This window comes from Paracoccus benzoatiresistens, from assembly GCF_026913015.1.
Taxonomy (GTDB): Bacteria; Pseudomonadota; Alphaproteobacteria; order Rhodobacterales; family Rhodobacteraceae; genus Paracoccus; species Paracoccus benzoatiresistens.
Window position 1 is genome coordinate 1 of record NZ_JAPTYD010000018.1, and the last position, 55682, is coordinate 55682.

Sequence of the window (55682 nt, forward strand, 5' to 3'; positions counted from 1 at the left end):
CTTGTGGCGCTGCTGGGCGCGCGGCCCGGCGCGCGGGTGATCCTGGGACCGTTCGAGCATCATTCGAACCTGCTTCCGTGGCGGGAAAGCGGCGCCGAGGTGGTCGAGTTGGGCGAGGATCCCGCAGGCGGCCCGGACCGGGCGGCCCTGGCCGATGCCTTGGCGGGCGCGGCCGGGCGGCGGGTGATCTGTTCCTTCTCGGCCGCATCGAACATCACCGGAGAGATCGCCGATGTCGCGGCCCTGACCCGGCAGGCGAAATCGGCCGGGGCGCGGATCGTCTGGGATTATGCGGGCGGCGGACCCTATCTGCCGATCCGGATGTCCCCGGCCCCCGGCGCCGAAGTGGACGCCATCGTCGTCTCGCCGCACAAGTTCGTTGGTGGTCCCGGCGCGTCTGGGGTGATGATCCTGCGCCGCGACGCCGTCGCGACCGACCGGCCCAGCTGGCCGGGCGGCGGGACCGTGCGCTTCGTCTCGCCGGGAATGCACGACTACAGCCAGCGGATCGAGGCGCGCGAGGAGGCCGGCACCCCCAACGTTATCGGCGACCTGCGCGCGGCGCTTGCATTCCTTGTCAAGGATCGCATCGGCATCGAATTCATGGCAGGGCGCGGGGCGGACCTGACGCGCCGCGCGCAGGAGGCCTGGGCCCGCCAGCCGCGGATCGAACTGCTGGGTCCCGCCAGCCGACCGCGCCTGCCGATCTTTTCCTTCCGCATCCGCGACGGGCAGGGCGGACATGTCCATCACCAGCTTGTCACGCGGCTGCTGTCGGATCGCCACGGCATCCAGGCCCGCGGCGGCTGCGCCTGTGCGGCCCCCTATGTCCACCGTCTGCTGGGCATCGGCGAGGCCGAGTCGGCCCGTCTGCGGCAGGCGATTCTGGCGGGCAAAGAGCTTGAGAAACCCGGCTTTGTGCGCCTGAACCTGTCGCCCCTGATGAGCGACCGCAAGGTGCAGGTCGTGCTGGACAGCGTCACCGAACTGTCGGGCAATGCCGCCGATCTGGCCCGGCATTATCGCTGCGATCCATCGACCGCCATCTTCGTGCCTGCCGACGGCATGGCGCTTGCATAACGTATGTCGCAAGGATGATGGCGCAACGGTCAGGGCCAGCCGGTTCTTTGCCGGGGCTGGTCAAGATGAAGCAGGGCGGGGCCGGATCGCATCGGTCCTGCAGCGGAACCGCAATCCAACAGTTGGAGGCGCGACTTGCGTGCGACCTGGAGGATCTCTGCTATCCTCTGGTGAACTGGGTTCGCGCCGAGGACTGGCGGGTGAGGGTGTCGGCGATGCCGTGGTCGTCGGTGGCCTGGTTGGCGTCGTCGCGGGCCGGCATCCGCAATGTGCGCATCGACCGCAACCCGGCGGGCCAGGAGCGCCGTGGGTCACCCCTGGGCGCGCTTGCTGCGAAACCGCGCGGCCAAGTCCAGGTCGGGTTGAAGGCCATCCAGCGGCGCACCAGCAAGACCTTTTTCTTCGTCACCCATGACGAGGAGGAAATGCTGACCATGCCGGATCGGATCGGCGTGAAGAACAAGGGCCGGATCGAGCAGGACGGGACGCCCGAGGATCTGTATTTTCGCCCTGCCCATCCTCGTGTCCAGCGCCACCATTCCGCTGCTGGGGCTGGTTGATACCGCCGTGGTTGGCCAGATGGGGCCGCAGCGCTCATCGGGGCGGTGGGGTTGCGCTGTCGCCGGCCTCGGCCGAGGTCGAGCATCTGGCGCAAGGCTATGTCTCGATCCGCATCTGGGGCGCGCCCGCCACCATCGCCGTCTATGCCATCACCGGCTGGCTGATCGCCTTGAAGCGGGCGCGGTCCGTGCTGATGCTGCAGTTGTGGATCAACCTGATCAACATCGGGTTGGACGTGCTGTTCGTGATCGTTCCGGGTCTGGGCGTGCCGGGCGTCGCGACCGCGACACTGATCGGCGAATGGGCCGGGCTGGTCCTGGCGCTGTGGCTGTGCCGCGATGCCTTTCTGCCCGCGCTGCGATCCACCTGAGCCGGGATTTCCGATCGTGTCGCCCTGAGGCACACAATGGCGATGAACGCCGACCTGGTGCTGCGCTCGCTGCTGCTGCAGGCCAGCTATATGTCTTTCGTGTTCCTGTCGGCGGGGCAGGGGGATGTCAGCCTGGCCGCCAATCAGGTGCTGCTGCAGTTCCTGCATCTGTTTTCCTGCATGCTGGACGCCTTCACCTTTTCGGCCGAGGCGCTTGTGGGCCAAGCGGTCGGCGCCCGAAAGGTCGGAGCGTTGCGCCGCGCGGCGGTTCTGTCGGGAAAATGGGCTTTCGCCGGCAGCCTGCTGCTGGCGGCTACCGCCATTATGGGCGGTCCGCAGATGATTGCGCTGACGACCACCTCGCCCCAGGTGCAGGCCGAAGCCGGGCGGTATCTGGTCTGGGTCTGGATCATGCCGCTGGCCAGCTTTGGCAGCTTCATCTTCGACGGCATCTTCATCGGCGCCACGCTGTCGCGGCAGATGCGCAACGTGATGTTCCTGTCCCTGGTGCTGTATCTGGGAACCATCCTCGGCACGCTGCCGATCCTGGGCAACCACGCGCTGTGGCTGGGCTTGGTGGTGATGAGCGTGGCGCGCACGCTGCTGATGGCGCACAGCTATCCACGGGTCGAGGACAGGGCCCGCGTCCTTCCTTGACGCCTCGCCCGCTCTAGCTGTTCTGCACGATCAGGATGGCGCGGGCGGGGCCATTCCGCGCCTCGATCCGGTGGGGGCGGTCGGCAAAATAGCGGGCGGTGTCGCCCTTGTTCAGGGACTGGCTCTCGTCTCCCGAAGTGACCTCGATGCAGCCGTCCAGAAGGGTCAGATGCTCGCGGCATCCAGGCCCGTGGGGATCGCTGATCAGCTTGCCTCCCGCGGCAAAGGTCAGGTCATAGACCTCGTGCATGCCGACTGCCTCGGCCGGGGACAGGATGCGAATGCTGACGCCCTGACCGCGCCCGCCGATGACCGGCGCGGCCTCGGCCCGGATCACCTCGATCCGCGGCGTCTTGCGGGCGTCCAGAAGCCCGGCGAAATCGACCTGCAGCGCCTGCGTGAGGTTCCACAGCGTGGCGACCGTAGGGCTGGACTCGCCCCGTTCGATCTGGCTGACCATGGACCGGCTGACGCCCGACAGCCGGGCGACCGCATCAAGGCTGAGACCCTTGGCCGTCCGGGCCTCTTTCAGCGAGGCGGCAAGGCGATCGTGAATTTCGGAACGCGGGTTCATCAATTATCCCGGATAAAGAAAGAGCCTTCGAGGCAGCCCTCACCCAGCTTGAACGTGGCGCAATATTGTTGAACTGACAACATGGCAAACGTTCCATGAACATTCATTTATGCGTCCGTGCGACGTGCTGGCACCGATGGTTGTGCGATGGAACCGGGATGCCACGAGCGCGTGCGTGCACACTCGTAGGCACTGCCAAAGACAGCGCCTGCATCGTCTTGCTTGCCTTCCGGAAATCGGAACCGTTTGCCGAGATGATCGCCCAGACCCGGAAACCGGCCTGATTGATCGTGGGGCCGTGCAGGGCAATGCAGGGGGCCGGACGCCATTCTTCACATCTCCGCCGTCCAGCGTTCGGGACTGCCAAGTTGGTCAAAGGCCAGAAGGTTTCCTATGACCTGAAGCGCGGCCAGCGGTCTGGCAAGATGTCGGCCAGCAATCTGCAGGCAGACCGGCAAGAGCGTCGCGGTCTAGATCAGCATTGCACTGCGGTCGGCCAAGACGCATTACAAGGCGAGGCCGGACATGCTGCCTGGCCTTTTTCATGATCGCGCGCCGCGCGAGCCATTCGGGGGGAAACCAGCCATGACCGAGAACCGCAGCGACGCCCGCGGGCGTGCCGAGCTTGTCTTCAGCAAGCTTCAGGCCCCGTCGTCCGCACGCGATCGCGCGTTCGACGAGATCAACGCCATTCGGGCAGCAGGGGCGGAGAAGACCCAGAGGCTTCGCGAAGCGCGTCTGGCCAAGGAACTGCAGGACAAGGAAGCCCTGAAGGGCCGCTCGGCGGCCGGACTGCCGGAAACATCCTGAGCCGGCCTGCACGGCACGTCTCCCTGTGTGCAAGGACACGAGCGCCGTTGGCAAGACGAACCTGACCGACTGTGCTGCTGCTTCCTCTTGATCGTGGACCGGAGGGAGGGAAGGATGCCGGTTCCCTTATGGTGCAAGGTCCCGTGCGATGATCGTCCGTTCCCGCCCCGGTCTGCTGACGCTGTTCTTTGTGCTGAAGGGGTCGATCATCCTGCGCACCTGGCCGCAGCTTTTCGCTGTCGGCTTTCTGTCCGTGATCGTCGTGGCCGCGCATCGCCATGCACCGGACATCGTGCCGGGGATCAATCCTGCCCCTTTGACGCTGATCGGGATCGCCCTGTCCGTGTTTCTCAGCTTCCGCAACAATGCCTGCTACGACCGATGGTGGGAGGGCCGCAAGCTGTGGGGCCAGATCATCCAGTCTGCCCGGGACATCGCCCGGCAGACGGTGGTTCTGGACGAGGGGAAGGGCCAGACCTCACCCGAGCGGCGCGAGATCCTGGCGGCGATCATCGCCTTCGGTCATGCCGTGGTCGGGCAGTTGCGGCAAAAGACCAGCGCCCGGCAGGCGGGCGAGCCGGGACTTTTTGCCGAGCCTGCGGACACCATCCTGCACGCGGTTGCCGCACGTACCGGAGGATTGCTGCGCCAGGGCCGCCTTGCTCCTGTCGAGGCTCTTGGCCTGAACGACAGCCTTGGCCGGCTGACGCAGGCCCTGGTTGGCTGCGAACGCTTGTCCAACACGCCCTTGCCCTTCGCCTATACGCTGCTCCTTCACCGGACGGCCTATCTGTTCTGCTTTCTGCTGCCCTTCGGCCTGGCTGACATGCTGGGCTGGTCGACCCCGCTTGCCGCCATGCTCGTGGCCTATACGTTCTTCGGACTTGATGCCCTGGGTGAGGAGCTGGAGGAGCCCTTCGGCCTGCTGCCCAACAATCTTCCGATTTCGGCCTACGCGACCATGATCGAGATCCACCTGCGCTCGGCCATGGGCGAGACCGAGCTTCCCCCCGTGCCCGTCCCGAAGGATTACGTCCTGAGCTGACGCAAGGAGGGAAAGGCTTGAAGCGGTTTGCTTTTGACCGGAAGCGCGGAGGATTCCCGGGAAGTCCTTCATCTGCCCCGTTTCCGTAAGGAGGTCACAGTTAGGGGCCGTCGCCGGGGCACTCGGCATCCCCGATGTCGCGGCCCGAGTTCCTTGCGGCAAGCTGTGGTCTATGCACTTGCTGCAAGGGATGGCTCCTGCCCTGCCGGGGCAAGCCCGAAATGCTCTCGCAGTGTCCGGCCGCGGTATTCCCGGCGGAAGATACCCCGTTTTTGTAGCAGGGGGATGACTTCGGAGGCGAATAATTCCAACTGTTCGTAGATGACCGGCGGCATCACGTTGAAGCCGTCCGCGGCGCCCGACCTGAACCAGTCCTCGATCAGGTCGGCCACGCGGTCGGGCGTCCCCGCGACCGTCAGGTGGCCCCGCGCCCCGGCCAGCCGCTGCAGAAGCTGGCGCAAGGTCAAACCTTCCTTCAACGCAGTGGCGGCGTAACCCATGGCCCGGCTTTTCGACGCCTCGACCGAGGACGGGTCGGGAAAATCGCCGGGCCGCAGCGGACGATCCAGCGGCACCTGGGAAAAGTCGTGGCCGCCGAAGCGCGCGGACAGGCGCGTCAGCCCGATCTCGGGACCGGTCAGATCGTCCAGCTCCTCGAAGACGCGGTCGGCCTCGGCCTGGGTCGAGCCGATGGCGGCGCTGAGGCCGGGCAGGATCGCGATGTCCGCCGGCCGGCGTCCCCGCGCGGCGGCGCGTCCCTTGACGTCGGCATAGAAAGCCTGGGCGGTGTCCTTGGCCATATGGGCGGTGAAGATCACCTCGGCCCATTCGGCGGCAAAGGCGCGACCGTCCTCGGACTGTCCGGCCTGGACATAGACCGGACGCGACTGCGGGCTGGCGGGCACGTTCAGCGGCCCCAGGGTGCGGAAGAACGGCCCGCGGTGATCGACGGGCCGGATCAGGTCGCTGCGGGAATAGATGCCCCGGGCCCGGTCGTCCAACAGGGCCTCGGCCGGCCAGCTGCGCCACAGCGCATCGACCGCCTGCATGAAGTCCTGCGCCATGCGGTAGCGTTCGGCGTGGCTGGGATCGGTGTCGTGGCCATAGTTGAGCCCGGCCTGCGGTGCCCAGGAGGTCACAATGTTCCAGCCCGCCCGGCCGTTGGACAGGTGATCCAGCGTCGCGAATTGCCGCGCCAGGGTATAGGGCAGGCTGTAGGTCGTCGATGCCGTGCCGATCAGGCCGATGCGATCGGTGACGGCCGCCAGGGCCGACAGCAGCGCGATCGGTTCCAGGACGCCCGACGCGACAAGGCCGCCGGATGCCGGCGCCACCAGGGCATCCGCCAGGAACACCGCGTCCATCTTGGCCGCCTCGGCGATGCGGGCGGCCTTTGTGTAAAGCGCAAGGTCGGTCAGGCTTTCGCCCGCCGCGCGGGGATGGCGCCAGGCGCTTTCGTGATGGCCGCGCGGCATCAGGAACAGGTTCAGGTGCAGTTCTTTGGTCATCTCGGGCCTCAGAGCAGGTCGGTTTCCACGCCAAGGCTGCCCAGCAGCCGCAAGCGGAGGGATTCGAAATCGGGGTGGCTGGTGCGGCGCGGATGGGGCAGGGCGACCGCGTGATCCTCGGCGATGGCGCCGTCGCGCAGCACCAGGATGCGGTCGGCCAGCAGCAGGGCCTCGTCCACGTCGTGGGTGACCAGCACCACCGTGGGGCGGCGCCGTTCGACCAGGCGGAACAGAAGGCCGTGCATCTTCAGCCGGGTGAGGGCATCCAGGGCCCCGAAGGGCTCGTCGGCCAGCAGCAGGTCGGGGCTGCGCAACAGCGACCTGGCCAGGGCGGCGCGCTGTTTCTGGCCTCCCGACAGCGTGCCGGGCCAGGCCTGCGCCTTGTCGGCGATGCCCACCGCCTCCAGCATGGCCTGCGCCTCGGCCGCCGCATCGGGACGGCGCAGCCCCAGGGTCAGGTTGTCGATGACCCGAAGCCAGGGTAGAAGCCGCGAATCCTGGAACAGGACCGAGACGTTCTGCGGCACGTGATAGTTGCCGCTGCATTCGGCGTCGTCGTCCAGTCCTGCCAAGGCCCGCAGAAGCGTGGTCTTGCCCGATCCGGATTCACCCAGAAGCGCGACGAACTGACCCCTGGGGATGTCCAGCGTGACGCGGCTGAGGACCTCGCGGCCCTGGAATGCGCGCGTCAGGTCGCGGGTCGATACCGCGGCCAAGAAATCGTGCCTGCTCATGTTCCGATGGACCTCCGCCAGGACAGGGCGCGCGCTTCCAGCAACCGGACCACCGCGTCCGACAGAAGGCCAAGCGCCGCATAGATGAAGATGCCGACCACGATGATGTCGGTCTGGCCCCAGTCGCGGGCACGGTTCATCAGATAGCCGATGCCCGTCTGGGTGTTGATCAGCTCCAGCACCACGAGCGAGGTCCAGCACAGCGTCACTGCCAGCCGCAGCGACACGAAAAAGCCCGGAAGCGCGCCGGGAAGGGCCACCTTGCGGATGAATTCACCCCGCGTCAGCCGCAGCGTGCGGGCCAGTTCGACATGGCCCATGTCGATCCCGCGCAGCGCGGCATGGGTGTTGATGTAGACGGGCACCAGGACGGCGGTGAAGATCAGGAAGATCTTCATGGTCTCGCCGATGCCCAGCCACAGGATCACCAGGGGGATCAGCGCCAGCGTGGGCACCGCGCGCTTGACCTGCACCAGCCCGTCCAGCAGCGCTTCTCCGGTCCGGGTCAGGCCGGCGGCCAGTGCAAGCATCACCCCGGTCAGCACACCCAGGAACAGCCCCGCATAGGCCCGCCCTGCCGAGGCGGCCAGATGGGGCAGCAGCGTGCCGTCCGCGATCATCTGGACGCCGGTCGCCGCGGCGGTCGAGGGCGCGGCCAGCGTATAGGGCGACAGGATCCCCAGGCGGGACGCGGCTTCCCAGATCGCCACCACCAGCAGCGGCCCCAGCAGGCGCGTGCCGCGGGGAAGCCGGCCCGGCGTCAGCGCGGGTGGCCGGGGCGGCGCGGGGCGGTTCCAGACCGCCGCCGATGCTGCGTTGCGTTCGGGTGTCATGTCGTTCATGGCAGGGCCTTTCCGCTTAGCGCGCAGCTTCGATCACCGGGTCGAAATCGGCCGAGAAGGACCCTTCCGCATCGAAGCGTTCCGGCAGTTCGCCCGCCTGTGCGAGAATGTCGATCAGACGCTGGTGGTGGGGGATGCCCTCGGCGGATGTCTCGAACTCCATCAGCGACTGCGATGCCAGGATGGCCTCCGTGTCACTGGCCGGGATGCGTTGGAAATCGGTATAGTATTCCTTGCCCCATTCCTCGCGGTTCTCGTTGCTCCAGCCGGCGGCGCGGATGGTGGCGGTCAGGAACTCGCCGATGGCGGCATGCTTGGCGGGATCGGCCAGGGCCTCGGGGCGGGCATAGATGTACCAGGTTCCGGGAAGAAGCTCTCGTTCCCGCGGATCGGATACGGCGCTTGCGCCGATCTGGTGGGTCAGGCGCGTCACATGGGGTTCTTGCAGCACGGCCACGTCCACCGATTGCGTGCGCAGGGCGTCCGGCAGGTCGGTCACGCGCAGCGGAACGAGGGTCACGTCCTCCAGCGTCAGTCCGGCGCGGTTCAGCGCCTCGATCAGGAAGGCCTGGCGGCCCGAGCCTTCGATATAGCTGACGCGCTTGCCGCGAAGATCGGCCAGGTCGTCGATGGCAAGGCCGGGGCGCGCCACCAGCCGGTATTCGGATTTCTCGCGCGTCACCGTGGCGATGATCGGCAGGAGCATCCCTGACGCCCGGGCCTGGATCGGCGGGGTGTCGCCCACATAGGCGATGTCCAGGGCGCCCGCGCGCATGGCTTCCAGGATCGCCGGTCCGCCGGCGAAATTGGGAAGCTCCAGGTCCGAGGTGATCGCGTCGCGTTGCCCGCTGGCCTCCAGAAGGTTCCGGATCAGCTCGCTCTGGTCGGCGACGACCAGCTTGGTGCCGGCAGGAACATCCTGGGCAAGGGCGCTGCCGGTGATCAGCAGCGCGGCAGCAAGTGATTTGACAAAGGTTCTGGCAGACATTTCGCAAGGTCCATCTGTGTCGATTTTCCCCGGATCATTCGGCCCAAGCGGCCCGAATTCAATCTCGATAAGACTGATCGTGAATATTTGGAACCCTGTTGTCGCCGGTTCGCTCGGAAAGAGGCGGCTGTTGCTGTCTTGGCCGGTCAAACGAACAAATGGTGCTATTGGCCATTCTGCGGCCCTGCCATGACGTGGATTTCAGAGCTTCAATCCCGAGGTGCAACGACAAGGAATCTCCGTCCAGTGCGAACAAGGGGCTACGTCATGCCTGATCCTATCGGGACTGTGGAGGCGCTCCAGCATCAGAGCCTTCGAGCCATCAGCAGCCGGGCGGCGGCGCGATCAGACCGGCCCCGAATATCGCGTCCTGCCCGTTGGGCCCCAGGTCGCGGGCCTCGCCCCGAAGGCGCTTGCGCATCTGGGCTGCGCTCAGCGAGGGATCGCGGCTCCACAGCAAGGCCGCTGCCGCCGTCACGAAGGGTGCGGCATAGGAGGTGCCGGTCTTGGCCCGTGCCCCGCTGACCGAGGCGGCGGTCCAGACGTTCACGCCCGGCGCGGCCAGGTCGATATGATTGCCCCGGTTGGCGCGGCGGTAAACCTGACCGCGCCGATCCACCGCGGTGACGGCCAGCACCGCGTCATAGGCGGCCGGAAAGGCGGGCGCGGCCCTGGGGCCGTGGTTTCCCGCCGCCGCGATCAGCAGCACGCCATCTTCCGCCATGCGCGCGACCTGCCGGCCCAGTGCTGCATTCGGCGGCCCGGCCAGCGAAAGGTTGACGATGCGCACGTCCTGGGCTGCCAGGTAGTCCAGCGCCTCGATCAGCGCGAAGGCGTCGGCGCGCTGATCGGCGGCCACCTTCTGGAAGGCATCGACCGCCACGAGCTCGGCCCCCGGGATCAGGCCGGGGCTGCGGCTGTCCGCATCACCCACCAGCAGCGAGGCAACCGCCGTTCCGTGCAGCAGGTCCGAGGGCGGGGCCCCGGTGTCGATCCTGTGGACGCGGATGCGCGCCTCCGAAAGCGCCGCATGATCGGCGTTCAGGCCGGTATCCACCATGCCGATGCGCGGCATGGCGCCGCAACCGGACAGGCTGGCGGGCCAACCGATCATGTCACGGGCCAGACAGTCGGGACCATCGCAGCGGACGCCTTGCCCCGCCTGTTCGCTGCGATAGAAATGGTTGAAGTCGGCATCGGCCCCGGCAGCCAGGGCACGGGCCCGGTCGCGCGCCTCATCCATCGTCAGGGATGCGGGCTTCAGCATTCGCACCAGACTGCCGCCGTCCAGATCGCGGCGTTGCAGGACGCGGAAACCCTGGGCCCGCATGGTGGCCACGGCGTCATCGCCAACGCCGCGCGCCAGGATCTCGTTCTCGGCACGCGTGGCGAGCGTCTCGGGCGCGGCGGGGACGGGCCGGGCGCGACGCACGACCCGATCGTCGTCGTCGTCGTCGTCATCGTCCGCATGGGCCGCCGCAACAAGGGACCAGCCATCCCCCTCGGGGCGCGAATGGCCCGCAAGCGTCAGGGCAATTATGGCAAGGAACAGGATCAGCCTTGGCATTGTCGAAATCCCTTGGAAACTTCGTTTCTGGACAAGTACGTGGAAGAGCAGCAAATATTCCCCCGGACGCGGGAAAGATCCAAGAGGGATGGCATGGACGCAGCTTTCGGAGAGGCCCTGATCCGGCTTCTCCCCAATCTTCGCCGCTATGCCCTGTACCTGGCCCGGCGTTCCGATCTGGCCGACGATCTGGTGCAGACCACGGTGGAGCGGGCGATCCGGGCCTCTGCCAGCTATGATCCGGCGTGCCGGCTGGAACCCTGGCTGTTCCGCATCACCCGCAACGCCTTCATCGATACAGTCCGCCGCCAGCGCACCCAAGGGATCGAGGTCGATGTGTTCGATATCCCCGAGGCCCTGCCCGACCATGGTGACCGCGCCCTGGAGGCGCGGCTGATGCTGCGCGCCACGCAGGCCGCGATGAAGGACCTGCCCCCCGAACAGGCCGAGATCCTGCACCTGATCTGCGTCGAGGAGCTAAGCTATGCCGAGGCGGCCGAGGTTCTGGGCATTCCCAAGGGCACGGTGATGAGCCGCCTGTCCCGCGCCCGGCTGGCTCTTGCCGAAAGGTTGGGAATAAGATGATGCCCCATGCGTATGACATGGGAACCCCCGCGCGACAGGAGCCGGCCGTGCAGATCGATGACGAAACCCTGATGGCCCTTGCCGATGGCGAGCTGGACCAGGCCGAGGCCGCGCGCGTTTCGGCCGCCATCGCCGACGACCCGGAGGCCCAGGCCCGGCTGCGCCGATTTGCCGAAACTCGCGCGCGACTGCGGGCCTTGACCGCCGAAACGCAGGCAGCCCTGTCGGACGACGCCTTGATCGCGCGGATCCGTGCGGCCAGTGCGGCGCCGCAGGCCGCATCGCCGGTGCCTGCGCCCGCCAACGCCAACCGCGCGCCCCTGGCCGCGATCGCGGCCGCCTTGACCGCAGCCGTGGTGGGCATCGGCTGGTGGCAGATGGGGGGGACGGCATCCGGCCTGCCGCAGGCCCAGGTGGCTGCGCTTGACAGCCTGCCTTCGGGCGAGGCGACCGTGCTGGATGATGGACGCGAGTTGACGATGATCGCGTCCTATCGCACGGCCGCCGGGGACTTCTGCCGCGAATACGAGACTGCGCAAGGGGGCGCCCTGACGGTGGGCGTGGCCTGCCGCCAAGGCGGTGCCTGGCAGCAGCAGTTCGCCAGCGACATCACCGCCGCGCAAGGCTATGTTCCCGCGTCGGGCGATATTTCCGCCCTGGACGACTGGCTTGCGGAAACCGGCGCCGGAGAGCCGCTGACCCCCGAAGACGAGGCCATCACGCTGTCGGCGGAATAGATCGCATCCCTGGCCCGTAATCCTGCACAACAAGCAGGAGACGAAGCCGTGACTGTTGCGATCAAATCCCCGCGCCTGGCGCTGGCCCTTCATCCCCGCCAGGTCGCCGTGGCGGTCCTGGCGCTTGCGACGATCTGGGCGGGGCTTTTCCTGCCGGGCGATCTGGAGCGCGACGCGCGCCTGTCGTTGATCGCGGTCGTTCTGGCAATCCTGGGCTGGACCGGCACCCGCCTGCCCGAATCCTTCGTGGCGCTTGCGGTCGTGCTTGGGCTTGTCCTGACGGGCACCCTGTCCGAGCAAACCCTGTTTTCGGCCTTGGGCAATGAACTGATCTGGCTGCTGCTGGCAGCCTTCGTGATTGCCGCCGTGCTGAAGGACGCGGGCCTGACCGAACGGCTGATCGCGCCCCTGCTGCGGCGTCCGTTGCGCTTCGACGTGCTGTCCCTTGGCCTGACGCTTGCCGTGGCGGCAACTGCCTTCGTGCTGCCGTCCACCTCGGGTCGGGCGGCGCTGCTGATGCCGGTGTTCCTGGGCCTGGCGGCGGTCATGCCGGATGCACACCTGGTCAGGCCGCTGGCGCTGATCTTTCCGACGGCCATCCTGCTCTCGGCAGGCGGATCGCTGATCGGGGCGGGCGCGCATCTGCTGGCCGCCGAAAGCATCCGCACCGCCACCGGGCTGGAGATCGGCTATGGGGACTGGGCCTTGCTGGGACTGCCCCTCGGCCTGATCGCCAGCCTTGCCGGAACGGGCCTGATCCTGGCCCTGTTCGCCCCGCGCGCGCTGCGGGGCAGCCGGATCACCGTGCCGGCCCGCACGCCGGTTGCACCGGAACTGGCGGCACGGCAGCGGCGCATCGGCCTGGTCCTGGTCATCGTGGTGGGTCTTTGGCTGACGGCGGGCTGGCATGGCATCGGCATGGCGACCGTTGCGCTGATCGGCGCCTTGGTGCTGCTGACCAGGCCTTTCACGCCGCGCAACACCAAGGACATGTTCCGCGCCGTGGACATCGAACTGTTGCTCTACATGGCGGCGACCGTTCTGCTGGCGCAGGCGCTGACGCAAACCGGCGCCGATCGCTGGCTGGCGGGGCGCGCCCTGGCCGTTCTGCCGGAAGGCATGGCGGGCAGCCTGCCTGCCGTCGTCTCGCTGCTATCCGTGATCGCGGTTCTGGCGCATCTGGTCATCACCTCGCGCTCGGCCCGGGCGGCGGTGCTGATCCCCGCGGTGGCGCTGCCGATGGCCGGTCTTGGCCATGACGGGGCGCTGCTGATCCTTGTCGCGGTGATGGGCACGGGCTTTTGCCAGACCCTGACCGCCTCGGCCAAGCCGGTCGCGATCTTTGCCAGTGCGGGCACCGAGACCTTCACGCAGCGCGACCTGCTGCGGCTGGCCCTGCCGCTGATGCCCGTGGTCACGATCCTGCTGATCGGCTTTGCCCTGGCCGTCTGGCCTGCGCAACTGGCGGCGATGCGGGGCTGAAACGCCGTCCGAAAAAGAATGTCGGCATCAGGGAATAACCTCTGCCCCCGCCCCGTAAACCTTTCATCAGACGGGAAAGGACAAGACCGATGACCCTTACGATCCTGATCGCGCCTTCGGGCTTCAAGGAATCGCTTTCGGTTGGTGACGTGACCTGCGCCATCGCCGAGGGCGTCCGCCGCGCGATGCCGGATGCCCGCATCCTGTCGGCGCCCATGGTCGATGGCGGCGAAGGCACCACCGAGGCCCTGGTCGGGGCGACCGGCGGGCGACTGCACCGCGCCATCGTCACCGGCCCGGTGGGGGACCCCGTTCCCAGCTTCTGGGGCGAACTTGGCGGCGACGGCCCTCGCACCGCGGTGATCGAGATGGCGGCGGCCGCCGGCTTGTCGCTGGTCCCGCGCGAGCGCCGCGATCCGACGCTGACCACCAGCCGGGGCGTCGGGGAACTGATCCTGCGGGCGCTTGATGACGGCGCCGAACGCATTCTGGTCGGTTGCGGGGACAGCGGAATCAATGACGGCGGCGCGGGAATGGCCCGTGCCCTCGGGGCGCGCCTGCTGGACGATCAGGGGCGCGATTTGCCCGAGGGCGGCGGTGCCCTGGCGCGACTGGCGCGCATCGACCTCTCAGACCTTGATCTCCGCCTGAGGCATGTCAGGATCGATGCGGCCGTGAACTGGCACAACATGCTGCTGGGGCCCAGGGGCGTCGCCCGCGTCTTCGGCCCGCAGAAGGGCGCCACGCCCGACCAGGTCCGGCTGCTGGAGAAGTCGATGGAAACCTGGGCCGAACGGATCTGTGTCGCCACCGGAAGGGACGTGGGATCGGCACCGGGCGCGGGTGCCTCGGGTGGGTTGGGGGCGGGGCTTGTAACCTTCGCGGGCGCCCGGCTGCATCCGCGTTTCGACATCATGCGGGAATACCTGGACTTCGAGCGTCTGCTGGACTGTGCCGACCTGGTCATTACGGCCGAAGGATCGCTGGACGGGCAAAGCCCCTATGGCAAGGTCCCCTGCGAGGTCGGGCGCCATGCCGCCGCGCGGGGCATTCCGACGATTGCCCTGGCGGGCACCATCGGCAAGGGCGCAAGCGAGACGTTCCAGCACGGCATCGCGGCCTTTGCGTCCATCGTCAAGCGACCCTGCACGCTGGAGGAAGCCATCCGCAAGGGCGACAAGCTGCTGCGCCGCGCTGCCGAGGATGCGATGCGGATGTTGCAGGTTGGCCAGCGGCTGGCACTGCGCTGATCACCGTCATCCGGCTTTCAAGATTTCCGGCCATACCGAACGTGGCGGGCCGGAACGGCCGCTGCTGTTTGCGGGCAGGGCAGCGCGGCGATCATCCATGCCCTTTCAGGAGAGACTGACATGGCGACCTATCGTGGCAACGACGACGCGAACCGCTACAACGGCACGAACCTGGCCGACCTGATCCATGGCCGGTCGGGCGATGACCGGCTGTATGGCAACGGCGGCAACGACACCATCGACGGCGGTGAAGGCAACGATTACCTGTGGGGCGGGGCCGGCAACAACGTCATCTGGGGTGGGTCGGGCAACGATGCCATCTGGGCCGATGCGGGCAGCGACCGGATCATCGCGGGCGAAGGCAACGATACCGTCCGTGCCGGCGCGGGCAACAACGCGGTCAGCCTGGGCGAAGGCGACGATGTCGTCATCACCTTAGGCGGGCGCGACACACTGGACGGGGCCGGGGGCAACGACCGGATGACAGCCGGGGCAGGCAACGACATCCTGCGGGGTGGCGAAGGCGACGATATCATGCTGGGCCAGGCGGGCTTTGACACCCTGACGGGCGGCGAGGGCAACGATGTGCTGAACGGCGGACTTGGCAACGATCTGCTGTCGGGTGGCGAGGGCGCGGACCGCTTCGTCTTCAACGGCGGCCTGGACCGGATCACCGACTTCGAGAACGGCGACGATGACATCGACCTGTCGGCCTTCGCCCAGTTCACCGGCTTTGCCAGCATCCGCGCCGCCGCAAGCCAGAGCGGGTCCGACGTCATCATCAAGGCCGGGGCCAACCGGCTGGTGATCGAGGATACGCGCCTGAACCAGCTGGATGGCGACGATTTCATCTGGTGAGAGACAAGACCGGGCCGCAGTCGCGGCCCGGTCAAGACGGGAGGCCCATGCCCTGCCGAAACGCGAAAGGGCGCCGTGCCGGCGCCATCCGATGAGCGGCTGAAGCAGGTTCGATCGTGGCCGTGTCGCGGTTGGTCGCAGGCGGTCCTTTTCTCTTCCCGGAAGGCGGCAAAGCCGGACCCAGTGCTGCCGATCCCCTGCCGGGTGACGGTGATGCAATCGGGGTCCTGTCCCGTGGCAGGTGGTCGTGGATGGGACGGTCGCCTGCTGCTGGACAGCTCGGGATACCAAATTCCCTGTGTCTGCCGCTTTGTCCCGGTCGCCGTCAGGAAAGTCGATATTGCCGATTGGCCGACCTCGCCGGGCTGTCTATCCTTTACCGATCTGCCGTCAAATGCATCGGAAAGGAACTTCCATGAGCAAACGTGCTGTTGTGGTCATCGACATCCAGAACGACTATTTCCCGAACGGGAAATACGAGCTCGTGGGTATCGAGAAGGCCGCCGCCAATGCCGCCCGGGTGATCGAGGCTGCCCGCGAGAAGGGCGACCAGGTCATTCATGTCCAGCACATCTTCCCCAGCCAGGACGCGCCCTTCTTCACGCCCGGCTCGGAAGGCACCGAGATCAACACTGTTGTCGCGCCGCGCGAAGACGAGACGGTCGTGGTCAAGAACCATCCCAATCCTTTTCTCCAGACTGATCTGAAGGAGATCCTGGACAGGAACGGGATCGAGGAGGTGGTCGTCGTCGGCGCCATGAGCCACATGTGCATTGATGCCACCGCACGCGCCGCCAGCGACTACGGCTACAAGACGACGGTGGTGCAGGACGCCTGCGCAACGCGCGATCTCGACCATGACGGCGTCACCGTGCCTGCCGCCTTGGTTCATGCAGCCATGATGTCCGCCTTGGGCTTTGCCTATGCGACCATCACGGATACGGACAGCATCGTTCGGCAGTAGATCTTGCTCCCTCCCGGATATGAGGCAGAGCTGCCCGCCGGCGGCTTTCCTCTTCCGGGCGTCGTGCCGGCATACCCCGCAGGACGAAAGGATCGCGGCCGGGGTCGGCCGTCCGGGCCGCGAACTTGCTTGAAGCACCTATGCGTGCGGAAGGGCCGCGCCAAGGCTTGGGTAGGCTCCCAATCACAGGGTGCATCAAGGAACTGTCACCGGCGTCAAGCGCCCTGACATGCCCAAGGCTATATCCCTACCCGGGTCACCACCCGTCCATCGTTTGTCCTCGTCGCCACGCCAAGACGAATGGCGGCATTCTGTGCTACCTTCCCGGCCGAAGTCCGGGGCTTCTCTTTACACAAACACCTGTCCAGGCTGATCAGGCGGCAGGTCGAAGCGGGTCTTGTCGTCGACCTTCTTGGCCGAGCCCGCGATGTTGAAATGGACCCTGCCGTTGAAATAGATCCAGATCTCGTCGAGTGTCGCGGCCTTGAAAGCGGCGATCGCGGCGGGGTCGGCGCCATCCGGGGGCAGGGTGTTCGTCCAGAAGCTCTTCTTCTGCGGAATGCCCAGCAGCGCCTCCACCTCCGCCTTGGACTTGCCTATGATCGCCGCCTGATTGTCCGTCATCCTGTCAGCCATGATGCATCCCCTGTCAGAAGGGCCGCCAGATGCCCGTGCCCTCGTCACGAGTATCCACCTTGATCGAACCGTCCATGTTGACTTGGCTGCGGCCCTTCTCGGCCTCCCACCACGCGCCGTGGAACCAGTTCCCGCCCGAGCGGCACGAGTCGACCGAGCCGATCACGACGGTTCCACTGGCGGCGCGCAAGGCCTTGATGAAGGCGTCCCCCGAGCCTGACGAGTTGCAGGCTGCGACCGAGATGAAGGCTGTCCCGCCGGTGCCGAAGGCGTTCTTGACGATGCTGCCGAACTTCGCGGCGTGGGCGGCGCTGGAAACCATGTCCTGCGCCTCGCCGCTTTCGACGTGGCCGTCTCCGTCGGTGTCATCACCCATCCGGAAGCCGCCGCTGCCGGACCAGCCGCCGTGTGCCTCGATATGGATGCCGGTGACATAGCCGCAATTCCCGACATGCGCCCGCAGCCCCTCGATCAGGTCGCTGACGGTGTGCACCAGCATCCAGGCATCCGCATTGGTGTATCCGCCGTAGTCGCGCAGGTCGATCTCGGTTTCGGCATCGTGGATGAACAGCAGGGTTCCGAGGTTCTTGAGGCCTGTCGGGCACGAAGCTGCCAGGCGGGGCCCGATCGGCGCAAGAGTTTCCCACGCCTGCGCCGCCTGAGTTCCGGAGCGCGACGGCAGCTTTGTCCCAGACTTTGACTTGGCGTCGGTGGTGAAAGAGGCCGGGATGATGTCAGCTCCAAAGTTCCCGAGCCGAACCGTCTCGGCGCCCTGCTGCCCTTGCCGCGTGACTTCGATCGGCAGCCCCGCAGCGCCCGCGCGGCCCAATGCCGTGTTGATCGTCGGGCTTTCGGCGAGCGGCTGCGGGCCGGACGACATGTTCTGCTCGCTCAGCGCGGTTGCAGCCTGCCGCTTGGCTTCGGCGTCGTCGATCAATCCCTCGGACTTGGCCTTGGAGATGTTGCTCAGCTTGTGCTTTGCATCGGCGGTGCCCTGTTTCGACTTCTGGAAATCCACTGCCATCTGTCCAAAGCTCGTCGCAAGCGAGGTCGCGGAATTGAGCGCACCCATCGCATTCGCCTGAGTTCCCGCGAGCCCCGCCATGTCGCGGAAGGCGCCGGAGTTCGTGACCGCGCCCAGAATGCCAGCCAGTCCCTGCGGATCGGGCGCATTCGGCGCGTTCTGCAGGGCAATGATCGGCGCGGCCAGCGGGGTCGGCGTCATTCCCTCGGGTGCCGCCCGGCGCGACCCAAGCTGGTCCGCAAGCAGTTCGAGCTCGGGATCCTTGTCGGACAGCACCCAATCGACCGATCCGAAATGCTCCTCGCATGCCTCGCACCTGTCCATCAGGGCCTGCGCATAAAGCCCCTCGGTCGGCAGGCTGACCCGCAATGGTTCGCTGCGGACCTGGCTGTCGTAGTAGTAGCGGTAGGCTTCGTCGGGGCTTTCATGCCCGTTGATCCCGAGGAATGCCCCCGCCGCGACCCGGAAGACCAGACAGTTTCCCAGGATCGCCATCGGGTCGCGCTCGACCACCGAGGCTATGCTGCGGCCCGGATCCTCGACCCACGCCCCGTTGACAAAACGGCGCCCATAAGGCGCGGTGAAGCCGTCGAGCATCATGTAGAGCTCGTCCCGGTCCATCAGCCACCAGATGACCTTGTGGTAATAGACCGAGTTCGCGTTCAGGTGGACAAGCAGCTTCGCCACCCCGTCCTCGATCACTGCGCGCAAATCCTCGCGCTCCCACGCGCTCAGCGGGAAATGCGCGGCCGCGCCCGAGCCATCCGGCTGCCCGGTCTCGACCGTGACGAGATCGCGCACACCATGGTCGGAGTCAACCGCACGGTCGAAGTGATCGGTATAGTAGTGCAGCGACATCCGTTCGAGGCTCGCGACCGAGCCGGGCGGCAGCGCGGTTCCCGCAAGCAGCGTCATCTGCTGCATCATCGCGCGGTTAAGGCTTGCCGCTGCGACAGGCACGGTGAAATCGACCCGCACGGTGCCGCCATAGCGGTAGGTGGTCGCAAGGGTGAAGTCGATGTTCGTGATCGGGCTTGTCCCGAACTGAAGCCGCAGGTTGTCAGCCCAGCGGGCCGCCATCCCGGGGGCGACCTCGCGCTGGAAGTACAGGTCGCGCGCCCGTTCGTTCGCGGCTGCGAGATTGGCGATGACTTGCCGGGCCGGCTGCGACAGCAAGGGCGCGAGCGGCGACCAGATCTTGAAATAGTCGTCCATCGTCTCGGTCGCGCCCTGCTCTCGCGGGCGGTCGATTGACAACTTGATATAGGCCGAGCCGGTGACGTGGTTGACCGGATGGTCCATGCGCCGGCCGGGCGGGATGTCTGAATCCGCCCAAGCCGAAGCCACCTCGTCCAGCCGGTCAAGCGCCCATCTGAGGGACGTGTCCAGCACTCCGTGGCGCAGCTTGTCGCGCCACTTCAGCGCCTTGTCGATGTCGAAGGGGGTGACCGAGAAGGGCACGAACAGGCATTCGCGCACGCCCGCGAATGCCGTATCAACCCTCAGATGCCGGAGGATTTCGTAGTAGAGCACTGACAGCGCGTGGCAGTAGTTCACGTTCCTCAGGGTTTCGGAAACGCCTTCTACCTCCTCCTCCTGCGTGATCTCGGTGACGATGGTGTTTTCGGAACTGCGGACAGATTCACCGAACTGGCGGATGGCATCGCGAAGCTGCTGCTGCTCGGCCGCGGCAACCCGGCGCCCGCCCTGCTGCCAGCTTTCGGACGAGGCCTGCCCATGCGCCGCACCTCCGCCGATCACCACCGGCCCCATCGCAAAGCCGATCCCGCCGGCGACGCCGGTGGTGCGCGACTTGGAGCCGCCGCTGCTCCATTCCGAAAGGCTTGACTGCACCGCGTCCGTATAATCGCGCGCCCGCGTGGTGACCTGCGTCAGCGCATCGGTCGCATCCGTCCGTTCTCGACGCCGCGCTGCCTCGCGGCGCTGCCACGAGATACGGGCGATCCGCCGTGTCTGCCGGGGCGCAAGGGTCAGGGCGTGGGCGACATTGCCAAGCGAATAGCCATTCGACCGCCACTGCACGCGCCATTCCAGCACATGGCCCCCTGCGACGCTGGATGCCTGATAGATCGTGGGGTCGCCGTCCCATTCGATGGGATTGCTGGCGCTGATTGGCGCCCGGGGCTTGGACCGGCGCTCGACCCAGTCGATCCAGGGCCGGCGTGTCGGCTGGAAAACCATGCGTTCCAACCTGTCCAGGATCGCAAGTCGCGGCTCGGCAAGGGCAGCGGCACTGAGCCGCAGCGCGTTGATCGGGGTCAGCGATGATGTCGAAGCCAATCCCGAGGTCGGCATCCTGCCCGCCATGAAGCTGAAATCGTCGTCGGCGGCCCCGATCGCGGCCCCGACCGCACTCATTCGGATCGGCGGGGCGAGGTCGAGCAGAATCGGCCGCGAGACCTTCAGCGAGGCCTGCCCGCCGATCTCGGGCTGGTCCATCCGCAGGATCGTGAAGAAGCGCCGCTCGCCCAGGATGCGCTGCGGGTTCTCGAACGGGGTGCAGAACCGTCCCGGATCGTCCGAGAAGGCGTCGGGATGGTCGATGAGCTGTTGCTCGTCGAAGTCGAACGACGGCGCCCCGTCAGGGGTGTTGCCAACCGCCGGAGCAGACGTGCCGCCGTTCGGCTGGTCACGGACGGCAACCGGAAGAAGGATCGTGACAGGTGGCCGCGGCTGCGCGGGAAGCGCGTCAAGATGGTGGCCTGCGAAATCCTCGGGACCCAGCAGCAGCCATGCCCAGGATGTCTCGTCTCCCTCGATGTCGAGCGAGAAGTTGAAGGCCCCGTCGGGACGCAATGTTACCGGTTGCAGGTTGAGGGCCGCCAGCAGCGAGGGGTTCAGCTTGGCTGCATTGCGGCGCACGACCTCGTAGGTGGTCACCTCGCCTTCGCCATCAAGGCCAACCAGATGACGGACCGCCTGGATTTGGGGGTTGTCCACGTCTTCGATCACGTCAGGCCGTATCGGCGCGACGAACAGGCGATATGAGTTGAAATCCGGAAGCTGGTCGTCAAGGCGCACGAACCGTCCGGTGCGAACCAGGGTCGGTCTTGCATCGGGGCGGTTGACACCCTCGGCCAGCACCTGCTTCGGCACCGTGATCTCTCGTTCCGTGTCGCCCTCGGGCTCAGTGTCCCCGGATGTTCGCCAGAGAACCGTTCCCTGCAAACTCTCGATCTGGACCCAGAAGGGAGCGCCCGGCAAATTGTCCCCAACCGTGATCTGGGCTTGACCATCCGCCGCCAGTTCGGCGCGGCGTGACCCTTCGATCTTGATCGAGGGGAGCGGAACATCCGGATCCGCGTTCTGGTCGTCCGGCAAGATTTCGCGCGTATAAACGAGACGTCCGAACAGGACCATCTTGAGCTGGCCTTCGCCATTCTCGGGTTGAATCCTTACCTTCAACTGTCCAGGCATGACGAGGCTCCAGCCCTGCCCATGCGCGGAACACTGATCTCCGCGCTTGTGCGCTGACGGTTCATGCTGCCGAAAAGCGGGATCGTTGTCGAAAGCGATGGTTCGGAACCGCCAAGATCCAGCAGAATCGGTTGTCGCTCAGACTTATGGATCAATCATAGCAGGCCTTGGCCAATTCGCATATACTTATCACCCTCTTGCGAGCCGAGGATCATGTCACCCGCCGCTGGCAAGGGGTCGGGTATGCAGGGTTACAAGCCGCTGACCTTCTGGGACTGGCGAGAACGGTGTGATCCTGTTTCGTCCGGAATACTCTACCAGAGCCGGATACGGCGCATGGCTGCCCTGCTCCTGACCAAGGGGGCAGGCTTCACTCCGAGTGGCAATTCGCATGTCGCCTGAGAGCCTGGGGGGCTTGGGGGGCTTGGGGGGCTTGGGGGGCTTGCGCCCCCAATGCGCGCTTGTCCGAAGCTTGCAACCCCTGGATTGCCGGGATGAAACATCGCCTTTGCAGCGGACTGGCGAAAGCCCGGCAGGCGGCTGTCAGGTCAGCTCGTGAAAGCGATCATCGAAACTCAAGGCCTCGATGTCGATGAACAGATCAGTGCCACCAGGCGAACCCTGGCGAAGGTCCGTGATCCGGATCCTTCCGTCATCGAGACGATCCACCTCATAATCGCATCGCGCCCCGTCCAGGATGACCACATCGACACCATCGCCGCCGTCAAAGGTGTCGTTGCCGCACCCGCCCTGGAAGGTGTCGTCGCCAATGCCGGCGTAGATCAGGACTTCCTCGAACCCCTTCAATCGGGTGCCACCGACAAGCCTCACATCGTAGCCGTCCGAGAAGTCGAAGTTGATGCTGTCCGAGAATTCGAAGCTGGAGCCGTCCGAGAGGGAGAAGCTCCAGGTGCCGAACGTATCCAGGTCCAGTTCGAACCTGTCGTGGCCGCGCCCGCCATCAAGCGTGATCCGGTTGTCGGACAGGACCGGAGCAGAGCTGGCTTCCAGACGCAGGGAGTCGTCTCCGCATCCGCCCCTCAGATCGATCCGGTTGTCCATGTATGTCGCGGTGCTTTCAGGCCACGGCCAGTCACGCAGATCGGCCGACAACACGTCTTCTCCCTCGCCCCCTCTGAGATCGAGGACATTGTCGGTCATGATGACCGTGCTGTCCCGGCCAAGGGGTTCGGCGAACATCGAGCTTTCGAGGGTGTCATCGCCTTCGCAGCCGTAAAGCCGCGCCGAGTTGTGCGTCATGATGCCCCTGCCGTTGTCGGGGGACCTGATAGTATAGTGAGCCTGCAGGTGGTCGTTCCCTTTGCCACCCCAAAACCGGTCATGCTCGTTCGAATACTGCTCTGTATCGCTCCCCGAGGGCAGGGGGCGAGTGGTGTGGGACAAGTTGTCCGCTCCCCGGCCGCCGTGGACGAGGTCACTTCCAAGACCGTCCCTGAAATCGTCATCCCCATCCCCGCCCCAAAACTGGTCGTCGCCCAATCCCCCGTCAATATTGATGGCGTCCATGCCGACAAGGGTGACGCCTCCGAAAAGCACCTGGTCATAGCTGTCTCGAAAGTCGAAGATCACGTCTTCTGTCGGTCTGTCATGAAATATGTTGGCCTTGTCGATCCCAGCCCCGCCATCAAGAACGGCGCTGTTGCCGGTTTCGCCTTGGGTGGAAAGCAGGAATTCATCATTGCCTTCACCTCCACTCATGAAGATCCGATTGCCGCTCACGGCTGCGGTGGTGCCAGGGCCCCATGGGTAGGTCTCCAGATAGACGCTGAGGGAGTCGTCTCCTCTGCCTCCATCCAGGGTCATCACGTTGTCGCTGCAAATTGCCTCTCCGCCAGCATTGGCGTCAGCCTGGACGACGACGTAGTAGCTGTCATTGCCATCATCGCCCCGCATGAATACGGAGTTGCCGCTTACGCTGGCACTTCCGCCGTCCGAGACAGCCGCCCTCAAGGTGCAATCGAAGGTATCCTCATCATCGCCGCCTGAAGCTGAAATGGTGTTGCCGATCGCCGCTGCGGTGGTGCCATTGCTGGCTTCAGCATAGGTGTCTAGATAAAGCAGGTCCCTGCCCTCATCACCCGTGATCATATGGGAGTTCCCACTGGCAAGGATTTCGGCAAGGATGCGGGATAAGATCGCGTCTTGCCCCAAGCCACCGGATGCCGTCTTAACCTGGCCGGACTCGTCGGCCGTCAAAAGCTCGATCTCGTCGTCTTCCATCGCAAGCCCCCCTGATGTTTCGGACCGAAGAGAAACGGGCGGATCGGATGGAGGCCGCAGCCGGGAAATGTTCAGGACGTCAGCATCCCCGCCGGAGGGCGTGTCTGATCTGAACCAAGGTCCTCCCTCGATGCCACCTGGACCGGGACCCGCACCACCCGTGAACCTGTGCGGCGTCCCTGGAAAAAGGCTACGCCTGCTGCCCGATGCTGTCCATCAGAAGCTGGCAGTGGCTGTTGCCCTGACAGGCATCCACGGTTCCCGGTTTATTTGCAAACAACCGCGGCGAGTGCAGCCAGCTGCACTTTGCGGTGCTGGCGGAGTTTCCCGCTTGCAGCGCCAGCGTCACGACACTGTCATTGCCGGCAGCTAAACGCCACGTGACGTAAAGGATGGCCTTGATGAATTTCGCGCATATCCGGGCATTTCATTCTGTCCCGAAAGAAGGCGACATGGCCCGGGCCGCGCATGTTCTGGGCGTGTCCCAATCCACGCTTTCCCAGCAGATTCACGCGCTGGAAGCCAGGCATGCCCTGCGCCTGTTCGAAAAGCGCGGCCGCAGGCTGGCCCTGACCGATACCGGGCGGGCGCTTCTGCAGGTGATTGAACGGCTGATGGAGGTCGTGGACAAGGTCCAGTTGACCCTGCGAGGACCGGGCACGCTGGACGAGGGGCATTTGTCCCTGATGTCCGACAGCACCACGCTGGCAATCGAGCTGATGCGGCGCTTTGGCGAAAGCTACCCTTCCGTTTCGCTATCCCTTGCCATCGCTTCGATGGACGAGATCAGAGAAGCCGTGCGAGACGGCAAGGCGGATATCGGCATAGCCATGAACCCGCCGATGGGCGATCTGGTCACGGCCGAACCGCTGATCCCCGAACGCTTCCACTTGCTGCTTCCCTGCGGCCATCGCCTTGCGGCACAGGACGAGGTGTCGGTAAGGGATCTTTCCGGAGAAACGATCATCATGCACGAGCGGGGGTCGCGGACCCATGCCTTCGTCCAGCAGATCCTGGTGTCGGAAGATGTGCGCGACACGCGGACCATCACCGTCTGCGAACGCAGCGCCATCCGCGAGGCGGTGGCCCGCCGCATGGGAGTGGCGTTCTTCGTCCTGTCCGAGATACCGCCCGATCACCGGCTTGCCTGCCGTCCACTGGTCGCCTCGGGTGCGCGGCTGGAACTGGACGAGTATCTTCTGGTGCGGAAGGACCGCCACCACAAGCCGGTCGTGGCGGCGTTCCGAAGCGTGGTGGCGGGCTGCACGTCCGAGAAGCTGCCGGCAGACGCGCTGATTGCGGTCTAGGCCGCCTTGCGGTTCGGAGCGCACGTCGCTTTCACCAGATAGCTGATCTCGTGGAATTCGCCGTCGGATAGTGCCGTCAGCGGATCGTTGTCGAAGATGCCGAAGAAGCTCAGCAACATTCGCAGATCGCCGAGGCTGGCGGTGGCTATGCCGTCCATCGCGGAAGGCGAGGCCGGAAGCCCTTCAGAAGGACGTTCTTCGCGTCCGAGCAGAGCGCGACGCTCCCATGACACCGTCATGGGGAGCGTTCTGCCCGGAGCCCGGAAGCAGCCCGGCGGTCAAGCATCATGGCCGTCGATGCCGTCGATCAGGGCCGGAGCACCGAAAGGGATCAGATCGACCGGCCCTTCGCTGACGCTGACACCGGTGGCGCTTACGCGCCAACCAGCAGGTCGTCGTATCTGAACGTGAGATTGTCGATGCAGACTCCCTCGCCGCGCACCTGGATCACGTCGTCGGGGCCGCAGGGATTGTCCAGGTAGACGACAGCCTTCTTGCCCCACATCTTGATCTCGTCGATCGTGACGCCCGCGGCCAGCGAGATGCTGTCTATCCCGACCTCGAAGTCGGTGATGGTGCTGCGGGTGCGGACGCCGTCATGGACCTCAAAGCCGAAGAAGAACGTGTCCGCCCCCTCGCCGCCGGTGAGCCGGTCGGATTTTCCGCCCGCGCCGACCAGCAGGTCGTCGCCGTCGGTGCCGACCAGGCGGTCGCGCCCCGCCGTGCCCATCACCACGTTCAGCGACGGCGTGTCGTCCAGGCTGGTCACCGTCAGGTTGTCGAATTGAAGCCCGGTGCTGGCATAGCTGTAGAGCGCCACGCCGCCCTTGTCGAAGGCCGTGTCGGTGACCAGGAATTCGAAGATCTCGGTCCCGTCCACGCTGACCGACAGGCGGTCGCCCTTCGGCCTCGACCCGCAGGCGCATGGACTCGTCCTGGGCATAGTTGTGCCAGCCCCGCGCCAAAACGGTCTCGTAGCCGTCCTCGACAAGGATGATCTGGGCCAACCCGGCCTGATCGTCCAGTTCGACCTTGTAGTGGTGCTGGTCGTCCACATAGCGGACCAGAACCTCCAGGGCGTCGTCGTCCGAGGGCGTGACATCGACCTCGACCGCGTAGTCGATCCAGTCCTCGCCGCCCTTGACCAGGGAATGGGTTCCGTCGCGCATGATATAGGCGCCTTCGCCGCCCTTGGACCAGGCATCCCAGCCAGGCTCCTGCTGGCCGCCGCCGATGTTGCTGTCCTGAACCAGCGCGTCGTCTGCAATCCGCCAGTCGGACGGGCCGTTGGTGCCGTCGTCAACGATGGTGTAGCGCTTCAGCGAGCCGCTGAAGTCGTCTGCGAACATCAGCTTGTCGCGGCCGGTCACCTGCAGATCGATCCGGTCCTGCGACATGTTGCCGTTCACGTCCGTGACCCGCAGCGTGACCTGCGAGGCGCCCACGGGGGCGTCGATCACCGCGTCCCGGCCGGTCGCCACGACCTTGTCGCCAGTCAGCCAGTCATAGCTGGCGACGGCAACCGGGCTGATGGTGGCGGCTGCCGTCACGGGGATGCCTTCGCGGCCGTTGCCGTCCAGGTCCGTGGCCGTGTGCTGGCCCAGGGCACGCGCCGACAGGACCTGCCCGTTGACCGAGACCTCGTCAAAGGACGCGCGGCTGATCGAGCGGCTGAGCACGCCCACCGTACCGCCTTCCAGCGGATCGCTGTCGATCACCGGCCCGTCGAGCAACTGGTCGTCCAGCGTCACGATGATGCCGCGGTCGCTGACGGCGATGCGCAGATCCTGCTCGGCATGGTGGCGATAGGCGCCGCTTTCCTGCGCCAGAACCGTGCGCTGGCCGCTTTCGACGCGGACAAGCTGGCGGGTGAAGGTCTGCTGGTCGATCGACAGTTCGTAGTGGTTATTCTCGTCCTGCCAATAGAACACCGCGCCGATGGTATCGTCATCGGCGGGATGCACGACCATGTCGAAGACGTAGTCCGACCAGTCGCCGGCATCGTCGTTGCCATAAACCAGCACCTCGTTCGCGCCGTCGGTCTGGGCATACAGCGCGGCCTCTCCCTGCCGTCGGGGTTGCCGAAGACCGAGCCCTTCAGCTTGAAGGAGCCCAGGTCATCCGTGGGAACCTGGGTGCCGATGTCGGCCAGCATGACATCCGCGCTGGTCTCGATCGGCCCGCGCGACGCGGCAGGGGTGGTCCAGCCCTGCGCGATTCCGTCGTCGAAGGTTTCGGTCAGCAGGTGACGCGGGCCTTCGACGATGACGGTCTTTTCGTCGCGGCTGACATTCCCGTGCTCGTCTGCGACTTCCAGCACCAGCCGGTTTGTGCCCTGGCCAAGCTCGACCGCCAGCAAGGGCGTGTCGCCTTGCCCAGCAGGCCGCCTTGTGCGTCATACCAGGAATAGGTCAGCGCGCGGCCGTCACCCGGCAGGATCGTGCCCGAGGCGTCCAGGGTCAGCTCTGCCAGCCCGTCAGCACCGGCCTTGATGGTCAGATCCTCGCCCGCTTTGGCGATGCCGATCTGCTTCGGCGCACCGATGCCCGCGTTCTCGAAGGTTTCCTGATGGTCCACACGCTCGAAGAACTTGTCGAGATCGGCGAACTTGGTGTGCGTGGTGATGTGGTCGTTGTCGGGGTCGATCACGATGATGCGGAACGCACCGTTGCCGGCCCGGTCGCCAAGCGAAGGATCGCCCGCGCCGGTGATCTCTCCCGAGATGCCGTTCTGGTAGTTGACGAAGACCTGGTGAAGATTGTTGCCGCCAGCGGTTTGACTGACCACCGTTTCGGCACCGTCCAGGAAGTTGTGGCCGCCGAAGGTGAAGCTGATGTTGGGATACTTCGACGCCAGTTCGCGATACATGTCCTCGCCGTCGTTGACGTTGCGGGCGTCGTCACGGATGCCATAGCTCCAGGCTCCGTTCTCTCCGGTCAGATCCTCCGTGGTGGGGTCGACGCGCTTGTCGCCGCCGTTCCGTGCATGGGTGTTCAGGATGACGCGATGGTCCAGATGGCCCTCGATCACCTCGCCCGCGCAACGCAGCACATCGTCAGGGGCGCCGAACTCCAAGCTGAGGATCAGCCAGTCCTGGCCGTCCGGGCTGATGAAGGTATTGTAAGTGTTGCGCAGCGAAGGTTGGTCGTATCCGTCATAGGTGCCATCCGTGCCAAGCTGTTCCGGCGTGAAGTAATCGTCGATCTTCGAGGAAAAGTCCTGCGCGTGGCCGTCGTCGCCCATGTCGTGGTTTCCCACCGCCAGCGTATAGCCGATGACGCCGTCCATATGGCTCCAGGCATCGGTGGCGATCTGCCACTGGCTGTCGAAGTTGTTGTCGGTGACGTCGCCGACCTGCAGCACATGGGCAATGCCAAGCGCGTCCTTGTGGTCGGCGATGTGCTGGATCATCTCGCCGAACATGGCCCGGATCTCGGGTCCGACGTTGAGGTGTAGCTTTGCGTGTCGGGCACCGCGATGATGCTGTAGGCATTCTCTCCGGCGACGATGGCGCGGAAGTGGTCGGTGAGGGTGTTGCCGGTCGCATCCTTGAAGGTCAGCACAAAGTCGGCATGGCCCAGGGCACCGGGCGCGACGGTCAGCACGCCGTCCTTGATCGTGGCGGACGCCTTGTCCCCATCCGAGGTCGTGATGTGAAAGTCGGTCGCATCGGGATAGAGTTCGCTCAGGTCAAAGGTTGACGTCGCATTCTGCCGCAGCAGGAAATCCATCATCATCGGTGTTCGTCCCTTGGTAAGACGTGCCGGTCATGGCTCGGCACTGCGAAACAACGATGCACGGCCCCCGGATGACGGCGCCGCACACGCTATGCCGCGGCTTTCTGAGGTGAGGGTTCCCCGAGGACAAGTTCATTCTGTGGCGGAATAGTTAATTGGGACCGAAGCAATGTGCGGCCTCAAACCGCTTATCAACGACGGCGACAAGTTCGGCGTCCGTGAGCGCATTCCGTGGCAAATGCCGCCCGACAAGCTCCGCTGTTCCGGCGTGACGCTGCCGGCGCCGGGCGTCCCCCCGACTAGAAGCAGGCCGTTGCCCAGGAATGTGCCGCAAGCTTGGCCGGGCCCAGGACCATGTGCCCAGCCTAGCCCAGAGGTGTTTTCGGATGATCGATTGGGGCTTTCGTGAACCACGCAGGCGTATGACCTGAACTCATACTGCAAGCGTTTTTCCAGAAGCATGGCGTCCAGCCGAGGATTCCAAGGATAGCCCCAGTGCGTCGGCGGCGCGTTCCGTGACGGCGGGATCGTTTCCCATCAGGACCGCATCCCCGGCGACCCTCTCCAGGGTGCGGCGCACGGCCTGGGCCCGCCGGCCCAGGTCCGACGGCATCACGGCGGCTGCAACGCGCGGCAGCCCAAGCCCCCGCTCCAGCAGTTGACGAGGCGTCAGCACGATCAGCGCGGCGTCAATGTCGTCGGACTGGAACAAGTCCGCCGCCGTCTCGAGCGCCTGACTGCATGGCGCCAGCCCGGTGGCCTTGCCCACCACCCCCAGCCTGCAACCGGCGCCCCCCGCCAGCGTCTCCAGCGTTTGGCGCATCCTTGCGGTCGCCTCGGGCGCGCCCACCAGCGCCACGACGGGCAGGCCACGATGGTCACCCTCGCCGACCAGGGCATTGAAGAGGCCTTCCAGGATGGCGCCACGCCGCTCTTGGGGGGCGGACATGATCTGGGGATACACGCCTGGCCGGCTGTTGACCTCGCAGATCGCGCCGCCGGTCTCCTGCCAGGGGCGGGTGAAGTCGGTGGAAAGGAAATCGATGCCGCAGACGTCCAGGCGCAGCCTGCGCGCCGCGGCCTCGGCAACCTGGCGGATCGACGGATGAACCTTGTCCGTCACATCCAGCGGCGTTCCGCCGCGGGAAAGATTGGACTCGCGCCGCAGGAAAACCTTCTGCCCTGCTTCGGGGACCGCATCCACCGTGAGTCCCTGCTGAGCCAACACGGCAAGCGCATCCTCGTCCAGCTTGATCGGCTTCGTGAGCCAGTGCGCGCCCTTCAGTGATGTGTCACGCTCGGGGCGCCTGTTTTCCTTCCCGACCAGCTCCGCGACGCTGCGGGTCCCGTCGCCCGTGACCTGCGCCGGCTGGCGGTTCATCGCCGCCAGGAACTTGCCGCCTGCAACCAGCAGACGCACCTCGTCGCCCTGGATCAGCGTCTCGATCACGGCCTTGCCCGAGTGGCTGACGGCGCGGGCAAAGGCCTTGCGCATTTCGGCCTCGTTCGACACGCCGATCGTGACGTCCCGGCCCATGTTGCCGTCGAAGGGCTTGACCACAAGCGGATATCCCAGTTCCCGCGCGGCGGCGAGGGCCGCCTCTTCGGTACGGGCGGTGCGCTGCCCTGCGACCGGCAGCCCGGCATCGGCCAGCAGCCGGTTGGCCATGCCCTTGTCCTTGGCCATTTGTGCGCCAATCGCACTGATCAGCGTCGATTCTGCTCCCTTCAGGACGCGGGCGTAGCGGCCCAGGCCGATCCGCACATATCCGGAGCGTCCGAGGACCTGCCAGGGAATGCCCCGTTCGCCCGCTGTCTGGGCCAGAAGCAGCGAATTGCCCGGAGGGGTGACGGGCAGTGTCGTTCTCAGGAAGCCGCGCAGCACGCCTCGCACCGTTCTGCGCAGTTGAGGGACCTCGATACCGTCCACCAGCGCCTGGACGACCGCAAAACCCGCTTGCGCGGCCGGCAGGCCGATCCGCGCATCCGTCGTCTGGAAAATGGCCGTGCCCTGCGCCTGCCGCCAAACTGAAGCCCCCTCCGCCGCATCCGCAGCTTCCGCCGGGCGATAGCCACAGTAGGTCACCGGCCATCCGGCAAAGCGCTGCACGATCACGGCCATCACCTCGGCCACGGCGGCTGCGTGCCAGCCGGTCTCGGACCGCCGGAGGCGGCGCCAGCCCGCAAAGTCCACAACCGCGGGGCGCATGAAGGCCGTCGCGCGACGCAGGTTCGCGATTGCCTGGGGATCGACGATCCGACCGGCCGCCCCGGCGAAGGTCGCGCGCATCACGGCATTGCGGCTATGGGCATTGCCGGGAAGCAGGAAACTGCTCTGGTCGATCTGCATGTTGATCCTCCGTCGGCGGAGCGGCTTCAACTGCGTCTGTAGGCTTGGCCTGCCCCAAGGGGGTCTTTTTTTAATCCGGGAGAATCTCTCCCGGATCAAGCTTTTTGAGCATCCATTTGATGGGGGCATTGGCGGTCTGAGCCTTCCAAGGGATCTTCCAGGAGGTTCTGGCCCGAGGTGTCGCCGGGGCGCAGCAGAATGGGCAGGCGGAGGGATCGCTGACCTGCCACGGGTTTCATCCGGTTGCGCCGCTCGCAGCGGAGGGCGAGGCGGCGGGAAGACGGCATTGACGCCGGTCAATGCCCCTTGGCAGCAGCAGAGATACCTTCTGAGAATGACACTCGCCAAGCTTGAAGGTGTTCCCATGGCCGTCACGGGCATTTCTACCCTCGATCACGCACCCCAGGTCTTTGCCGAATGGCTCAACGAGTTGTGCGCCGATCTTGGATGGGAAAAGCCGCGCGCAAACCTGCTCCTGAGCGAGACGCTCCATGCCGTGCGTGATTTCCTGACGGTGGACGAGGCGGCGGATCTTGCGGCCCAGCTTCCGGTCCTTGTCCGGGGCGTATTCTTTGAAGGCTGGGATCCATCCCGCACCCCCGTCAAGCCGCGCAACAAGGCCGACCTTCTGGCCCGTGTCGAGGCACGCTTCCAGAGGGAGCCCCTGGAGGATTCCGAACGGGCCGTCGCGGCAGTGTTCGATCTGCTGCGGCGCCATATCTCCTGGGGCGAACTCGAGCAGGTCAAGCATGCGATGCGCAAGTCGATACAGGAGCTTTGGGACTAGGTTGGGAAGGTGAAAAGGCTGATTGCCCGTATCGCGGCAGGCCTGGGCAATCTTCATTCTTGTGCGAAGTTTCCTCACGTCGGCCGTCGAGACAGCGCGGGCTAGGACTTTCATCGGCCACATGTGCCGCAGCTTCCAGATGGACTCGTGGATCCCCGGTCCTTCACCGCCGATCCATCGCATGCTTGACAGCATGCCCTGCCTCCTGCCCATAACGCAGGTCACACAGGAGGCGTGATGCAGCAGAAACGGGTGACCCTCGAGGAGATTGCGCAGGCCGCAGGCGTTTCGCGGGCAACCGTGTCCCTGGTCGTTCGCAAGTCGCCGCTGGTTGCCGGACATACCCGCGAGAGGGTCGAGCAGATCATGGCCCAGATGGACTATGTCCGCGACATCGGTGCGGCGCGGCTGCGCAACAGGTCCAGCCAGACAATTGGCGTCATCGTCCCGAACCTGGTGAACTCTTTCTTCACGGAATTCCTGTCCGGCGTCGAGGAGGTGATGGCCCGGGACGACCGGGTCGTCCTGCTTGCCAACAGCCATGACGATCCTCGGCGGCAGGACGAGATATTGCAACGGTTTCGCGGACACGGGGTCGATGGGGTCATCCTGTGCCCCGCCGTGGGTACGGGCCCCGAGCTGCCGGGCCGGATCGCGGGTTGGGGGATGCCGCTGGTGCAGGCGCTGCGCGAGGTCGGGCCCCCGACCGACTTTGCCGGGGCGGATTACATCACCGCGGTCGGGCTGGCGATGCGGCATCTGGTCGAACAAGGGCACCGCCGCGTGGCCTTTCTGTCCGTCAGCGCCCGGACTTCGGCACGGGAGGAGCGGCTGACAGGCTATGCCCGCGCCCTGGCGGAAACCGGGGTCGAGGATGCGGGTATCGTCGAGGCCGATCTGACCTGGGAAGGGGCGGCGCAATCAGCGGCGCAGATCCTTGCCCTGCACACGCGCCCGGATGCGGTGCTGTGCTTCAACGACGTCTTGGCTGCGGGGCTGATGGCCGGATTGCGTCGCGCGGGCTGCGAGCCGGGGCGTGATCTGGCGGTGGTCGGACTGGACGATCTGCCGCTGGCCGAACTGACCTATCCGCCCCTGACCAGCGTCGCCATGGATGCGCCGGGTATCGGGCGCAAGGCCGCGCGCCTTCTGGCCCGCAGGCTGGCCGACGACGCCGCGCCGCCTGAACGGGACATCGTCGTTCCGCGGCTGGTTGTCAGGGACAGCAGTCCGCAAAAGGTTTGACACCCCTGTGATTCGCATTTAGATCGTTCTAAATCGAGAATACGACACGTCGGCAGGGGAGGGCAGATGTATCAGTTCAACTTCGGGCCTGTATTCGAGAACCTTGACCTGCTGCTGCATGGCGCATGGCTGACGGTCCGACTGTCGTTTCTGGCGATGATCCTGGGCCTGGTCGTGTCGCTGCTGGGCGCGGTCGCCAAGACCTCGGCGATCCGGCCGCTGCGCTGGTTGGTCGATGCCTATGTCGAGGTGATCCGCAACACCCCGTTCCTGATCCAGATCTTCTTCATCTTCTTCGGCCTGCCCGCAGTGGGTATCTCGATGTCGCCGAACACCGCCGCACTGGTGGCGCTGGTGGTCAATGTGGGCGCCTACGGGACCGAGATCATCCGGGCCGGCATCGAGTCGATCCCGAAGGGCCAGATCGAGGCGGGACGGGCGCTTGGCCTCAGCCCGGTCAACATCTTCCGCTACGTGGTCGTGGTGCCTGCATTGCGCAACATCTATCCCGCACTCACCAGCCAGTTCATCTACCTGATGCTGACCTCCAGCGTGGTGTCGGTGATCTCGGCCAACGACCTTGCCTCGGCGGGGGCCGATCTGAACGCCCGCACCTTCGCCAGCTTCGAGATCTACCTGGTCCTGACGGTGATGTATTTCCTGCTGGCGCTTGGGTTTTCCACGCTGTTCGGCGCCATCCGCCGCGTGTTCTTCACCTATCCTGCGAGCCGCTGACATGATCCGCGAATTCTCATCCGCCGATGTGACGTTCATCGTGCTGGCAGTCCGCTGGACGCTGATCCTGTCTGCCATCGCCTTTGCGGGCGGGGCCCTGGGCGGGCTGCTGGTCGCGCTGGCGCGCACCTCGGCCAGCAAGGTTCTGCGCCGTGCCTCGGCCGGGTTCATCCAGGTCTTCCAGGGCACGCCGCTGCTGATGCAGCTTTTCCTGGTCTATTTCGGGCTGGCGGTCATCGGGCTGCCGATCGACCCGCTGCTGGCCGCGGCCGTTGCGCTGACCCTGCATGCAAGTGCCTACCTGGGGGAAATCTGGCGCGGCAGCATCGAGGCCGTGCCCTCGGGCCAGACCGAGGCTGCGACCGCGCTGGCGCTGTCCTATCCCCACAGGATGCGGCATGTCGTCCTGCCGCAGGCGATGCGGATCGCGACGGCACCGACGGTCGGCTTTCTGGTGCAGCTGATCAAGGGCACCTCGCTGGCCTCGATCATCGGCTTTACCGAACTGACGCGCGCCGGGCAGATCATCAACAATGCCACGTTCAAGCCGTTCCTGGTCTTTGGCACCGTGGCTGCGCTGTATTTCATCCTGTGCTGGCCCCTGTCGCTGATGGCCCGCAGGCTCGAGGCGCGGATGCGCCTTGCCGTCACCCGCTGAATATCGAGGAGGAGAAACCATGAAGCTGAACCGCCGTCTGTTCACCGCACTTGCCGCAACCACGCTGGCGGTACACCTTGCCGGGCCGTCGTCTGCCGCCGATCTGGCCGCCATCGAAGGCGCCGGGACCATCAAGATCGGCATGCTGGTCGATTTCCCGCCCTTTGGCATCCAGGACGCATCGGGCACGCCGGACGGCTATGACGCCGACGTGGCCAAGGCCCTGGCAGAGTCGCTGGGCGTCAAGGCGCAGATCGTGCCGGTGACCGGGCCGAACCGGATCCCCTATCTGCTGTCCGGCCAGGTGGACGTGCTGGTGGCATCCTTGGGCATCACCGAGGAGCGTGCCCAGAAGGTCGATTTCTCGACCCCCTATGCCGGCATCAGCATCGCGGTCTATGGCGCGGCTGACGCCGAGATTGCCCAGCCGGCCGACCTGGCCGGCCAGACCATCGCCGTGGCGCGAGCCTCGACCCAGGACACCGGCGTGACCGAGGTCGCCCCCGAAGGAACCGAGATTCGCCGCTTCGACGACGACGCAAGCGCGGTGCAGGCGCTGCTGTCGGGGCAGGTGTCGCTGATCGGGCTGTCGAACGTGGTGTTCCTGCAGGTTGACAAGGTCGCGGCAGGCAAGTTCGACAAGAAGTTCGACCTGTCCAGCCAGGTGCAGGGCATCGCGGTCGCGCCGGGATCCGATGCGCTTCTGGAAAAGGTGAACGCCTTTGTCCAGACCGCCCGCACCGACGGCACCTTGGATGAGATCCACCAGAAATGGCTGGGCGAACCGCTGCCGGATTTCGTCAAGGCTGCCGAGTAACGCGCGCTGCCCGGCCCCCGCGGCCGGGCCGCTTCTTCCAGGGAGCAGGATCATGACCCAAGACGCCGTCATCATGCGCGCCGTCAACAAGTATTATGGCGGCTTTCACGCCCTGGTCGATATCGACCTGACCGTGCGGCGGGGCGAACGCATCGTCATCTGCGGCCCGTCCGGGTCCGGCAAGTCCACGCTGATCCGCACGATCAACCAGCTCGAGGCGATCCAGTCGGGCACCATCATCGTGGACGGGGTGGAGCTTACCGCATGGGGCGACAACGTTGCCAAGGTTCGCCAGGACGTCGGCATGGTGTTCCAGAACTTCAACCTGTTCCCGCACATGACCGTGCTGGAGAACTGCGTGCTGTCGCCGATGAAGACCCGCAAGATCCCGCGCGCCGAGGCCGAGGCGACCGCGCGCCACTACCTGGAACGCGTCAGGATCCCCGAACAGGCCGACAAGTATCCCGCCCAGTTGTCGGGCGGCCAGCAGCAGCGCGTGGCCATTGCCCGCGCCCTGTGCATGAAGCCCCGGATCATGCTGTTCGACGAACCCACCTCGGCGCTGGACCCCGAGATGGTCAAGGAAGTGCTGGACACCATGATCGATCTTGCACGCGAGGGCATGACCATGCTGTGCGTCACCCACGAGATGGATTTCGCCCGCGCGGTCGCAGATCGCGTGATCTTCATGGACAAGGGCGTGATCGTCGAACAGGGCGCGCCAGACGAATTCTTCGGCAGCCCGAGGAACGAACGCCTACGCAACTTCCTGGGGCAGATCGCGTGACCCGGCCCCGCATCCTTTCATTGGCCGACCTGAAGCCGCAGGACATGGCGCAGCAGCTGCAGAACGATTATGAAGTCGTCCGCGACATCGCGGCCGCCGCCGATGTCGAGGCCGTGGTGACTGCCGGCAATGTCGGCCTGTCTTCCCAGCAGATGCGGCAACTGCCCGCGCTGCGGCTGATCGCGGTGAATGGCGTCGGCGTGGACGCCGTCGATCTGGACGAGGCTGCGCGCCGCGGCATCGCCGTCACCACGACGCCGGATGTTCTGTCGCTGGCGGTGGCGGAAATGGCCCTGGCCCTGGCCCTTGCCGCAGGCCGGCAGATCGCCGAGGGCGACCGCTTCGTCCGTGCGGGCGATTGGGGCCGGGGCGGCAAGCTGGGGCTTGCATCATCGGTTCTGGAACGGCGGGCGGGGATCCTGGGTTATGGCCGGATCGGGCGGCGGCTGGCGGACATGCTGCGCGGACTGGGGATGCAGGTCAGCTATACGGCGCGGCGGGAAAAGTCCGATACGCCCGACCGGTTCTTCCCCGATGCGCTCAGCCTGGCAGGCGACTGCGAACTGCTGTTCGTGACGGCGGCAGGTGGCAGCGAGACCCGCAACCTGGTCGATGCCGATGTGCTGGCCGCCCTGGGCCCGCAGGGGATTGTGGTGAACGTCGCCCGTGGCCCTGTCGTGAATGCCGTGGCGCTGGCCGATGCACTCCGTTCGGGCGCGATTGCCGGTGCCGGGCTTGACGTGTTTGACGATGAACCGAACGTGCCGCAGGCGCTGCTGGACGCCCCGAACTGCGTGCTGACGCCGCATATCGGCTCGGCCACCGTTCAGGCGCGGCGGGCGATGGCGCAACTGGTGCTGGACAATCTTTCGGCGCATTTCGCGGGCAAGCCTTTGCTTACGCCCTACGAGGTCTGACATGCGCGTCCTGTCCATCGGCGAGCCGCTGATCGAGTTCACCGCGCGTGCCGATGCGCCCTCGACCTTTGACAGGCGGGCAGGCGGCGATACGCTGAACACGGCGATCTATCTCGCGCGGCTGACCGCACCGGGAACCGTTGGCTATCTGTCCTGCCTTGGCGACGACCCCCACAGCCGGTGGCTTCGCAGCCAGATCGAGGCCGAGGGAGTCGATACCGCGTCCATGGCCGAAAGGGCAGGCGGGCGGCCCGGCCTCAGCTTCATTGCGACCAATGCGGCCGGAGAACGCAGCTTCGCCTATTGGCGCGACCAGTCACCCTTTCGCGACATGTTCCAGGGCGGAGCCAACCTTGCGGCTCTGGACAATGCCGATACGCTGTTCCTGTCGGCGGTCGCCCTTGCGGTGCTGCGACCGGACGGGCGGGGGGCGCTGCTCGATGCGCTGCAAAGGCGCCGGGCGCAGGGGGCCAGCATCGTCTTCGACACCAACTATCGCCCCGCCCTGTGGGCCGATGCCGCGACGGCGCGGCAGGTGATCGCGCATGCGGCCGGGCTCGCCACGCTGGTGCTGCCCTCGCTTGACGACATGGCGGATTGCTTCGGCTGCGCCGATCCCGCCTCCGCCATCGCGGTCTTGCGCGGAATGGGGCAGGCCGAGATCATCCTGACCACCGGCGGCGACGCGGTGCTGCGCTGTGCGGCGGACGAAGACGCGGTTCAGCGGCACGACCTGCCGCCGGCCGTCGCCGCCGTCGATACCACCGGCGCAGGCGACAGCTTCAACGCCGGCCTGCTGGCCGCACGTTTGGCGGGCCTGCCCAATGGACCCGCCATCGCTGCCGCCGCGCGACTGGCCGCCATCGTCGTGACCCATCCGGGCGCGATTATCCCCCGGGCAGCAATGCCCGATCTGGACCTGACGAAAAGCATTTCATGATTGACACATTTGATGCCGCAACGGCGGCCCGAACGCTGCTGGATGTCTGGGACGGAAGACCCCGGCCCGCGGGTCTGCCGGTATCCCCGCCGGATACCGACGCCGCCTATGCGGTGCAGCGCGCCGTGATCCGGGAGCTTGGCAGCGGGGCATGGAAAATGGCGCTGCTGGCGGGGCGGGATCGGCACGCGGCGGCGCTGCCCGGCAGGCTTGTCCGGGCCTCGGGCGACACGCTGGCGCCCCTGCCGCAGGACGCCTGCATCGAGGTCGAAACCGCGCTGATCCTTGGGGCCGATCTGCATCCCGGTGCTGACCGGGAAACGGTCATGGCCGCCATCGGAGAGGTCCGGCTGTGCTTCGAGATCGTTGCCTCGCGCTTTGCGGACCGGACTGCGGTGCAGCCACTGGAGGCCATGGCCGATGCCTTCAGTTCAGGCGGCATCGTCTTGGGGGACCGCCTGGACAACTGGGGCGAGGCCATGGCGGGTTCACTGGGCATCCGCCTGTGGCTGGACGAAAAGCCGATCCAGGCGTCGGAGACTCTGCAGACCCTGGATGATGCGCTGTCCTTCCTGTCCTGGCTGGCAGGCCATGCGGCCGAGCAGGGCGCGCCCCTGCGCAAGGGGGACGTGATCATCACCGGTGCAAGGATCGGGCCCCTGCCGCTGAAGGATGCAGGCACCGCGCGAGCAAGCGCAGGCGGGGCAGGGGTGGCGGTGCGCCTTATGCCTTCGGTCCCAGGCTGAAATCCGCATCAGCCATGCCGCGTCCACGGTGAAATCATCCACACCGGCAGAGCGCTTGCCGCCCGTTCCAGTCCATCAGGTCAGCGGCGTTGCCGCCCCCCGCCTTCTCCGAACGGTTGCTCCGGCGTGCAGCAGCGAAACGATGCTCTCCAAGGCGCATCAGGCTTTCGCCCGCCGGCCGAGTGAACACGAGATGATCGCGCCCGACCTGTGAAGTCGGACCACCGGCACGCGGCTCTCCGCACGAGATCGCCCGTCACCGGTCCTCGATCTCGGCGACGATGGCCGCGCCGATGCGGGCGATGGCGCGGTTGCGGGTGGCCATGTCGGCCTGATTGCCTGTCAGATAGACCGCCGCCAGCCAGGGATCGCCCTCTGGCGGACGGACCACCGCCACGATGGAACGCGACCCGTGACCGCCCGCGCCGGTCTTGTCGCCAATGATCCAGCCTTCCGGCAGGCTGGCGCGGATCAGGTCGTCGGCCACCCGGTCGGCGCGCATCCAGGCCTCTAACTGCTGCTGCGAGGCGTCCGACAGGACCGGGCCGAACAGCAGCCTCTCCAGCGTGGCGACCATCGCGGCGGGGGTCGAGCTGTCGCGCGGATCGCCCGGAGCCCCTTCGTTCAGGTCGGTTTCCCACCGGTCCAGGCGGGTCGTGTCGTCGCCGATGGCGCGCAGGTATTCGGTGAAATCCTGGGGGCCTCCGACGCGCTCCAGCAGCAGGTTGGCGGCGGTGTTGTCGCTGAGCGTGATCGTGGCCTCGCACAGCTCTCCCACGGTCATGGCGTCGCGTGTTTCGGTGACCGGGGAATAGGTCACCAGGTCGGCGGGGGTATAGCCGATCACGCGGTCCAGCTCATCCTCTCCGGCATCGACCAGGGTCAGGATCGCGCCGCACAGGGGGGCCTTGAAGGTGCTGGACAGGGGAAAGCGTTCGCCCGCACGATGGCCCGCGACCTCTGGCCCGCCCTGGCGGCGCAGGGCCACGCCGACGCGTCCGCCCAGTTCAGCCTCGATGGCGCGGGCGGCCTCGGCGATGGTTTCCGCAGGGGCGGGCGCGGCCAGGCAGGCCAGCAGAAGGCCCGCGGATAGGGTTGATTGCAGCATGCAAATCTCCGGTCTGGTCCCGGCATGGGACAATCCTGTCACCCCTGACGGGTGGCATCGGCTTGTGTTATGGGATCGGCCTGCGCGCGTCGCGCCTTGGCCGCCGGACCTCCATACGGCAGGGACCCGGCCCTGTCCAAACGACAAATCCTGACGCGGCGCATAAGATGGTGTGATGGCATGGACCGACCGAACCTTCCGCTGAACGGGCTGCGCGCCTTCGAGGTCGCGGCCCGGCAGGGCAGCTTTACCCGCGCCGCGATCGAGCTGCGCGTGACCCAGGCCGCCGTCAGCCAGCAGATCCAGCGACTGGAGGAGCTGCTGGGCCACCGCCTGTTCACCCGCGCCTCGACCGGGTTGATCCTGACCGATATCGGCGCCGCGCTGCACCCGGTGCTGACACGCAATTTCGACGAGATGGGCGAGGTTCTGGACCGCTTCCAGGGGGGCCGTTATCGCGAGGCGCTGAACCTGGGCGTGGTCACCACATTCGCGACCGGCTGGCTGATCCCGCGCCTGCCCGCCTTCGAGGCGGCGCATCCCGGCATCAGCCTGCGCGTGTTCACCCATAACAACCGCATCGACATTGCCAAGGAGGGCCTGCACATGGCGATCCGCTTCGGCGACCGCACCGCCTGGCCCTGGCTGGAGGCCGACCCGCTGATCGCAGCCCCGCTGACGCCGCTTTGTGCGCCCGGCCTGCTGGGGCAGCTACGGACCCCCCAGGATCTGGCCGGGCAGCGGCTGCTGCGATCCTATCGCGCCGACGAATGGGGGGACTGGTTTGCCGCTGCCGGGGCCGATTGCCCGCCGCTGGAAGGGCCGGTTCTGGACAGCTCGGTCGCCATGGCCGATCTCGCGGCGGCGGGGCAGGGGGTCGCCCTGTTGCCCGCGGCGATGTTCGCCCGCCAGCTTGAAGCCGGCGCCCTTGTCCGCCCTTTCGCGGCCGAGGTCGAGGCCGGCCGCTATTGGCTGACCTGGCCGCGCGGCAAGCCGCAGACCGTCGCAATGGCGCAGGTCCGGGCTTGGCTGGCCGACAGCGCAGGCTCTGCCGTGGCGACAGGATAGCGTGTCGGCCCTGCGCCCCGGGTCAGGCGCAAGGATCTGCACCGAGGCGCGACAAGGGAACCACGACGTGCTAGAGCCTGCGGACAACCCTGCCGGGAGGCCCGCGATGACCATCACGAACGAAGACGAACTGGAGGGCCTGCAGGCCATCGGCCGCATTGTCGCCAACACCTTGCAGGGCATGGCCGCAGCGATGGAGCCGGGCATGACGACGCGCGAACTGGACCAGCTGGGCCGCCAGATGCTTGACCAGGAGGGCGCGGTTTCGGCCCCCCAGGCCACCTATGACTTTCCGGGCGCCACCTGCATCAGCGTCAACGAGGAAATTGCGCATGGCATCCCCGGCGACCGCAGGCTGGCGCGGGGCGATCTGGTGAACATCGACGTGTCGGCCTCGCGCGGCGGGTATTTCGCCGATACCGGGGCAAGCTTCGGCCTGGGACCCCTGCGCCCCTCGCTGGAGCGGTTGTGCCGCGACGGTCAACAGGCGACCCGGATCGGGATCGCACAGGTCGGCCACGGCAAGCCGCTGGCCGGCATCGGCAACGCCATCGGCGCCTTCGCCAGGCGCCGCGGCTATACCTTGATCCGCAACCTTGCCAGCCACGGCGTCGGCCGCGCCCTTCACGAAGAGCCGGGGGAAATCGCAACATGGCCAACCCGCGGCGACCGCCGCTGCATCCATGACGGCCTTGTCATGACGGTCGAACCCTTCCTGTCCCGTGGCGGCACCTGGGCCCAGACCGCCGCCGGCGACGACTGGACGCTCTACGGCTCTCCTCAAGCGCCGGTCGTGCAATACGAACACACCGTCGTGGCGACCCGCGGAAAGGCGATTGTCGTCACCCTGCCGGGCTGACGAAGGGCGCGTCTTCGACGCGCGCTGGCCGACACCGCCCACGGGGCTGTCGATCAATCCGGCAGCGGCGGAACGGGACAAGCAAGGGTTCAGGCCGGCCGCAGAATTTTCCATCCTTTGCAGTTAACAGCAGCGCGGCGGCAAAGATAAACGTTTTACTTAAGGGTTAAACGTTTAGGTCAGGCTCATGGCGGCGGTTACCATCAAGGACGTAGCAGCCGAGGCGGGGGTGTCCATTGCCACCGTCTCCAATGCCTTCAGCGGCCGGAAGTTTGTCAGTCCCGAGGTGGTCCGGCGCGTGGAGGAGGCCGCCCGGACGCTGGGTTACCAGAAGAACATCGCCGCCTCGCAACTGCGCACGGGCCGGGTCAAGGTGGTGGGGGTTCTGGTTCCCAGTCTGGCCGATACATTCTTTGCCGCGCTTGTTTCGGATCTGGAGAAGCTGGCCGAGGCTGATGGATATCAGGTGCTGGTTGCCACTTCGGGGGACGATGCCGCACGAGAGGCCGCGCAGTTGGGTGCCTTGTTGGGGTGGAAGCCGTCTGGCCTGATCGCGGTGCCCTGCACCAACGCGATCCCCGACACGCTGAGACGCGAGATGGTCGCCCTGCCGGTCGTGCTGGTTGACCGGATCGGCGAAGAGGACCTGCCCGTCGACACTGTGGTCGTGGATAACCATGCCGCCGGCCGCGAGGCTGCCCAGCACGTGCTGGAAAAGGGCCACCGCGAGATCCTGATCGCCGCTTCGGTGGCAGGCCTGCGCCCCATCGCAGAGCGTATTCGCGGCATCACGGATGCCTGCCTTGCGGCAGGGGTCGCGCCCCGCATCGTCGAACTTGGGACGGATGTCGAGGAAGGGGCCGCACGGCTGGGCGCCTTCCTTGCGCGCGAGGGGCATCCGACTGCCGTGATTGCCACGACCAACGTCACGACCCTGGCGACGCTGACGGCCTTTGCCCAGGCGGGGATCGACATGCCGGCGGATGTGTCGCTTGTCGGGTTTGACGATTATGCCTGGATGACGGCGCGCAGGGTGCCGCTTTCTGCGGTGCGTCAGCCGATCTCGGATATCGCGCAGTCCGCTTGGTCCTGCCTGATGACCCGGATCGGCGGGTCGGCGGACGCGGCGGTCCGTATCGTTCTGGATGCGCCCTTGCAGCGGCGCAATTCGGTTGGCGTTTCCCGCAGGGTTCTCGACACCGCGTAGTTGCTGCACAGCGAAGCCGGGCGGGGAGAGGCCCGGGTTGAAACAGGAAGCGGTCGGTTCGTCCGGCTGGGGAGGACATGGTGAGGAAGACGACATTCCTGGGGGTTGTCCCCCTGCTGGCGCCTGTGCAGCTTCTGCTGCTGGTGGTGGTGATCCTGCCGTCGATCTATGTCGTCTGGCTCAGCTTCCACGTGTCCAGCTTCGGACAGGCGCCGGAATTCACCGGGTGGAGCAACTATCTGCGCGTCCTGTCCGATCCCGCCTTCCGCGGCGCGATGTGGAACACGGTCGTGATCGTTGTCGTGGCCGTGCATCTGGAAATGCTGATGGCCCTTGGCATGGCGCTGCTCTTCAACAGCGGCATCCCGTTCCGGCGCATCCTGCTGGTCGCCGTGCTGGCGCCCTATGCCGTGTCCGAGGTGGTGGCGGTCGCCATGTGGCGCTTTCTGTTCGACCTGGATATCGGGCCGATCACGCTGCTGATGCAGGGGCTTGGGCTGCCCGTCCTGGAGTGGTCCTATGATCCGGTGGACGCGACGGTGATGATCGTCCTTCTGACGATCTGGATGCATCTGCCGTTCACCTTCGTGATCCTCTATGCGGCCCGGCTTGCCATGCCCTCCGACCTCTACGAAGCCGCGCGCATCGACGGCGCCACCCGGCTGCAATGCTTCTGGCGCGTCACCCTGCCGCTGATGGGGCCCGCGATCCTGGTGGCGCTTCTGTTCCGCTATATCTTCGCCTTCCGCATGTTCTCGGAAGTCTGGCTGCTGACCGGTGGCGGGCCGGCCCGATCGACCGAGGTGGTGGCGGTCTACCTTTATCAGGAAGCCTTCAGCTACAACGCCTTCGGCACCGCGTCGGCCACTGCCCTTCTGATGGTGGCGGCCTCGCTGGTGCTGGCTTCGGGATATATCTGGCTCTTGCGTCGGCAGGTGAAGAATGCGCGCTGAAACCATCCTGATCCGGCTGGGAAAGGCCGTGGCCGTGGTGGCGATCCTGTTCTGGTCGCTGTTCCCCATCGTCTTCATCGTCTCGTCGTCCCTGAAGCCCGGGCAGGACATCTTCGCCGTGCCGCCGCAATGGACGTTCCAGCCGACGACCCAGCATTATGTCACGCTGTGGACGCAGTGGGGTGTCTTCTTCCGGGGCTTGGCGAACTCGGCCATCGTGACGCTGGGGGCGACGCTTCTGGCGGTCATCGGCTCGACCTGCGCGGGCTATGTGTTCTCGCGCCATGCCGCGCGGTGGTTGGAGCTGTCGATCGTGGGCCTGATCGCGGTGCGCCTGATCCGCGGGGACCTTCGCCGAGATGGGCCGGGCCATGTCCGCCATGTCGCGCCCCGCGGCGGAATATGAGCCGGATGAAAAAGCGCGCCGGGTCCATGACGCGCGCTTCGCGGCGTTCCAGAAGCTGCAGGCGGCGCTGAAAGACGCCCGAAACGCGTGATCTCTGTCTTTCGGGACAGTTGTTGACCGGGATCCGATGGCAGAGCATTGTTGTCCATGCGGCTGCGTCATGGTCGACCGTTTCACTGCATCACAGCGTTTCCGGGTTGTCAGGCCCGGGCTTGGATATGATCTCGTAATATTCCCGGAGCGAAAGATCCGCGGCGGAGGCGGTGTCAAGCAGGACGGTGACACGAGGGTGCATCTGTAACGCCGATGCCGGGCAGATGGCGGACACCGGACCTTCGATCATCTGTGCGACGGCGCGCGATTTTGTCTTTCCCGTGGTAAGAAGAAGAATTTCCCGCGCCTCGAGGATCGTCGCGATGCCCATCGTGATCGCCTGGTGCGGAACCTCCTCGCCCGGTCGAAAGAAACGGGCATTGTCGTTCACCGTCTTGCGCGCCAGGGTCTTGACCCGCGTGCGGGAGCCGAGCGACGAGATCGGCTCGTTGAAGCCGATATGTCCGTTCGCGCCCAACCCCAGCAGTTGCAGATCGATCCCGCCAGCCGCCTTGATCGCCGCCTCATAGCGGTCCGCCTCGGCCTGCGGATCGGGCGCATCGCCCCTTGGAAGATGCGTTTGCGCCGCAGGCACCCCAAGCGCGTCATAGAAGTGGGCACGCATGTAGCTGGCGTAACTTTGGGGATGGTCGGCGGGCAGGCCCACATATTCGTCCAGATTGAACGCGGTGAAGGCAACCGGGCCGCCTGCAAGATCGCGACGCAGCGCGGCATAGACGGGCTCCATCGTGCCGCCCGTTGCAAGGCCCAGCACGGCACGGGGATTGTCATGCAGCCGTGCCACGATCCGGGCGGCGGTAGCGGCACTGGCGGTTGCAGCGTCCGGAAAGACAAGAACTTTCATGGTTTCTTTGGTCCAGGCTAGAAGAGGAAAAGGGTTTATGTCGATGCAGAGCCTTGCTCGTGACGCCATGCCCACAGGAGGCAGCCCAGGATCACGACCGTGCCACCCATCAGATGGGCCGACGGCCGGTCACCGAAGAAGAGCCATCCTGCCGCGGCCGCAAACAGGATCGAGGCGTATGACACAGGCGCCAGGACCGCCGCCTCCTGCCGGCGGTAGGCGCGCAGGAAGCAATATTGGCCCGCCTGGCCCAGGGCGCCGATGGCGAGCACGATGGGCCAGTCCGCCGCCGAAAGCGGCTGCCAGACGGCTGCGGCCGGTCCTGCCGTCAACACGGTCAGGCCAAGCGTGTAGAACAGCATCATCACCGTGGGGCTTTCGCGGCGCAGGGCGCGCGTCTGCACCACGGCCAGCGAACCGAACAGGACGGACACCACCGCCGCGACAAGGCCGGTCGCGTCGATGTCGCGGCCTGCTGTTCCCCGCAGGTCCGGGCCGACCGCGATGATCACACCGCACGCTATGCCCACTGATCCGATCCAGCGTGCCCGAGAGACCTTTTCGCCCAGCAGCGCCACGGCCAGCAGGACGGTCACGATCGGCCGCAGGTACCCGATGGCGTTGACCATCACCAGCGGAAGCGCGGTCAGGGCCAGGAAGTTGCTGCTGAGCGCGACGGCGTTGCAACCCACGCGAAAGGCGTTGCGGGCGGGCTGGTGCATGGCGAAAAGGTCCGCCCGCCGCGCCCATACCCAGGGCAGGATCAGGCCCAGCCCCACGGCGGCGCGCAGGAAGACGAGCTGCATGGCCGGAATGGTTGCGCCGCTCAGCTTGACCAGCACGGTCATGCCCGTCACCAGCGTCATGTCGGCAAGCAGCCATGCCACGCCGTCGGGGATCCTGGGGGCCATCGGTCGCGCCACAGCTCAGGCGGGCTGGATCAGGTTGCACATCAACCGGAATGCACCGGGCACCAGGCGATCCATCTGGTGATGCAGGACAAGACCCGTATGGGTATGACGCCCCCGTCCGATCCGGCCCGAGATCAGCGCGCCGTGCAGCGGATCCTCGCCCGGATCGGCCATCGCCAGCAGGGGTACGTAGGGATCCGCCCATTGGGCCGCGAAATACAGGCCGCGCTCCTTGTCCCATCCGTCGAAATCGCCCGCCCCGATGCGGTTCGGACCGCTCAGCAGGGGATGGTCGGGCTCCAGGATCGTGACCGGGGCGGCAGGATCGGTGATCCGCCACCGCAGCGAGGGTGTGCCGACCATAACCCGGCAAGGCGGGGTGCTGTCGGGATACCATCCCTGGTCCGGCCGCTGATAAAGCGTCACCAGATGCCCGCCATGTCGGACGAACGCATGCAGGCGCTGCGTGGCAGCCGCCAGGTCGGGACGATTGCCAAAGGCCACCACGCCCACCAGGACCGTGGTATAGGCCAAAAAATCCTCGTCCGGCGCAATCTCGTCCAGCAGGGTGACGTCTAGGCCAAGCTGCCTGAGCCAGTTGCCGACGGAATCGCCCGAACCGACATAAGCGATCCGCGCCCCATGCGGTCGCGCAAGATCCAGGGTCAGGACATGCAGCGTGGCGGGTACCAACTGGCGCACCGTTCCGACATGCGGATAGGACGCCGTGGCAACGGAATGCGCCGGGCAGCCGCCGACCGTGGCGGGTATCGTGACAATGCCGGGCGGTGTGGCGGCAGGCGGCGTGATTGTCAGCCTGGATCCCTCTTGCGCCAAGTGCCAGCCGGGTGGCAGGTCCAGCTCAGGGGTTCCGGTGACAGTGACAGTCAGGGGTTCCCGGTCCTCGGTCAGGCGAACCAGCCGGGCGGGATGCAGCGCGACCTCTTGTGTGGGCAGGACCTCCAAGGGGTGTTCAAGATCGACGGCGAACTGCAACGGCCGCCCGGAGATCGTGGCCTCGACCCTCAGCCAGGCAGGACCGTTGCCGCCAAGCGGATCGAAGCCGGGGTGGAACGCGTCGGTCAGCGGTGCATCCTCCGCGACCCGCAACTCCAGTTCGGTACTGGCCTTGGTCAGCGCCATCGCAGGGGCGGCGACCCCCTGCGGCAGCATCGGCGTGATGGTCATGTCGCAGGCCGCGGGCGGGATCGCGTGTTCAACCCGCAGTTTTGCCGTGCCGCCGGGGCGCAGGCCGGCAGGCTGGACCCAGGCCAGCGGCGACAGGCCCGCCGCCTCTGCCAGGGCGACGCCGATCTCGCGGCGCTTGCGGGCCAGGCGGTGGCCATGCTTGTTCATGAAGGCGGGGGTCGCCGCCCTTTCGGCATCCTGAAGCGCGGCATCGGCCTGCGCCAATTCCTCCCGGATCCTTGCGCGGTCCGGAAAGGACGCTTGCGCCAGGGATACGCATCCTGCTGCATGGTGGATGGCATTTCCTGCCGGCCCAGCCAAGTCAGCCAGGTCGCCCAACGTCTGCGGCAGGGACTGGGCCAGCCGAACCTCGGCACCGCCGCCTACCCGGTGCAGCCCCCAGGTCCGCTGGGATGCGCCCGACCATTGCCCCATGCCCTGCGACGCGTGCCGGGCCCGCGACCATTGTCCGATCTCGGCATGGGCCACCCCCGTGGTCGGGTCCTGCGCATCGGCCGTTATCTCCAGCGTGGCCTGCGGCGGCGGCAGTGCGTCGTCATAGGTGCCGCCCCCGCCCGACCAGGCAGGCAGATAGTGATGCGTCACGGTCCAGGGCGCCTCGGGGCGGTCGCGCAGCGCGGCGGGGTCCGCGGCCAGCCCGATGGCCTCGGCCGCGGCGCGGGTCATCGCGCGGTGATGGCCATGCTGTCCGGGGACATCCAGAAATGTCGGCAGCACGACATCGGGACGATAGATCCTATAAGCGCGGGCCAGCCGCGCGACGATCAGGTGCCGGCCCCAGCGGGCGAACGTGGCGTCGCCATCCTTGGAAAAGCCGAAGTCGTGGACAGCGTCGCCCGGCCCGAAGCCAAGCCAGGCCACGTCGCAGTCGAGCACGCGGGCGGCTTCCTCCATCTCGCGGGTGCGGATGGCCCCCAGAAGACCGCCGCGTTCCGGACCAAGCGCGTTCTGCCCGCCCTCGCCCCGGGTGGAGCATGCGATCACGACGCGGTGCCCCAGGCCGAACCGAAGCCAGGCCATCAGCCCGCTTTGCTCGTCGTCGGGATGGGCGCCCGTGTTCATCACGGTCAGAACACCGCCAAGGCGGGACAGCGCGTGCGACAAGCGCAACAAGGCGGGCGAGGCTTCGCGGCGGGCAAGTCGTTCCTGGTCGGGGGTCATGGTCTTCCTGAACTCGGGGCGCAGGGCGCGGTGCCTAGCCCTCGGTCTGATCCAGTTGCGGGGTGATGACATTGAAGAAGGGCAGGGCGGCTGCCCCGAGTGCCGCGGATTCCTTGCCCGTGTGGCCGCACTGGACGCGGGGCAGGATGCGGTCGCGCCGGTTGGCCACGCTGGTGGGGATGGCCAGCCGGGCGATCAGATCCTCCAGGATCGGCCGGGGCATCTTGCCGCCCAGGATCACTGTGCGCGGGTCCAGGATGTTTTCCAGCAGGCCGATGATCCAGGACAGGTGCGGCGCGGCCTGGTCCAGCCAGGACATCAGCGCCGGATCGCGCGCGGCGTGCAGACGCAGAAGGGCGGCCGCATCAGGGATGACGCCATCGCGGGCCATGGCCTCGGACAGGGCGTGCAGCGAGACATAGCGCTCGATGCAGCCCGATTGTCCGCACTGGCAGGGCAGTCCATCGGGAACGACGATGATGTGGCCGATCTCGCCCGCGTTGCCAAAGGCGCCCTTCAGCGGCTGGTCGGCGACGATCGCCCCCATGCCCATGCCCGCCCCGAAATAGAGAATGCAGAAGTCCGACACCGACCGTCCCTGTCCAAACAGCATCTCGCCCACGGCGGCGGCATTCGCGTCGTTGTCGACGCTGACGGGGACGCCGCAGCGTTCGGCCAGAAGGGCCGCGACGTCGATGCCGCTCCAGTCCGGCAGGGTGGTGGGGCCGACGCCCGAAAGGCCCTCGATCCCGAAGGGGCCGGGCATCACGACGCCGATCCCCATGAGCTGTGCCTTGAACGCAGCGTCGATCCGCGCGACCATGTCGGCCAGCAGGTCAAGAACGACGCCCGCGCGCATGTCAGGCAGGGGGATCTGTTCCTGGGCCCGCTGGTTGCCGCCAAGGTCCAGCACCACCGCCGTCAGCGAACCCACGGCGATCTCGAACCCGATGGTGATCGCGCCGTCGGGGTTGATCGCGTACTGGATTGGGGGCAGCCCCCGCGAGGTGCGCTTGCGGCCCATGTCGACCAGCAAATCCTCGGCCATGAGCTCGTCAATGATGTTGGCGACGGCCTGGGTCGAGATATGCGCCAGATCGGCCAAGGCCTTGCGGCCCAGCGGCCCGTGACGACGCAGCAGTTCCAGCAGGACACGCCGGTTGTGACCGCGGCTGCGACCGGGATTGTTGCCCTTTGCGGTGCGTCCTGCAGGTGGGGGCGAAGCCGTCGTTGGGGTCATGTCCTCTGGTCCTCGACATTCCGGGCATCATCCTTGCGACAGCCACTTGATCCCGGCGGGCTCGTGGACGCCGATCCTGTTCGCGCCCGGCATGCAGGCAGACTGGCAAATAGAAATGATTAACTCAAGTGAATTATTTTATTGACGGACGTGACATCAGACGCCAACCTGCTTCCGACCCCGCGACAAAAAAGCCGGGGGGCGGCCGGATAGGACGGCTCAAGGGTGCTGGTGCGATGTACCGGGGTACGGGTTCCAGCCCAGCCAGGGAGAACGACATGAATTACTTTACCCGGAACGTCACCAGGACGGCCTGGATCGCTGCGGCGGCTATGGGCTGCACGTCGGCTGCCAACGCCGTCGAGATCGAGTATTGGCAATACATCTACGATTCCCGCGTTCAGGCGGTGGACCAGCTGATCGAGAAGTTCGAGGCCGAAAACCCCGACATCACGGTCAAGCACGTCACCTTTCCCTATGCCGACTACCAGACCCGCGTCGTGGCCGCGAACATGGCGGGCAAGGGCCCGGATGTCTTGCAGATGTTCTACGGCTGGACGGACAGTTTCGTGAACGGCAAGGTTCTGCAGCCCTTGCCTGCCGACATGTTCCCCACGGACAAGATCGAAGCCGAGTTCTTTCCGATCGTGACGGCCATGCGGCGCGGCGACGACTACTATGGCCTGCCGACCGCCGTGCGGTCCTTGGCGCTGTTCTACAACAAGACCCTGTTCGCCGAAGCCGGGATCGACAGCCCGCCCAAGACGCTGGACGAGTTGGTCGAAACCGCCAAGGCGCTGACCAAGAAGGACGGCGGCGGCAATTACACGACGGTGGGCATGACGCTCGACATGGCCGGGCAGGACCACCAGTGGTGGCGAGAGGTGCTGGTGCGCCAGTTCGGCGGCACGCCCTACAGCGAAGACGCCTCCACCGTCACCTATGACGATGCGGCCGGCGTTGCCGCGACGCAGTGGTACACCGATCTGGCAACCAAGCATCAGGTCGGCCAGCCCGGCTTCATGGACGAGGGGCAGGCCGCCTTCCGTGCCGGCCGCGCGGCCATGACCATCGACGGCACGTTCCGCCTGGGCTCGTTCCGCGAAATCGACGGGTTCGAATGGGGCGTGGCAGAGCTGCCCGCGAATGCCGAAGGGCTGCGGTCCAACTATGCCTCGTATTTCGCCAACGGCATCGGAGCCGGTGCCGAAGGCGAAGAACTGCAGGCTGCCGCCAAGTTCCTGGCATACCTTTCCTCGCCCGAGGCGATGCAGCTTTGGCTGGAAGTCGTGGGCGAGTTGCCGGCGCGTCCCGAGGTGGCGATGACCGAGGCGAACCTGGCCGATCCGGTCTATGGACCCTTCCTGAAGGCCCTGGAATACGCCCACACCACCACCTTCGTGGACGAACAGGCCCAGCGGCAGGTGACCATGGACATGGCCAACCGCGTCTTCCTGCAGGGTCAGGCCGTCGAGGCGAGCGTGGCCGAGGCCGCCGCCGCCGAACAGGCCATCATCGACCGCGCCCGCTGAGCCGCCGCGCGAGAGGAGCGTTTCTGACATGGCGATGACGCAACCATCACCGCAATCGGGGCCGCGCCTCTCGATGCGCACGCGCCGCGCGATCTGGGTCTGGGCCTTTCTGGCCCTGCCCGTCCTGTTCTACAGCGTGATCCGGTTCTATCCCACGATCGACGCCTTCCGGCTGTCCTTCACGAACTGGAACCTGCTTTCCCCGCCGGAGTATGTGGGGGTGCAGAACTATCGCGACATGTTCGCCTCGGCCGAATTCTGGCAGGTGTTCCGCAATACCTTCGCCTATCTGATCATCGGCACGCCGATCAGCCTGCTGCTGTCCTTCACCGTCGCCTATTTCCTTGATCGGATTCGCTTTGGCCACGGCTTCCTGCGGGCGCTGTACTTCCTGCCCTATATCACCACCGCCTCGGCGATGGGATGGGTGTGGCGGTGGTTCTATCAGCCCGCGCCGACCGGCGTGATCAATTCGGTGCTGGGCAGCCTGGGGATGGGCCAGCTGGATTTCCTGCGGTCCACCACCTGGGCGCTGCCCTCGATCATGGTCACGGCCATTTGGGCCGGCCTGGGCTTTCAGATCATCATCCTCATGGCCGGGCTGCGGTCGATCCCGCAAACCTATTACGAGGCCGCCCGCATCGACGGCGTGGGCGAATTCGCGATCCTGCGCAAGATCACGCTGCCGCTGTTGAAGCCCACGACCGTCTTTCTGGTGGTCTTTTCGTCCATCGGGTTCCTGCGGATCTTCGACCAGGTCTACAACATGACCACCAACGACCCCGGCGGGCCGCTGGGATCGACCAAGCCGCTGGTGCTGATGATCTATCAGACCGCCTTCAATTCCTACCAGATGGGTGCCGCGGCGGCTCAGACGGTCGTGTTGTTTACGATCCTGCTGGCGATCTCGCTGCTGCAACTGTGGATCCTGAGGACACGCTGATGGCTGCAATCGACACACCCGCCTCGCGGCCCCTGACGATGACACGCATACGGCCGGGACGGATCCTGGCCTGGACCGTGCTGTTCATCGGCGGCGTGCTGATGATCACGCCGATCCTGTTCATGTTCTCGACCTCGCTGAAGACGGCGGGACAGATCTACGACCTGCGGCTGATCCCGCAGTCCCCGACGCTGGCGAACTACGTCAAGGTGCTGACCGAGGGGCAGTTTCTCCGCTGGTTCCTGAATTCGGCCTTCGTGGCGATCTGCGTGACGCTGTCCAACGTCTTCTTCGACAGCCTGGTGGGCTATACCCTGGCCAAGTTCCGGTTCCGCGGGCGCCAGCTGGTCTTCATCGCGATCCTGTCGACGCTGATGATCCCGACCGAGATGCTGGTCATCCCGTGGTACATCATGTCCGCCAACCTGGGCTGGCTGGACAGCTACTGGGGCATCATGTTTCCCGGCATGATGACCGCCTTCGGCACCTTCCTGATGAAGCAGTTCTTCGAGACCGTGCCCGACGATTTCATCGAGGCCGCGCGGATGGACGGTTTGAACGAATTCACCATCTGGTGGCGGATCGCCATGCCGCTGGTCACGCCGGCGCTGTCGGCCCTGGCGATCTTCACCTTCCTGGGCAACTGGACCGCCTTCTTCTGGCCGCTGATCTCGACCACCTCCAAGGAACTCTACACCCTGCCCGTCGGGCTGACGAGCTTCGCGGTCGAACAGGCGATCCAGTGGGAAATGATCATGACCGGGGCCGCCATCGCGACCATCCCGACGCTGATCGTCTTCCTGGTCCTGCAACGCTACATCGTGCGCGGCGTCATGCTTGCCGGGCTCAAGGGATGACCATGACCGACACCACGACCTTTCCCGACCCCATCTACCAGGACACGGTCCTTGGCCCACTGTTCGACCACGCCCGGTCGGACCACGCCGAGGGGTTCCGCCGCATCGACCGCGCCCATCTGGTCATGCTGGAGCGAACCGGCATCCTGCCGCGCGACGTGGCCGCCACCATCGCCCGCGCCCTGGCCGAGATCGACCGGCAGATCGACCCCGCCGGCCTGATCTATACCGGCGAGGTCGAGGACTATTTCTTCCTGCGCGAAGCCGAACTGAAGGCGCGCGTTGGCGCGGATGTCGGCGGCCGGCTGCACACGGCGCGGTCGCGCAATGACATCGACCATACGCTGTTCAAGATGTCCCTCAAGGCGCGCATCGACGTGCTGTCCGGGCAGGGCCGCGCGCTTCTCGGCGCGCTGATCGACACCGCCAGCCGCGAGCGCGACACCCTGATCGTGGCCTATACCCACGGTCAGCCCGCACAGCCGACCACCTTCGGGCATTACCTGTCCGCGGCGATCGAGGTGCTGATCCGCGACCTCGCGCGGCTGGAAGAGGCGCGGGCGATTGCCGATCAGTGCTCGATGGGCGCGGCGGCGATCACGACCTCGGGCTTTCCCATCGACCGCGGGATGATGGCGGACCTGCTGGGCTTTGCCGGGGCGCAGCGCAATTCCTATGGCTGCATCGCGGCGGTGGACTATATCACCGCCACCTATGGCGCGGTGGAACTGCTGTTCCTGCACCTGGGACGCCTGATCCAGGATTTCCAGGTCTGGTCCAGCTTCGAGGTCGGCCAGATCCATGTGCCGAACAGCTTCGTGCAGATCTCGTCCATCATGCCGCAGAAGCGCAATCCTGTCCCGATCGAGCACATGCGCCACCTTGCCTCGCAGACAGTCGGTCGCGCGCGCATGATCAAGGACATCATGCACAACACCCCCTTCACCGACATGAACGACAGCGAGGGCGAGACTCAGGCGGCGGGTTATGGCGCCTTTGCCTCGGGCGGGCGAGTGTTGCGGCTGCTGGCAGCGTTCGTTCCCGCCCTGCGGATCGACGGCCGGAAGGTGGCGCGAACCATCGACCAGGCCTGCATCACCATCACCGAGCTGGCCGATACGCTGGTGCGCCGCGAGGGGCTGTCGTTCCGCCAGGCCCACGAGATCGCCGCCGACACCGCGCGCGCCGTCACATCCGCCGGGGAAAGCCTTGCTTCGGCCGGCTACGTCCCGTTCAGCGCCTCCTTCCGGGAGACGATGGGCCGAGACACCGCCATGACGCTGGACGACTTCGTTCTGGCCGTCTCGCCCGCGCATTTCGTCCGGGTGCGCGACCGGTTCGGCGGGCCGGCAGCCGCGCCGATGGACGAGGCGCTTTCGGCCTATCATGCCGCATTGGCCGGGTTCGAAACCGCTGCCCGCGCCCATGCTGATCGCGACACGGCCGCCCGGGCCGCCTTGGAAAGCGCCTTCGGCGCGCTGATGGAGACCCACTGATGGCGACGTTCGAACTGCGCAAGCTGGTCAAGACCTATGGCCGGACCCCGGTCATTCACGGCATCGACCTGTTCATCCCGGACGGCGAATTCGTGGTGTTCGTCGGCCCCTCGGGCTGCGGGAAGTCAACCACCCTGCGCATGATCGCGGGGCTGGAGGAGGTGTCGGGCGGCGAGATCCGCATCGGCGACCGCGTCGTCAACGAGGTCGATCCCAAAGAACGCAACCTGGCGATGGTCTTCCAGAACTATGCCATCTATCCGCACATGACGGTGCGCCAGAACATCGCTTTCGGCCTCTACACCTCCAGGCTGTCCGGGGCCGAAAAGGCCCGGAAGGTCGAGGCCGCGGCCGCGCTGCTGGGCCTGACGCCCTTGTTGGACCGCCGACCGTCGGCCTTGTCGGGCGGGCAGCGGCAGCGCGTTGCGATCGGCCGGGCCATGGTGCGCGAACCAGCCGGGTTCCTGTTCGACGAGCCGCTGTCGAACCTTGACGCGCAATTGCGCGCCCAGATGCGGATCGAGATCAAGGATCTGCACCGCCGCTTGGGCACCACCATCGCCTATGTCACCCACGACCAGGTCGAGGCGATGACCATGGCCGACCGGATCGTGGTGATGAAGGACGGCCACATCCTCCAGGCCGCCCCGCCCATGGAGATCTACGACAATCCCGCCGACGTCTTCACGGCCCGCTTCATCGGCACGCCGTCGATGAACATCATTCCCGCCCAGTCCGACGCGGGCGTCCTGTCCCCGGCAGAGGGCAAGGCGGCGCTGCTGGCCGGGATCCGGCCG

The 55682-nt window shown here is 66.2% G+C and carries 55 protein-coding genes (1 of these 55 running past the window's edge); 34 read left to right on the forward strand and 21 right to left on the reverse strand.

Going from position 1 to position 55682, the window contains the following annotated elements; translation table 11 throughout:
- From OU682_RS12825 to OU682_RS24120, 4 genes are all read left to right on the forward strand, one after another.
- Positions 1 to 1080 (forward strand): aminotransferase class V-fold PLP-dependent enzyme (locus tag OU682_RS12825; protein ID WP_268942530.1); only part of this gene is annotated, 1080 nt, incomplete at its 5' end.
- Positions 1081 to 1145: 65 nt separating this feature from the next.
- Positions 1146 to 1640 carry an ATP-binding cassette domain-containing protein gene (locus OU682_RS12830; protein ID WP_268942531.1) on the forward strand — a complete coding sequence of 165 codons (495 nt, stop codon included), beginning with the start codon at positions 1146 to 1148 and terminating at the stop codon, positions 1638 to 1640.
- A gap of 11 nt (positions 1641 to 1651) precedes the next feature.
- The gene (locus tag OU682_RS24115; RefSeq protein WP_329609803.1) at positions 1652 to 2011 is read left to right on the forward strand and encodes an MATE family efflux transporter; all 360 of its coding nucleotides are present in this window, start codon (positions 1652 to 1654) and stop codon (positions 2009 to 2011) included.
- Between the two features lie 36 nt (positions 2012 to 2047).
- Entirely contained in the window at positions 2048 to 2668 is a 621-nt protein-coding gene (locus OU682_RS24120) for an MATE family efflux transporter (RefSeq protein ID WP_329609804.1), read from the forward strand.
- Positions 2669 to 2681: 13 nt separating this feature from the next.
- Here the strand turns inward: OU682_RS24120 and OU682_RS12840 are convergent, their stop codons facing one another.
- The gene (locus OU682_RS12840; protein ID WP_268942532.1) at positions 2682 to 3242 is read right to left on the reverse strand and encodes a helix-turn-helix domain-containing protein; all 561 of its coding nucleotides are present in this window, start codon (positions 3240 to 3242) and stop codon (positions 2682 to 2684) included.
- Positions 3243 to 3827: 585 nt separating this feature from the next.
- Here OU682_RS12840 and OU682_RS12845 point away from each other — a divergent pair.
- Both OU682_RS12845 and OU682_RS12850 read left to right on the forward strand, forming a co-directional pair.
- A complete protein-coding gene (locus OU682_RS12845; RefSeq protein ID WP_268942533.1) occupies positions 3828 to 4052 on the forward strand; it encodes a hypothetical protein in 225 nt (74 codons plus the stop codon).
- A gap of 148 nt (positions 4053 to 4200) precedes the next feature.
- Positions 4201 to 5097 carry a bestrophin family protein gene (locus OU682_RS12850; RefSeq protein ID WP_268942534.1) on the forward strand — a complete coding sequence of 299 codons (897 nt, stop codon included), beginning with the start codon at positions 4201 to 4203 and terminating at the stop codon, positions 5095 to 5097.
- Between the two features lie 170 nt (positions 5098 to 5267).
- Here OU682_RS12850 and OU682_RS12855 read toward each other — a convergent pair whose 3' ends face one another.
- The 5 genes from OU682_RS12855 to OU682_RS12875 form a co-directional block, all read right to left on the reverse strand.
- Entirely contained in the window at positions 5268 to 6605 is a 1338-nt protein-coding gene (locus tag OU682_RS12855; protein WP_268942535.1) for an LLM class flavin-dependent oxidoreductase, read from the reverse strand.
- Between the two features lie 8 nt (positions 6606 to 6613).
- Entirely contained in the window at positions 6614 to 7339 is a 726-nt protein-coding gene (locus tag OU682_RS12860) for an ABC transporter ATP-binding protein (protein WP_268942536.1), read from the reverse strand.
- The gene (locus OU682_RS12865; protein ID WP_268942537.1) at positions 7336 to 8181 is read right to left on the reverse strand and encodes an ABC transporter permease; all 846 of its coding nucleotides are present in this window, start codon (positions 8179 to 8181) and stop codon (positions 7336 to 7338) included. Before OU682_RS12865 ends, OU682_RS12860 begins: the two co-directional genes overlap by 4 nt.
- A gap of 16 nt (positions 8182 to 8197) precedes the next feature.
- Positions 8198 to 9169: an ABC transporter substrate-binding protein gene (locus OU682_RS12870; protein WP_268942538.1), complete on the reverse strand. Its 972-nt coding sequence runs from the start codon at positions 9167 to 9169 to the stop codon at positions 8198 to 8200.
- Between the two features lie 322 nt (positions 9170 to 9491).
- Positions 9492 to 10736 (reverse strand): S8 family serine peptidase, encoded by a 1245-nt coding sequence (locus tag OU682_RS12875; RefSeq protein WP_268942539.1) that lies wholly within the window; start codon positions 10734 to 10736, stop codon positions 9492 to 9494.
- Positions 10737 to 10829: 93 nt separating this feature from the next.
- Here OU682_RS12875 and OU682_RS12880 point away from each other — a divergent pair, with 93 nt between their 5' ends.
- The 6 genes from OU682_RS12880 to OU682_RS12905 all read left to right on the forward strand — a co-directional run bounded on the left by OU682_RS12880 (position 10830) and on the right by OU682_RS12905 (position 16612).
- Positions 10830 to 11321: an RNA polymerase sigma factor gene (locus tag OU682_RS12880; RefSeq protein ID WP_268942540.1), complete on the forward strand. Its 492-nt coding sequence runs from the start codon at positions 10830 to 10832 to the stop codon at positions 11319 to 11321.
- 47 nt (positions 11322 to 11368) lie between these two features.
- A complete protein-coding gene (locus tag OU682_RS12885) occupies positions 11369 to 12058 on the forward strand; it encodes an anti-sigma factor family protein (RefSeq protein ID WP_268942542.1) in 690 nt (229 codons plus the stop codon).
- A 48-nt stretch (positions 12059 to 12106) separates the two neighbouring features.
- Positions 12107 to 13540, forward strand: coding sequence for an SLC13 family permease (locus OU682_RS12890; RefSeq protein ID WP_268942544.1), 1434 nt, complete (start codon positions 12107 to 12109; stop codon positions 13538 to 13540).
- Between the two features lie 89 nt (positions 13541 to 13629).
- Entirely contained in the window at positions 13630 to 14790 is a 1161-nt protein-coding gene (locus OU682_RS12895; protein WP_268942546.1) for a glycerate kinase family protein, read from the forward strand.
- A gap of 120 nt (positions 14791 to 14910) precedes the next feature.
- The gene (locus OU682_RS12900) at positions 14911 to 15648 is read left to right on the forward strand and encodes a calcium-binding protein (protein ID WP_268942547.1); all 738 of its coding nucleotides are present in this window, start codon (positions 14911 to 14913) and stop codon (positions 15646 to 15648) included.
- Positions 15649 to 16063: 415 nt separating this feature from the next.
- On the forward strand, positions 16064 to 16612 hold the full coding sequence (locus OU682_RS12905; RefSeq protein WP_268942549.1) for a cysteine hydrolase family protein: 549 nt from the start codon (positions 16064 to 16066) through the stop codon (positions 16610 to 16612).
- A 348-nt stretch (positions 16613 to 16960) separates the two neighbouring features.
- On the opposite strand, the gene OU682_RS12910 is transcribed toward OU682_RS12905, so the two are convergent.
- The 4 genes from OU682_RS12910 to OU682_RS12925 all read right to left on the reverse strand — a co-directional run bounded on the left by OU682_RS12910 (position 16961) and on the right by OU682_RS12925 (position 24300).
- Positions 16961 to 17248, reverse strand: coding sequence for a hypothetical protein (locus OU682_RS12910; protein WP_268942551.1), 288 nt, complete (start codon positions 17246 to 17248; stop codon positions 16961 to 16963).
- Positions 17249 to 17261: 13 nt separating this feature from the next.
- On the reverse strand, positions 17262 to 21653 hold the full coding sequence (locus OU682_RS12915) for a hypothetical protein (RefSeq protein ID WP_268942553.1): 4392 nt from the start codon (positions 21651 to 21653) through the stop codon (positions 17262 to 17264).
- Between the two features lie 600 nt (positions 21654 to 22253).
- Complete coding sequence (locus tag OU682_RS12920; protein ID WP_268942555.1) at positions 22254 to 23951, reverse strand: hypothetical protein; 1698 nt, start codon at positions 23949 to 23951, stop codon at positions 22254 to 22256.
- Positions 23952 to 24141: 190 nt separating this feature from the next.
- Complete coding sequence (locus OU682_RS12925) at positions 24142 to 24300, reverse strand: hypothetical protein (protein ID WP_268942556.1); 159 nt, start codon at positions 24298 to 24300, stop codon at positions 24142 to 24144.
- A 52-nt stretch (positions 24301 to 24352) separates the two neighbouring features.
- Here OU682_RS12925 and OU682_RS12930 point away from each other — a divergent pair, with 52 nt between their 5' ends.
- On the forward strand, positions 24353 to 25258 hold the full coding sequence (locus OU682_RS12930; protein ID WP_268942558.1) for a LysR family transcriptional regulator: 906 nt from the start codon (positions 24353 to 24355) through the stop codon (positions 25256 to 25258).
- On the opposite strand, the gene OU682_RS12935 is transcribed toward OU682_RS12930, so the two are convergent.
- The 3 genes from OU682_RS12935 to OU682_RS12940 form a co-directional block, all read right to left on the reverse strand.
- A complete protein-coding gene (locus OU682_RS12935) occupies positions 25255 to 25497 on the reverse strand; it encodes a hypothetical protein (RefSeq protein WP_268942559.1) in 243 nt (80 codons plus the stop codon). The genes OU682_RS12930 and OU682_RS12935 overlap by 4 nt on opposite strands.
- 134 nt (positions 25498 to 25631) lie before the next feature.
- The gene (locus tag OU682_RS24240; protein WP_371832244.1) at positions 25632 to 25964 is read right to left on the reverse strand and encodes a M10 family metallopeptidase C-terminal domain-containing protein; all 333 of its coding nucleotides are present in this window, start codon (positions 25962 to 25964) and stop codon (positions 25632 to 25634) included.
- On the reverse strand, positions 25864 to 27282 hold the full coding sequence (locus OU682_RS12940; protein WP_268942560.1) for a hypothetical protein: 1419 nt from the start codon (positions 27280 to 27282) through the stop codon (positions 25864 to 25866). Before OU682_RS12940 ends, OU682_RS24240 begins: the two co-directional genes overlap by 101 nt.
- A 99-nt stretch (positions 27283 to 27381) precedes the next feature.
- Between OU682_RS12940 and OU682_RS12945 the strand changes: the two genes are divergently transcribed.
- Positions 27382 to 27507: a hypothetical protein gene (locus OU682_RS12945; protein WP_268942561.1), complete on the forward strand. Its 126-nt coding sequence runs from the start codon at positions 27382 to 27384 to the stop codon at positions 27505 to 27507.
- Here the strand turns inward: OU682_RS12945 and OU682_RS12950 are convergent.
- The 3 genes from OU682_RS12950 to OU682_RS12960 form a co-directional block, all read right to left on the reverse strand.
- Positions 27497 to 28681, reverse strand: coding sequence for a metallophosphoesterase family protein (locus OU682_RS12950; protein ID WP_268942562.1), 1185 nt, complete (start codon positions 28679 to 28681; stop codon positions 27497 to 27499). The genes OU682_RS12945 and OU682_RS12950 overlap by 11 nt on opposite strands.
- A complete protein-coding gene (locus OU682_RS12955; RefSeq protein ID WP_268942563.1) occupies positions 28666 to 28995 on the reverse strand; it encodes a hypothetical protein in 330 nt (109 codons plus the stop codon). The genes OU682_RS12950 and OU682_RS12955 overlap by 16 nt, the downstream gene beginning before the upstream one ends.
- A gap of 433 nt (positions 28996 to 29428) precedes the next feature.
- Positions 29429 to 31345 (reverse strand): ATP-binding protein, encoded by a 1917-nt coding sequence (locus OU682_RS12960; RefSeq protein ID WP_268942564.1) that lies wholly within the window; start codon positions 31343 to 31345, stop codon positions 29429 to 29431.
- Positions 31346 to 31709: 364 nt separating this feature from the next.
- On the opposite strand from OU682_RS12960, the gene OU682_RS12965 reads away from it, so the two are divergent.
- The 9 genes from OU682_RS12965 (at position 31710) to OU682_RS13005 (ending at position 38977) form a co-directional block, all read left to right on the forward strand.
- Complete coding sequence (locus tag OU682_RS12965) at positions 31710 to 32132, forward strand: DUF2267 domain-containing protein (protein ID WP_268942565.1); 423 nt, start codon at positions 31710 to 31712, stop codon at positions 32130 to 32132.
- A 237-nt stretch (positions 32133 to 32369) separates the two neighbouring features.
- Entirely contained in the window at positions 32370 to 33377 is a 1008-nt protein-coding gene (locus OU682_RS12970; protein ID WP_268942566.1) for a LacI family DNA-binding transcriptional regulator, read from the forward strand.
- Between the two features lie 66 nt (positions 33378 to 33443).
- Positions 33444 to 34112, forward strand: a complete 669-nt coding sequence (locus OU682_RS12975; protein WP_268942567.1) for an amino acid ABC transporter permease — start codon at positions 33444 to 33446, stop codon at positions 34110 to 34112.
- A 1-nt stretch (position 34113) separates the two neighbouring features.
- Positions 34114 to 34770 (forward strand): amino acid ABC transporter permease, encoded by a 657-nt coding sequence (locus tag OU682_RS12980; protein ID WP_268942568.1) that lies wholly within the window; start codon positions 34114 to 34116, stop codon positions 34768 to 34770.
- A 19-nt stretch (positions 34771 to 34789) separates the two neighbouring features.
- Positions 34790 to 35587, forward strand: coding sequence for a transporter substrate-binding domain-containing protein (locus OU682_RS12985; RefSeq protein ID WP_268942569.1), 798 nt, complete (start codon positions 34790 to 34792; stop codon positions 35585 to 35587).
- 52 nt (positions 35588 to 35639) lie between these two features.
- A complete protein-coding gene (locus tag OU682_RS12990; protein WP_268942570.1) occupies positions 35640 to 36374 on the forward strand; it encodes an amino acid ABC transporter ATP-binding protein in 735 nt (244 codons plus the stop codon).
- Positions 36371 to 37291 (forward strand): NAD(P)-dependent oxidoreductase, encoded by a 921-nt coding sequence (locus tag OU682_RS12995; RefSeq protein WP_268942571.1) that lies wholly within the window; start codon positions 36371 to 36373, stop codon positions 37289 to 37291. The genes OU682_RS12990 and OU682_RS12995 overlap by 4 nt, the downstream gene beginning before the upstream one ends.
- A 1-nt stretch (position 37292) precedes the next feature.
- Entirely contained in the window at positions 37293 to 38231 is a 939-nt protein-coding gene (locus tag OU682_RS13000; RefSeq protein WP_268942572.1) for a sugar kinase, read from the forward strand.
- Complete coding sequence (locus OU682_RS13005; protein ID WP_268942573.1) at positions 38228 to 38977, forward strand: fumarylacetoacetate hydrolase family protein; 750 nt, start codon at positions 38228 to 38230, stop codon at positions 38975 to 38977. Before OU682_RS13000 ends, OU682_RS13005 begins: the two co-directional genes overlap by 4 nt.
- Before the next feature lie 256 nt (positions 38978 to 39233).
- Here the strand turns inward: OU682_RS13005 and bla are convergent, their stop codons facing one another.
- Positions 39234 to 40085 carry a class A beta-lactamase gene (bla, locus tag OU682_RS13010; RefSeq protein ID WP_268942574.1) on the reverse strand — a complete coding sequence of 284 codons (852 nt, stop codon included), beginning with the start codon at positions 40083 to 40085 and terminating at the stop codon, positions 39234 to 39236.
- Positions 40086 to 40265: 180 nt separating this feature from the next.
- Between bla and OU682_RS13015 the strand changes: the two genes are divergently transcribed.
- The 6 genes from OU682_RS13015 (at position 40266) to OU682_RS13040 (ending at position 44669) form a co-directional block, all read left to right on the forward strand.
- Positions 40266 to 41153 (forward strand): LysR family transcriptional regulator, encoded by an 888-nt coding sequence (locus OU682_RS13015; RefSeq protein ID WP_268942575.1) that lies wholly within the window; start codon positions 40266 to 40268, stop codon positions 41151 to 41153.
- A 106-nt stretch (positions 41154 to 41259) separates the two neighbouring features.
- On the forward strand, positions 41260 to 42012 hold the full coding sequence (gene map, locus OU682_RS13020; protein WP_268942576.1) for a type I methionyl aminopeptidase: 753 nt from the start codon (positions 41260 to 41262) through the stop codon (positions 42010 to 42012).
- 187 nt (positions 42013 to 42199) lie between these two features.
- Positions 42200 to 43219, forward strand: a complete 1020-nt coding sequence (locus OU682_RS13025) for a LacI family DNA-binding transcriptional regulator (RefSeq protein WP_268942577.1) — start codon at positions 42200 to 42202, stop codon at positions 43217 to 43219.
- Between the two features lie 80 nt (positions 43220 to 43299).
- The gene (locus tag OU682_RS13030; protein WP_268942578.1) at positions 43300 to 44172 is read left to right on the forward strand and encodes a carbohydrate ABC transporter permease; all 873 of its coding nucleotides are present in this window, start codon (positions 43300 to 43302) and stop codon (positions 44170 to 44172) included.
- Positions 44162 to 44578: an ABC transporter permease family protein gene (locus OU682_RS13035; RefSeq protein WP_268942579.1), complete on the forward strand. Its 417-nt coding sequence runs from the start codon at positions 44162 to 44164 to the stop codon at positions 44576 to 44578. Before OU682_RS13030 ends, OU682_RS13035 begins: the two co-directional genes overlap by 11 nt.
- Positions 44544 to 44669, forward strand: a complete 126-nt coding sequence (locus OU682_RS13040) for a hypothetical protein (RefSeq protein WP_268942580.1) — start codon at positions 44544 to 44546, stop codon at positions 44667 to 44669. Before OU682_RS13035 ends, OU682_RS13040 begins: the two co-directional genes overlap by 35 nt.
- 90 nt (positions 44670 to 44759) lie before the next feature.
- On the opposite strand, the gene nagB is transcribed toward OU682_RS13040, so the two are convergent.
- From nagB to OU682_RS13060, 4 genes are read right to left on the reverse strand one after another with little or no spacing between them, the layout of a single operon-like run.
- Positions 44760 to 45536 (reverse strand): glucosamine-6-phosphate deaminase, encoded by a 777-nt coding sequence (nagB, locus tag OU682_RS13045; protein ID WP_268942581.1) that lies wholly within the window; start codon positions 45534 to 45536, stop codon positions 44760 to 44762.
- A 35-nt stretch (positions 45537 to 45571) separates the two neighbouring features.
- On the reverse strand, positions 45572 to 46447 hold the full coding sequence (locus OU682_RS13050; protein WP_268942582.1) for a DMT family transporter: 876 nt from the start codon (positions 46445 to 46447) through the stop codon (positions 45572 to 45574).
- Positions 46448 to 46462: 15 nt separating this feature from the next.
- Positions 46463 to 48817, reverse strand: a complete 2355-nt coding sequence (locus OU682_RS13055) for a PIG-L family deacetylase (RefSeq protein ID WP_268942583.1) — start codon at positions 48815 to 48817, stop codon at positions 46463 to 46465.
- Between the two features lie 34 nt (positions 48818 to 48851).
- Positions 48852 to 50057 carry an ROK family protein gene (locus OU682_RS13060; protein ID WP_268942584.1) on the reverse strand — a complete coding sequence of 402 codons (1206 nt, stop codon included), beginning with the start codon at positions 50055 to 50057 and terminating at the stop codon, positions 48852 to 48854.
- A gap of 278 nt (positions 50058 to 50335) precedes the next feature.
- Between OU682_RS13060 and OU682_RS13065 the strand changes: the two genes are divergently transcribed.
- The 5 genes in view from OU682_RS13065 to OU682_RS13085 are tightly spaced (at most 28 nt apart) and all read left to right on the forward strand, a layout consistent with a single transcriptional unit that may run on beyond the window.
- Positions 50336 to 51589: a sugar ABC transporter substrate-binding protein gene (locus tag OU682_RS13065; protein ID WP_268942585.1), complete on the forward strand. Its 1254-nt coding sequence runs from the start codon at positions 50336 to 50338 to the stop codon at positions 51587 to 51589.
- Between the two features lie 28 nt (positions 51590 to 51617).
- Positions 51618 to 52532: a carbohydrate ABC transporter permease gene (locus OU682_RS13070; RefSeq protein WP_268942586.1), complete on the forward strand. Its 915-nt coding sequence runs from the start codon at positions 51618 to 51620 to the stop codon at positions 52530 to 52532.
- A complete protein-coding gene (locus OU682_RS13075; protein WP_268942587.1) occupies positions 52532 to 53389 on the forward strand; it encodes a carbohydrate ABC transporter permease in 858 nt (285 codons plus the stop codon). Before OU682_RS13070 ends, OU682_RS13075 begins: the two co-directional genes overlap by 1 nt.
- A gap of 2 nt (positions 53390 to 53391) precedes the next feature.
- Positions 53392 to 54885: an argininosuccinate lyase gene (gene argH, locus OU682_RS13080; RefSeq protein WP_329609805.1), complete on the forward strand. Its 1494-nt coding sequence runs from the start codon at positions 53392 to 53394 to the stop codon at positions 54883 to 54885.
- Positions 54885 to 55682, forward strand: partial view of an ABC transporter ATP-binding protein gene (locus OU682_RS13085; protein ID WP_268942589.1) — the 5' portion only. It continues 243 nt past the right edge of the window; the window shows 798 of its 1041 coding nt (coding positions 1–798); its start codon is at positions 54885 to 54887; the stop codon falls past the right edge of the window. Before argH ends, OU682_RS13085 begins: the two co-directional genes overlap by 1 nt.

Excerpts from the sequence above, each read along its gene's own strand:
- OU682_RS12830 (WP_268942531.1), top strand. The coding sequence starts at position 1,146 with ATGAAGCAGGGCGGGGCCGGATCGCATCGGTCCTGCAGCGGAACCGCA.
- OU682_RS24120 (WP_329609804.1), top strand. The coding sequence starts at position 2,048 with ATGGCGATGAACGCCGACCTGGTGCTGCGCTCGCTGCTGCTGCAGGCC.
- OU682_RS12840 (WP_268942532.1), bottom strand. The coding sequence starts at position 3,242 with ATGAACCCGCGTTCCGAAATTCACGATCGCCTTGCCGCCTCGCTGAAA.
- OU682_RS12845 (WP_268942533.1), top strand. The coding sequence starts at position 3,828 with ATGACCGAGAACCGCAGCGACGCCCGCGGGCGTGCCGAGCTTGTCTTC.
- OU682_RS12850 (WP_268942534.1), top strand. The coding sequence starts at position 4,201 with ATGATCGTCCGTTCCCGCCCCGGTCTGCTGACGCTGTTCTTTGTGCTG.
- OU682_RS12855 (WP_268942535.1), bottom strand. The coding sequence starts at position 6,605 with ATGACCAAAGAACTGCACCTGAACCTGTTCCTGATGCCGCGCGGCCAT.
- OU682_RS12860 (WP_268942536.1), bottom strand. The coding sequence starts at position 7,339 with ATGAGCAGGCACGATTTCTTGGCCGCGGTATCGACCCGCGACCTGACG.
- OU682_RS12865 (WP_268942537.1), bottom strand. The coding sequence starts at position 8,181 with ATGAACGACATGACACCCGAACGCAACGCAGCATCGGCGGCGGTCTGG.
- OU682_RS12870 (WP_268942538.1), bottom strand. The coding sequence starts at position 9,169 with ATGTCTGCCAGAACCTTTGTCAAATCACTTGCTGCCGCGCTGCTGATC.
- OU682_RS12875 (WP_268942539.1), bottom strand. The coding sequence starts at position 10,736 with ATGCCAAGGCTGATCCTGTTCCTTGCCATAATTGCCCTGACGCTTGCG.
- OU682_RS12880 (WP_268942540.1), top strand. The coding sequence starts at position 10,830 with ATGGACGCAGCTTTCGGAGAGGCCCTGATCCGGCTTCTCCCCAATCTT.
- OU682_RS12895 (WP_268942546.1), top strand. The coding sequence starts at position 13,630 with ATGACCCTTACGATCCTGATCGCGCCTTCGGGCTTCAAGGAATCGCTT.
- OU682_RS12900 (WP_268942547.1), top strand. The coding sequence starts at position 14,911 with ATGGCGACCTATCGTGGCAACGACGACGCGAACCGCTACAACGGCACG.
- OU682_RS12905 (WP_268942549.1), top strand. The coding sequence starts at position 16,064 with ATGAGCAAACGTGCTGTTGTGGTCATCGACATCCAGAACGACTATTTC.
- OU682_RS12910 (WP_268942551.1), bottom strand. The coding sequence starts at position 17,248 with ATGGCTGACAGGATGACGGACAATCAGGCGGCGATCATAGGCAAGTCC.
- OU682_RS12915 (WP_268942553.1), bottom strand. The coding sequence starts at position 21,653 with ATGGTCCTGTTCGGACGTCTCGTTTATACGCGCGAAATCTTGCCGGAC.
- OU682_RS12920 (WP_268942555.1), bottom strand. The coding sequence starts at position 23,951 with ATGGAAGACGACGAGATCGAGCTTTTGACGGCCGACGAGTCCGGCCAG.
- OU682_RS12930 (WP_268942558.1), top strand. The coding sequence starts at position 24,353 with ATGAATTTCGCGCATATCCGGGCATTTCATTCTGTCCCGAAAGAAGGC.
- OU682_RS12935 (WP_268942559.1), bottom strand. The coding sequence starts at position 25,497 with ATGACGGTGTCATGGGAGCGTCGCGCTCTGCTCGGACGCGAAGAACGT.
- OU682_RS12950 (WP_268942562.1), bottom strand. The coding sequence starts at position 28,681 with ATGTTCGGCGAGATGATCCAGCACATCGCCGACCACAAGGACGCGCTT.
- OU682_RS12955 (WP_268942563.1), bottom strand. The coding sequence starts at position 28,995 with ATGATGATGGATTTCCTGCTGCGGCAGAATGCGACGTCAACCTTTGAC.
- OU682_RS12960 (WP_268942564.1), bottom strand. The coding sequence starts at position 31,345 with ATGCAGATCGACCAGAGCAGTTTCCTGCTTCCCGGCAATGCCCATAGC.
- OU682_RS12965 (WP_268942565.1), top strand. The coding sequence starts at position 31,710 with ATGGCCGTCACGGGCATTTCTACCCTCGATCACGCACCCCAGGTCTTT.
- OU682_RS12970 (WP_268942566.1), top strand. The coding sequence starts at position 32,370 with ATGCAGCAGAAACGGGTGACCCTCGAGGAGATTGCGCAGGCCGCAGGC.
- OU682_RS12975 (WP_268942567.1), top strand. The coding sequence starts at position 33,444 with ATGTATCAGTTCAACTTCGGGCCTGTATTCGAGAACCTTGACCTGCTG.
- OU682_RS12980 (WP_268942568.1), top strand. The coding sequence starts at position 34,114 with ATGATCCGCGAATTCTCATCCGCCGATGTGACGTTCATCGTGCTGGCA.
- OU682_RS12985 (WP_268942569.1), top strand. The coding sequence starts at position 34,790 with ATGAAGCTGAACCGCCGTCTGTTCACCGCACTTGCCGCAACCACGCTG.
- OU682_RS12990 (WP_268942570.1), top strand. The coding sequence starts at position 35,640 with ATGACCCAAGACGCCGTCATCATGCGCGCCGTCAACAAGTATTATGGC.
- OU682_RS13000 (WP_268942572.1), top strand. The coding sequence starts at position 37,293 with ATGCGCGTCCTGTCCATCGGCGAGCCGCTGATCGAGTTCACCGCGCGT.
- OU682_RS13005 (WP_268942573.1), top strand. The coding sequence starts at position 38,228 with ATGATTGACACATTTGATGCCGCAACGGCGGCCCGAACGCTGCTGGAT.
- bla (WP_268942574.1), bottom strand. The coding sequence starts at position 40,085 with ATGCTGCAATCAACCCTATCCGCGGGCCTTCTGCTGGCCTGCCTGGCC.
- OU682_RS13015 (WP_268942575.1), top strand. The coding sequence starts at position 40,266 with ATGGACCGACCGAACCTTCCGCTGAACGGGCTGCGCGCCTTCGAGGTC.
- map (WP_268942576.1), top strand. The coding sequence starts at position 41,260 with ATGACCATCACGAACGAAGACGAACTGGAGGGCCTGCAGGCCATCGGC.
- OU682_RS13025 (WP_268942577.1), top strand. The coding sequence starts at position 42,200 with ATGGCGGCGGTTACCATCAAGGACGTAGCAGCCGAGGCGGGGGTGTCC.
- OU682_RS13035 (WP_268942579.1), top strand. The coding sequence starts at position 44,162 with ATGCGCGCTGAAACCATCCTGATCCGGCTGGGAAAGGCCGTGGCCGTG.
- OU682_RS13040 (WP_268942580.1), top strand. The coding sequence starts at position 44,544 with ATGTCCGCCATGTCGCGCCCCGCGGCGGAATATGAGCCGGATGAAAAA.
- nagB (WP_268942581.1), bottom strand. The coding sequence starts at position 45,536 with ATGAAAGTTCTTGTCTTTCCGGACGCTGCAACCGCCAGTGCCGCTACC.
- OU682_RS13050 (WP_268942582.1), bottom strand. The coding sequence starts at position 46,447 with ATGGCCCCCAGGATCCCCGACGGCGTGGCATGGCTGCTTGCCGACATG.
- OU682_RS13055 (WP_268942583.1), bottom strand. The coding sequence starts at position 48,817 with ATGACCCCCGACCAGGAACGACTTGCCCGCCGCGAAGCCTCGCCCGCC.
- OU682_RS13060 (WP_268942584.1), bottom strand. The coding sequence starts at position 50,057 with ATGACCCCAACGACGGCTTCGCCCCCACCTGCAGGACGCACCGCAAAG.
- OU682_RS13065 (WP_268942585.1), top strand. The coding sequence starts at position 50,336 with ATGAATTACTTTACCCGGAACGTCACCAGGACGGCCTGGATCGCTGCG.
- OU682_RS13070 (WP_268942586.1), top strand. The coding sequence starts at position 51,618 with ATGGCGATGACGCAACCATCACCGCAATCGGGGCCGCGCCTCTCGATG.
- OU682_RS13075 (WP_268942587.1), top strand. The coding sequence starts at position 52,532 with ATGGCTGCAATCGACACACCCGCCTCGCGGCCCCTGACGATGACACGC.
- argH (WP_329609805.1), top strand. The coding sequence starts at position 53,392 with ATGACCGACACCACGACCTTTCCCGACCCCATCTACCAGGACACGGTC.